General features: G+C 56.3%; 46 protein-coding genes (1 of these 46 cut by a window edge). 19 read left to right on the forward strand and 27 right to left on the reverse strand.

Features of this window, described 5'->3' with window-relative positions; genetic code table 11:
- Positions 1 to 69: 69 nt before the first annotated feature.
- From PQR63_RS18380 to rpsB, 10 genes are all read right to left on the reverse strand, one after another.
- On the reverse strand, positions 70 to 591 hold the full coding sequence (locus PQR63_RS18380) for an OmpH/Skp family outer membrane protein (RefSeq protein WP_408169405.1): 522 nt from the start codon (positions 589 to 591) through the stop codon (positions 70 to 72).
- Positions 592 to 645: 54 nt separating this feature from the next.
- The gene (gene bamA / locus PQR63_RS18385) at positions 646 to 3,018 is read right to left on the reverse strand and encodes an outer membrane protein assembly factor BamA (protein WP_408169406.1); all 2,373 of its coding nucleotides are present in this window, start codon (positions 3,016 to 3,018) and stop codon (positions 646 to 648) included.
- Between the two features lie 106 nt (positions 3,019 to 3,124).
- Complete coding sequence (rseP, locus tag PQR63_RS18390) at positions 3,125 to 4,489, reverse strand: RIP metalloprotease RseP (RefSeq protein WP_408169407.1); 1,365 nt, start codon at positions 4,487 to 4,489, stop codon at positions 3,125 to 3,127.
- 10 nt (positions 4,490 to 4,499) lie between these two features.
- The gene (gene ispC, locus PQR63_RS18395) at positions 4,500 to 5,672 is read right to left on the reverse strand and encodes a 1-deoxy-D-xylulose-5-phosphate reductoisomerase (RefSeq protein WP_408169408.1); all 1,173 of its coding nucleotides are present in this window, start codon (positions 5,670 to 5,672) and stop codon (positions 4,500 to 4,502) included.
- A 7-nt stretch (positions 5,673 to 5,679) separates the two neighbouring features.
- Positions 5,680 to 6,495: a phosphatidate cytidylyltransferase gene (locus PQR63_RS18400; protein WP_408169409.1), complete on the reverse strand. Its 816-nt coding sequence runs from the start codon at positions 6,493 to 6,495 to the stop codon at positions 5,680 to 5,682.
- Positions 6,495 to 7,253: a polyprenyl diphosphate synthase gene (gene uppS, locus PQR63_RS18405; protein WP_408169410.1), complete on the reverse strand. Its 759-nt coding sequence runs from the start codon at positions 7,251 to 7,253 to the stop codon at positions 6,495 to 6,497. The genes PQR63_RS18400 and uppS overlap by 1 nt, the downstream gene beginning before the upstream one ends.
- 101 nt (positions 7,254 to 7,354) lie before the next feature.
- Complete coding sequence (gene frr, locus PQR63_RS18410) at positions 7,355 to 7,915, reverse strand: ribosome recycling factor (RefSeq protein ID WP_408169411.1); 561 nt, start codon at positions 7,913 to 7,915, stop codon at positions 7,355 to 7,357.
- Between the two features lie 53 nt (positions 7,916 to 7,968).
- Entirely contained in the window at positions 7,969 to 8,685 is a 717-nt protein-coding gene (gene pyrH / locus PQR63_RS18415; protein WP_050477082.1) for a UMP kinase, read from the reverse strand.
- Positions 8,686 to 8,953: 268 nt separating this feature from the next.
- Positions 8,954 to 9,838, reverse strand: coding sequence for a translation elongation factor Ts (gene tsf, locus PQR63_RS18420; RefSeq protein ID WP_408169412.1), 885 nt, complete (start codon positions 9,836 to 9,838; stop codon positions 8,954 to 8,956).
- A gap of 157 nt (positions 9,839 to 9,995) precedes the next feature.
- Positions 9,996 to 10,745 (reverse strand): 30S ribosomal protein S2, encoded by a 750-nt coding sequence (gene rpsB, locus PQR63_RS18425; protein ID WP_408169413.1) that lies wholly within the window; start codon positions 10,743 to 10,745, stop codon positions 9,996 to 9,998.
- A 396-nt stretch (positions 10,746 to 11,141) separates the two neighbouring features.
- Between rpsB and map the strand changes: the two genes are divergently transcribed.
- The 3 genes from map (at position 11,142) to PQR63_RS18440 (ending at position 15,367) form a co-directional block, all read left to right on the forward strand.
- Positions 11,142 to 11,966, forward strand: a complete 825-nt coding sequence (gene map, locus PQR63_RS18430) for a type I methionyl aminopeptidase (protein ID WP_408169414.1) — start codon at positions 11,142 to 11,144, stop codon at positions 11,964 to 11,966.
- Between the two features lie 18 nt (positions 11,967 to 11,984).
- Positions 11,985 to 14,537 (forward strand): [protein-PII] uridylyltransferase, encoded by a 2,553-nt coding sequence (locus tag PQR63_RS18435; RefSeq protein ID WP_408169415.1) that lies wholly within the window; start codon positions 11,985 to 11,987, stop codon positions 14,535 to 14,537.
- 83 nt (positions 14,538 to 14,620) lie between these two features.
- The gene (locus tag PQR63_RS18440; protein WP_408169416.1) at positions 14,621 to 15,367 is read left to right on the forward strand and encodes a pseudouridine synthase; all 747 of its coding nucleotides are present in this window, start codon (positions 14,621 to 14,623) and stop codon (positions 15,365 to 15,367) included.
- Positions 15,368 to 15,445: 78 nt separating this feature from the next.
- On the opposite strand, the gene PQR63_RS18445 is transcribed toward PQR63_RS18440, so the two are convergent.
- Complete coding sequence (locus tag PQR63_RS18445; RefSeq protein WP_408169417.1) at positions 15,446 to 15,946, reverse strand: cyanophycin metabolism-associated DUF1854 family protein; 501 nt, start codon at positions 15,944 to 15,946, stop codon at positions 15,446 to 15,448.
- A gap of 2 nt (positions 15,947 to 15,948) precedes the next feature.
- Positions 15,949 to 18,258, reverse strand: a complete 2,310-nt coding sequence (locus PQR63_RS18450; RefSeq protein WP_408169418.1) for a cyanophycin metabolism-associated ABC transporter — start codon at positions 18,256 to 18,258, stop codon at positions 15,949 to 15,951.
- Positions 18,259 to 18,775: 517 nt separating this feature from the next.
- Here PQR63_RS18450 and PQR63_RS18455 point away from each other — a divergent pair.
- Both PQR63_RS18455 and cphA read left to right on the forward strand, forming a co-directional pair.
- Positions 18,776 to 20,974, forward strand: coding sequence for a cyanophycin synthetase (locus PQR63_RS18455; RefSeq protein WP_408169419.1), 2,199 nt, complete (start codon positions 18,776 to 18,778; stop codon positions 20,972 to 20,974).
- An 87-nt stretch (positions 20,975 to 21,061) separates the two neighbouring features.
- Positions 21,062 to 23,632 carry a cyanophycin synthetase gene (gene cphA, locus PQR63_RS18460; RefSeq protein WP_408169420.1) on the forward strand — a complete coding sequence of 857 codons (2,571 nt, stop codon included), beginning with the start codon at positions 21,062 to 21,064 and terminating at the stop codon, positions 23,630 to 23,632.
- A 112-nt stretch (positions 23,633 to 23,744) separates the two neighbouring features.
- Here cphA and def read toward each other — a convergent pair whose 3' ends face one another.
- The 7 genes from def to PQR63_RS18495 form a co-directional block, all read right to left on the reverse strand.
- The gene (def, locus tag PQR63_RS18465; RefSeq protein WP_408169421.1) at positions 23,745 to 24,281 is read right to left on the reverse strand and encodes a peptide deformylase; all 537 of its coding nucleotides are present in this window, start codon (positions 24,279 to 24,281) and stop codon (positions 23,745 to 23,747) included.
- Positions 24,282 to 24,322: 41 nt separating this feature from the next.
- Entirely contained in the window at positions 24,323 to 25,210 is an 888-nt protein-coding gene (gene galU, locus PQR63_RS18470) for a UTP--glucose-1-phosphate uridylyltransferase GalU (RefSeq protein WP_408169422.1), read from the reverse strand.
- Positions 25,211 to 25,292: 82 nt separating this feature from the next.
- Positions 25,293 to 27,374, reverse strand: a complete 2,082-nt coding sequence (ligA, locus tag PQR63_RS18475; protein ID WP_408169423.1) for an NAD-dependent DNA ligase LigA — start codon at positions 27,372 to 27,374, stop codon at positions 25,293 to 25,295.
- Positions 27,375 to 27,407: 33 nt separating this feature from the next.
- Positions 27,408 to 28,802, reverse strand: a complete 1,395-nt coding sequence (locus tag PQR63_RS18480; RefSeq protein WP_408169424.1) for a cell division protein ZipA C-terminal FtsZ-binding domain-containing protein — start codon at positions 28,800 to 28,802, stop codon at positions 27,408 to 27,410.
- A 380-nt stretch (positions 28,803 to 29,182) separates the two neighbouring features.
- Entirely contained in the window at positions 29,183 to 32,710 is a 3,528-nt protein-coding gene (gene smc / locus PQR63_RS18485) for a chromosome segregation protein SMC (protein WP_408169425.1), read from the reverse strand.
- Between the two features lie 248 nt (positions 32,711 to 32,958).
- Complete coding sequence (locus PQR63_RS18490; RefSeq protein ID WP_408169426.1) at positions 32,959 to 34,728, reverse strand: methyl-accepting chemotaxis protein; 1,770 nt, start codon at positions 34,726 to 34,728, stop codon at positions 32,959 to 32,961.
- Between the two features lie 158 nt (positions 34,729 to 34,886).
- Positions 34,887 to 36,125 carry a branched-chain amino acid ABC transporter substrate-binding protein gene (locus PQR63_RS18495; protein ID WP_408169427.1) on the reverse strand — a complete coding sequence of 413 codons (1,239 nt, stop codon included), beginning with the start codon at positions 36,123 to 36,125 and terminating at the stop codon, positions 34,887 to 34,889.
- A 339-nt stretch (positions 36,126 to 36,464) separates the two neighbouring features.
- Here PQR63_RS18495 and dapC point away from each other — a divergent pair, with 339 nt between their 5' ends.
- The 8 genes from dapC (at position 36,465) to PQR63_RS18535 (ending at position 45,048) form a co-directional block, all read left to right on the forward strand.
- Positions 36,465 to 37,673, forward strand: coding sequence for a succinyldiaminopimelate transaminase (gene dapC, locus PQR63_RS18500; protein WP_408169428.1), 1,209 nt, complete (start codon positions 36,465 to 36,467; stop codon positions 37,671 to 37,673).
- Between the two features lie 103 nt (positions 37,674 to 37,776).
- Positions 37,777 to 38,613 carry a 2,3,4,5-tetrahydropyridine-2,6-dicarboxylate N-succinyltransferase gene (gene dapD / locus PQR63_RS18505; protein WP_007875794.1) on the forward strand — a complete coding sequence of 279 codons (837 nt, stop codon included), beginning with the start codon at positions 37,777 to 37,779 and terminating at the stop codon, positions 38,611 to 38,613.
- A gap of 148 nt (positions 38,614 to 38,761) precedes the next feature.
- On the forward strand, positions 38,762 to 39,124 hold the full coding sequence (locus tag PQR63_RS18510) for an ArsC family reductase (RefSeq protein ID WP_408169429.1): 363 nt from the start codon (positions 38,762 to 38,764) through the stop codon (positions 39,122 to 39,124).
- A 15-nt stretch (positions 39,125 to 39,139) separates the two neighbouring features.
- Positions 39,140 to 40,267 carry a succinyl-diaminopimelate desuccinylase gene (gene dapE / locus PQR63_RS18515; protein WP_408169430.1) on the forward strand — a complete coding sequence of 376 codons (1,128 nt, stop codon included), beginning with the start codon at positions 39,140 to 39,142 and terminating at the stop codon, positions 40,265 to 40,267.
- Positions 40,268 to 40,341: 74 nt separating this feature from the next.
- Positions 40,342 to 41,235, forward strand: a complete 894-nt coding sequence (prmB, locus tag PQR63_RS18520; RefSeq protein WP_408169431.1) for a 50S ribosomal protein L3 N(5)-glutamine methyltransferase — start codon at positions 40,342 to 40,344, stop codon at positions 41,233 to 41,235.
- Positions 41,236 to 41,317: 82 nt separating this feature from the next.
- On the forward strand, positions 41,318 to 43,333 hold the full coding sequence (locus tag PQR63_RS18525; protein ID WP_408169432.1) for an ATP-binding cassette domain-containing protein: 2,016 nt from the start codon (positions 41,318 to 41,320) through the stop codon (positions 43,331 to 43,333).
- A gap of 182 nt (positions 43,334 to 43,515) precedes the next feature.
- Positions 43,516 to 44,322 (forward strand): cystine ABC transporter substrate-binding protein, encoded by an 807-nt coding sequence (locus PQR63_RS18530; RefSeq protein WP_094563566.1) that lies wholly within the window; start codon positions 43,516 to 43,518, stop codon positions 44,320 to 44,322.
- 69 nt (positions 44,323 to 44,391) lie between these two features.
- Positions 44,392 to 45,048 carry an amino acid ABC transporter permease gene (locus PQR63_RS18535; RefSeq protein ID WP_408169433.1) on the forward strand — a complete coding sequence of 219 codons (657 nt, stop codon included), beginning with the start codon at positions 44,392 to 44,394 and terminating at the stop codon, positions 45,046 to 45,048.
- 146 nt (positions 45,049 to 45,194) lie between these two features.
- Here PQR63_RS18535 and PQR63_RS18540 read toward each other — a convergent pair whose 3' ends face one another.
- Positions 45,195 to 45,479, reverse strand: coding sequence for a hypothetical protein (locus PQR63_RS18540; RefSeq protein ID WP_408169434.1), 285 nt, complete (start codon positions 45,477 to 45,479; stop codon positions 45,195 to 45,197).
- 169 nt (positions 45,480 to 45,648) lie between these two features.
- On the opposite strand from PQR63_RS18540, the gene ompR reads away from it, so the two are divergent.
- The 3 genes from ompR to PQR63_RS18555 all read left to right on the forward strand — a co-directional run bounded on the left by ompR (position 45,649) and on the right by PQR63_RS18555 (position 48,444).
- Positions 45,649 to 46,404: an osmolarity response regulator transcription factor OmpR gene (gene ompR / locus PQR63_RS18545; RefSeq protein ID WP_408169435.1), complete on the forward strand. Its 756-nt coding sequence runs from the start codon at positions 45,649 to 45,651 to the stop codon at positions 46,402 to 46,404.
- A gap of 79 nt (positions 46,405 to 46,483) precedes the next feature.
- Complete coding sequence (locus tag PQR63_RS18550; protein ID WP_408169436.1) at positions 46,484 to 47,854, forward strand: sensor histidine kinase family protein; 1,371 nt, start codon at positions 46,484 to 46,486, stop codon at positions 47,852 to 47,854.
- 5 nt (positions 47,855 to 47,859) lie between these two features.
- Positions 47,860 to 48,444 (forward strand): flagellar protein FlhE, encoded by a 585-nt coding sequence (locus tag PQR63_RS18555; RefSeq protein WP_408169437.1) that lies wholly within the window; start codon positions 47,860 to 47,862, stop codon positions 48,442 to 48,444.
- A 56-nt stretch (positions 48,445 to 48,500) separates the two neighbouring features.
- On the opposite strand, the gene radA is transcribed toward PQR63_RS18555, so the two are convergent.
- Together radA and alr are read right to left on the reverse strand one after the other, a co-directional pair.
- Positions 48,501 to 49,877, reverse strand: a complete 1,377-nt coding sequence (gene radA, locus PQR63_RS18560) for a DNA repair protein RadA (protein WP_408169438.1) — start codon at positions 49,875 to 49,877, stop codon at positions 48,501 to 48,503.
- Between the two features lies 1 nt (position 49,878).
- The gene (gene alr / locus PQR63_RS18565; RefSeq protein WP_408169439.1) at positions 49,879 to 50,964 is read right to left on the reverse strand and encodes an alanine racemase; all 1,086 of its coding nucleotides are present in this window, start codon (positions 50,962 to 50,964) and stop codon (positions 49,879 to 49,881) included.
- Positions 50,965 to 51,211: 247 nt separating this feature from the next.
- Between alr and lplT the strand changes: the two genes are divergently transcribed.
- Positions 51,212 to 52,474, forward strand: coding sequence for a lysophospholipid transporter LplT (gene lplT / locus PQR63_RS18570; protein ID WP_408169440.1), 1,263 nt, complete (start codon positions 51,212 to 51,214; stop codon positions 52,472 to 52,474).
- A 135-nt stretch (positions 52,475 to 52,609) separates the two neighbouring features.
- The gene (locus PQR63_RS18575) at positions 52,610 to 53,383 is read left to right on the forward strand and encodes a hypothetical protein (protein WP_408169441.1); all 774 of its coding nucleotides are present in this window, start codon (positions 52,610 to 52,612) and stop codon (positions 53,381 to 53,383) included.
- A 76-nt stretch (positions 53,384 to 53,459) separates the two neighbouring features.
- Here the strand turns inward: PQR63_RS18575 and PQR63_RS18580 are convergent, their stop codons facing one another.
- Genes PQR63_RS18580 through tsaB form a run of 4 tightly spaced genes read right to left on the reverse strand, consistent with a single transcriptional unit; the run spans position 53,460 to position 56,695 of the window.
- The gene (locus PQR63_RS18580; protein WP_408169442.1) at positions 53,460 to 54,500 is read right to left on the reverse strand and encodes a DUF1853 family protein; all 1,041 of its coding nucleotides are present in this window, start codon (positions 54,498 to 54,500) and stop codon (positions 53,460 to 53,462) included.
- The gene (locus PQR63_RS18585) at positions 54,481 to 55,497 is read right to left on the reverse strand and encodes a uracil-DNA glycosylase (protein WP_408169443.1); all 1,017 of its coding nucleotides are present in this window, start codon (positions 55,495 to 55,497) and stop codon (positions 54,481 to 54,483) included. The genes PQR63_RS18580 and PQR63_RS18585 overlap by 20 nt, the downstream gene beginning before the upstream one ends.
- Positions 55,494 to 55,982: a ribosomal protein S18-alanine N-acetyltransferase gene (gene rimI, locus PQR63_RS18590; protein WP_408169444.1), complete on the reverse strand. Its 489-nt coding sequence runs from the start codon at positions 55,980 to 55,982 to the stop codon at positions 55,494 to 55,496. Before rimI ends, PQR63_RS18585 begins: the two co-directional genes overlap by 4 nt.
- Positions 55,979 to 56,695 carry a tRNA (adenosine(37)-N6)-threonylcarbamoyltransferase complex dimerization subunit type 1 TsaB gene (gene tsaB, locus PQR63_RS18595; RefSeq protein ID WP_408169445.1) on the reverse strand — a complete coding sequence of 239 codons (717 nt, stop codon included), beginning with the start codon at positions 56,693 to 56,695 and terminating at the stop codon, positions 55,979 to 55,981. Before tsaB ends, rimI begins: the two co-directional genes overlap by 4 nt.
- A 130-nt stretch (positions 56,696 to 56,825) precedes the next feature.
- Here tsaB and PQR63_RS18600 point away from each other — a divergent pair, with 130 nt between their 5' ends.
- Positions 56,826 to 57,257 (forward strand): thioredoxin family protein, encoded by a 432-nt coding sequence (locus PQR63_RS18600; protein ID WP_408169446.1) that lies wholly within the window; start codon positions 56,826 to 56,828, stop codon positions 57,255 to 57,257.
- A 21-nt stretch (positions 57,258 to 57,278) separates the two neighbouring features.
- Here PQR63_RS18600 and PQR63_RS18605 read toward each other — a convergent pair whose 3' ends face one another.
- On the reverse strand, positions 57,279 to 57,671 hold the end of the coding sequence (locus tag PQR63_RS18605) for a LysR family transcriptional regulator (RefSeq protein ID WP_408169447.1). Its footprint extends 516 nt past the window's final position; 393 of the gene's 909 nt are visible here — the last part of the coding sequence; its start codon lies off the right edge, out of view; the stop codon is at positions 57,279 to 57,281.

The following is a 57,671-nucleotide window of genomic DNA, read 5'->3' on the forward strand; positions in this document are numbered from 1 at the left end:
CAGATTGGCGATTTCTCTTCGGGACAATCTGCGCGCTTGGGATAAGCATGATGAAGATTTGAACCAGGCTTACTTCGCCAGCTCTTTCAGAACCTTGTCGGTGATGTCGATACGCTTGCTGGCATAGACTGCTTCCTGGAAGACGATATCGTATTTTTCAGCCTCAGCGATCTGACGGATCACCTTGTTGGTACGCTCCAGAACGACCGACAATTCTTCATTGCGACGCTGATTCAGATCTTCACGGAATTCGCGTTGCTTGCGTTGAAATTCCTTGTCGATATCGGACAGATCGCGCTGGCGCTTGACACGCTCCGACTCGGACAATACTGCAGCATCCTTGTCCAGCTTGTCTGATTGCGCCTTAAGGCGTGCAGCCATATCAGCAATATCTTTTTCGCGCTTGGCAAACTCAGCTTCAAGCTTGGTCTGTGCAGCCTTGGCTGGCACGGCTTCGCGGAAAATACGTTCCGTGCTGACAAAAGCAATTCTCGATTCTTGTGCATGCACATTGGCAAACGACAACATGCCGACAGCCAGTGTCGCAGCTTGGATCGACATCAATGATTTAGTAATAAACTTCAAGATCATTCTCCGTAATACAGATTTCTATTATGCCATGGGGCTGATCAGTTGATTCCCTGATCAGAATCCGGTTCCCAACTGGAACTGGAAGTTTTGCGCTTTATCACCAGTCTTCGCGTTCAACGGCTTACCGTAGCTGAGCTTCAATGGGCCGATTGGTGAAATCCAGCTGATACCGAAACCAGTGGAATAGCGCAAGTCATTGATTTTAATACGTTCACCATCGGCAAACACGTTACCGCCGTCAACAAAGGTAAACCAACGTAAACTACGATCCTGGCCCGAACCCGGGAATGGGAATTGCAGCTCTACGTTAGCGATCAGACGCGATGCACCACCCATGGAGTCCCCGTATTGGTCTTTCAGGTTACCCAAAGAGGACGCTTCATATCCGCGCACGGTGCCGATACCACCTGCGTAGTAATTCTTGAAAATCGGGTACGGCTTGCCACCAAAGCCCTTACCGTAGTCAACTTCGCCATTCCAGGCCAGCGTAGCCGCATTGCTCCAGAACGGTTGGAAATATTGATGCTGATACGTCGCACGATAATACTTCAAGGTGCCAACACCCGACACTTCCAGGTTGGCACGCTGATAGACCCCTTTGGTCGGGACCAATGCGCTGTCGCGGCTGTCGCGTTGCCATGCAGCGGTCAGAGGGAAGCTGGTCGTGGTGGCAGTACCAATGCCGCAAGTACCATCATTGACGACATCGCATCCCTTTGCGCCGGTGCCGCTGCCAAAGTCACGTACGTATTGACGATACAAGCTCGGGCTAGAACTATCGGTGTCGACCTTGGTATTTTCAATACCGACGCCAAAGAAAACGCGATCCAGCTCAGAAAACGGAACGCCGAACTTGACGCTACCGCCGATGGTTTTCACTCGATAGTCACCAGTGGTGTAGGCCGATGGACGAATCGTGCGCAGGAACACTTCATAAGTGCGGCTGATACCATCATCCGTGAAATACGGATTCGTCTGCGAAACAGCGATCGTGCGGTAACGCGAACTCGTGTTGACTTCGATACCGACAGTGTTGCCGCTACCGAATGCGTTTTCCTGCGAAATCGAACCGGTCAGGCTCAGCTTGTCAGTTTGCGAGAAGCCGGCTCCGATCATGATGTTACCGGTCGGCTTTTCTTCCACTTTCATGTTGACGTCGATCTGATCCGTGCTGTTCGGCACTTCCGGCGTCTCAATGGTGACTTCCTTGAAATAGCCCAGGCGGTCGACACGATCACGCGACAGCTTGATCTTCTCGCCGTCATACCAGGAGTCTTCAAACTGGCGGAACTCACGGCGAATAACTTCGTCACGGGTCTTGGTATTGCCGGCGATGTTGATATGACGCACATACACGCGCTTGCCCGGGTCGATCATGATGGTAAAGGCAACTTCCTTCTTCTCACGATCGACGTTTGGATTGGCATTGACGTTGGCGAATGCATAGCCGAAATTACCGAGACGTTCGCTAATCTTCTTGGTGCTGTCAGTGAGCTTGGTGCCCGAATAGACATCACCTTTTTTCAGCTGAACCAGCGCGGCCAGGTCAGCCTGCATACCAAACATTTCGCCATCGAGCTTGATGTCGGAGACCGTGTACTTTTCACCTTCGTTGATATTGATGGTGATGTAGATGTCTTTTTTGTCTGGTGTAATGGAAACTTGCGTCGACTCGATCTGCATTTCCAGATAACCGCGATCCAGATAATAGGAACGCAGCGACTCGATATCGCCAGACAATTTTTGCTTGGAATATTGGTCAGCTTTGGTGTACCAAGTGAACCAGCCCGGTGTTGTCAACTTCAGTTGATCACGCAAATTGCCGTCGGAGAATGCCTTGTTGCCGACAATATTGATTTGCTTGATGCGCGAAACGTCGCCCTCATCTACAGCGAAACTCACTGCAACACGGTTACGCTCAACCGGTGTAATGGTCGTGGTGACCTTCGCACCGTACAAACCGCGCGACAAATATTGGCGCTTGAGTTCCTGTTCAGCGCGGTCGACTTGCGACTTGTCAAAAATACGCGATTCAGCGACGCCGATTTCCTTCAGCGCCTTGGTCAGTTGTTCTTTGTCAAATTCCTTGATACCCGTGAAGTCGACACTGGCAATCGCCGGACGCTCTTCCACCTGGATTACGAGCACGTCGCCCTCAGCTTCAACCCGGACGTCCTTGAAGAAGCCGGTTGCATACAGTGCCTTGATCGCTGCCGTACCTTTTTCGTCAGTGAAGGTGTCGCCTACTCGCACCGGCAAGTAACTGAACACGGTGCCTGCTTCGGTACGCTGAATGCCTTCGACACGGATGTCCTTGACCACGAACGGCTCGACGGCGAATGCCTGATTGCAAAGGGCAAGCGCAGCAGCAGCGATCAGGCTACGGGAAAAGGTCGATGCAGGGAAATGCGCGGAATGTAAGTTCATTAGCTATCGTTTATTAACTATGTTTTTGCTGACCATTTTTTACGATGGTCGAACATATGTAAAGTCAAAAGCCATCCTTGCCATCAGGACGGCTCGGGACGAATCCTTAAAACATCAGACGAACAATGTCGTTGAATGCAGCAACGATCATCAATGTCATCAAAATACCCAGACCGGCACGTTGAGCAATTTCCCCAAAGCGCTCAGAAACAGGACGTCCAGTCAAAATCTCCAGCGAATAATACAGCAAATGGCCGCCATCTAAAACCGGGATGGGCAGCAGGTTCATTACACCAAGACTGATGCTGATAAACGCGATGAAGCTCAGATAGCTGACCAGTCCGACTTTGGCAGTCTGTCCGGCATAATCAGCTATGGTAATCGGGCCGGTAATATTTTTCCAGGAAACCTGACCGACAATCATTTTTCCGATCATCTTCAGCGTCATAGCACTGGTATCCCAGGTCTTCTGCGCGCCCTTGGCAATCGCCGTCCAGGGCGCATCGCTGACAACAATCATCTCCGGCGCCAGCGGCACCTCTACCTTGATACGCCCTATCGTCTGACCATTGTCGCTCAGGGTGTCAGGCGTGACCTGAATGCGGAATTCGCTTTGCCCACGTATACCATGCAGCGACAACGGCTTGCCGGGAGAGGCGCGAACCAGCTCCACGAGCGCGAGGCCGTCTTTGATCGGCACGTCGTTGACATCAAGGATCAGATCGCCCTTTTGCAATCCAGCCTGCATGGCGGGGCCATCCATGACCTTGCCAAGCATTGCCGGGGGACGTGCCAAGGACAAGCCCAGTTTTGCCAGAAAATCGCTTTCAAGATCCTTGCTTGATATGCTATCAAGTGGCAAATTCACCGAATCCAGCAGCTTTCCGCCGCTTACTCCCTTGTTGATCCGCTCAACGTCCAGTCGCGCTGGCGTCTTTTCAAGAACGTGCTGCATCAGTTCCCAACGCACTTCCGACCATGCCTGAACAGCGACGCCGTTAATAGCCGTGATGGTTTCACCACCGCGCAGACCTGCTTGATATGCGGCAGTCTGCGTCGCCATTGGACGTAGTTTAGGAACCGGCTCAGGGATGCCGTGCATGAACAAGCCGGCGAATAAGAGAATGGCGAGAATGAAATTGGCCAACGGACCGGCTGCAACGATCGCGATACGACGCCAGACCGACTGGCGTGTGAATTCGCGCTTGAGATCCTGAGCAGACATGTCGCTGACATCCTGCTCGCGGGCATCAAGCATCTTGACGTAACCACCGAGCGGCAATATCGACAGTGCCCATTCAGTCTGATCACGCCCAAAACGGCGTGAATAGATCACCCGTCCCATACCGACCGAGAAGCGCAAAACCTTGACGCCGCACAAGCGCGCCACCCAGTAATGCCCCAATTCATGCACGACGACAAGCGTACCGAGAGCGACCGCGAAGGCCAGCAGAGTGTGCAGCAGATTCATGACAGAATGATCATAAGGAGAGGCAGGATTGCGCAATCGAGCGTGCCTGCTGATCTTGCTCGATCAGGGCGTCGATATCGGCGACAGGGCCATGGGGAAGCTTATCCATGACACGAGCGATCACTTGATCAATCATGCGGAATCCGATTTCTTGATTCAGGAATGCCTGGACAGCAACTTCATTGGCGGCATTGAGGATTGCCGCCGAGCTGCCCCCGGCTTGCAGTGCATCATACGCCAGTTTGAGACACGGAAAACGCCCAAAATCCGGACGCTCGAAAAATAACTGCCCGATCTGAGCAAGGTCCAGCTGAGCAACCCCGGATTCGATCCGTTCCGGATAGGCAAGCGCATTGGCGATGGGCGTACGCATGTCTGGATTGCCAAGTTGAGCCAGCACCGAACCATCGATGTAGGAAACCATCGAATGAATCACGCTTTGCGGATGAATCATGACTTCAATCTTGTCAGCCGGCGCACCAAACAGCCAGTGCGCCTCAATGACTTCCAGGCCCTTGTTCATCATGGTGGCAGAGTCCACCGAAATCTTCCGACCCATGACCCACTTCGGATGCGCCACGGCCTCTTCCGGCGTTACGCTGTCCAATGTACTGACATCCCGCTTGAGAAACGGCCCCCCCGATGCGGTCAGAAGAATCTTGGCGATCCCGGCATCAGGCAGCGAACGGCGATAATCGTGCGGCAAACATTGAAAAATGGCGTTGTGCTCACTATCGATAGGCAGCAAGGTCGCCTTATGCTGCGCCACGGCATCAATCAGCAGTTGGCCGGACATGACCAGGGCCTCTTTGTTGGCCAACAGAATTTTCTTGCCGGTGCGCGCTGCAGCCAGCGTAGACGCCAAACCTGCCGCGCCGACGATTGCCGCCATGACGATATCGCACTCGTCCGCACTTGCAACGTCACACAGCGCTTGCGCGCCATACATGACTTCAATGCGCAATTGGCTGGATTTGAGCTTTTGCTGCAGAGCTTGGGCAGCCTGCGCCGTACCGACAACCGCCAGCTTGGGGCGAAAACGGACGCACTGCTCCGCGAGCTCATCGACTCGCGAATGGGCCGTCAAGGCAAACACTTGGTAACGATCAGGGTGACGCGCTATGACATCCAACGTGGAAACGCCGATGGAACCGGTAGAGCCGAGAACAGTAATTGCCTGCATGAAATTCCTACAACCAGAGATCGATCAGCGCTGCCAGCGGCAGAACCGGGATCAACGCATCAATCCTATCCAATACGCCGCCGTGCCCCGGCAACAAGTTGCTGCTGTCCTTGAAACCAGCGCGGCGCTTCAACTGCGACTCGAACAGATCTCCGACAACACTCGCCGCAACCAGCAAAGTCATCACAAGAATGAAGCCGGGCCAGCCGAAACGGCCGTACAGACGGCCTGAAAACGTTTCACCGTCGAAATACATCACGATGGCCGCCGCAATCACCAGAACTGCAAGCCAGCCGCCGACTGCGCCCTCCCACGACTTGCCGGGAGAAATCGATGGTGCCAGCTTGTGGCGGCCAAAACCTTTTCCTGCGAAATAAGCCCCGATATCTGCGACCCAGACGATTGCCATCACAGAAAGCAAGTACAGTGGAGAATGTTGAAACAGGGAAACGATCGCAATAAAGCAACCCATCAGCGACAACGTATAGGTCACACTGAGCAGGCGATTGCTTGGCGTTCCCAGCGCCGGCAATCCAAGCTTCAACGCGGGTACAAAGCGAATTACCCACAACGCCACGCACAAGCCGAACAAGCTGCGCACGCTCGGTAAACCGCTTACGAACACGATGATTGCGTAGGCGACAGCCCAAAAGCCGGCCCACAGACGTGGTCGCGACAGACGGAACAAGCGCAGGCCTTCCCAGGTACCAGCCGCGAAAAACGCCAGCGTCACCGCAGCAAACGCAAAGAAATTATTCAAAAAGAGAATCGGCAACAAAATTGCCAGGAGAACCAACGCTGTGATGACACGCGTTTTTAGCATCAGGAAGCCTTTTTCTGCTCGACCAATTGCTCGCTGGTGCGACCGAAACGCCGTTCGCGCTGACGATACGAGTCGATCGCCTTGTCCAGCTCCGCCCCATCGAAATCGGGCCAATAGGTCTCAGTAAAATACAATTCGCTATAGGCCAGTTGCCATAGCAGAAAATTGGAAATACGCTCTTCGCCGCCGGTACGGATGAACAAATCCGGTTCGGGGGCGTAAGCCATCGCCAAATGGGGAGTTAATTGCTCTTCAGAAAAATCTGTGGCGCCGGGCTGCTCTTTGAGCATCTTGCCAACAGCCTGCATGATGTCCCATCGACCGCCGTAATTGGCACAAATTGTCAGTGTCAGTCGCGTATTACCGGCGGTTTGCGCCTCGGCTTTGGCGACCATGTCCTGCAATTTGGCATCGAAACGACCGAGGTCGCCCACCACACGCAAGCGGATATTATTTGCGTGCATTTTGCTGACTTCGCGCTCCAGCGCCGTCATGAACAAACGCATCAGCAAAGACACTTCGTCTGCAGGACGACGCCAGTTTTCAGAGCTGAATGCAAACAGCGTCAGATATTCCACACCACGCTGAGAGCATGCCTCAACAATCGTGCGTACGGCATCGACACCTTTCACATGCCCTGCTACGCGCGGCAAAAAACGTTTGGTCGCCCAACGCCCATTGCCATCCATAATGATGGCAACGTGACGCGGCACCGCAGAAACTTGCGGCACAGCCTGGGTTGAGCTCTTATAAGTCATACAGTGTAAAAATCCAGATAAACGCGAAATCGGCCTTGGTTTGAAACCAAGACCGACATCATCGCATAAGTCGTTGCATAAGCCGCTAACAAGGGCTTTGCTTACACCGTCAGCACTTCTTTTTCTTTTTCTGCGACCAGCTTGTCGACTTCAGCGACAAACTTGTCAGTCAGCTTCTGGATGTCTTCCTGACCGCGGCGCTCATCATCTTCGGAGCAAACCTTGTCCTTGACCAGCTTCTTCAGACCTTCGTTCGCATCGCGACGAATGTTGCGGATCGAAATCTTCGTATCTTCTGCTTCGCCCTTGACCAGCTTGACCATTTCCTTGCGGCGCTCTTCGGTGAGCGGCGGGGTCGGTACACGGATCAACTCGCCTTGCGTGGCAGGGTTCAGGCCCAGATCGGCTTCACGAATCGCCTTTTCAACGGCTGCAAGCATTTTCTTTTCGTACGGTTGCACACCGATGGTACGCGCATCGATCAGCGTCAGATTGGCGACTTGCGACAATTGCGTCGGCGACCCGTAGTAGTCGACCTGGACGTGATCCAGGATACCGGTGTGGGCGCGACCAGTACGCACTTTGGCCAGATCGGCGCGCAGCGACTCGATCGACTTGGTCATTTTTTGTTCGGTACTCTTCTTAACGTCAGCGATGGTCATGCTACTCTCCTATCATCTAAAACTATCTTACAGTATTCGAAAAACGTAATTATTTACACGTGAACCAGGGTGCCTTCGTCTTCACCTAGCACGACCCGCTTAAGCGCACCCGGCTTGACGATGGAGAACACCTTGATCGGCAGCTTCTGATCGCGACACAACGCGAATGCAGTTGCGTCCATGACCTGCAAATGTTTGGCAATTGCTTCGTCAAACGTGATGGTGCTATAACGTGTCGCCGAAGGATCCTTCTTTGGGTCGGCAGTATAAACGCCATCCACCTTGGTCGCCTTAAGAACGATTTGGGCGCCGATTTCCGAGCCGCGCAATGCCGCTGCGGTATCGGTCGTAAAGAAAGGATTACCTGTCCCGGCGGCAAACACCACGATTTTGCCCTCTTCCAGGTATTGCAAGGCTTTCGGGCGTACGTAGGGTTCGACAACTTGCTCAATGCCGATTGCCGACATGACGCGCGCAGTCAGACCGGCCTGACGCATTGCGTCCGCCAGTGCGAGAGAGTTCATTACTGTTGCCAGCATGCCCATATAGTCGGCTGTGGCGCGGTCCATACCCTGCGCACCTGGGGCTACGCCGCGAAAGATATTGCCGCCGCCGATGACGATGGCCAACTCGACCCCCAACTGGCTGATCTCGGCCACGTCGGCAACCATGCGCTCAATAGTGGCGCGATTGATACCGTAGGCGTCGTCGCCCATCAGGGCTTCGCCGGAAAGTTTGAGGAGTACGCGCTTATAGGCTGGTGTCGTCATGTGCTGGGCTCCGTTTGCTATCCGATTAACTGTTTCTGTCCGTCCTGCTTGCTGCCTGCTTGTGCTTGCTATGCTTGCCGCAGAAGTGGCACGCGAAAGTGTTGCTCGATACAGGCGAGGACGTCATTGTATGCTGCTGTACTCTACTGCCGGGGACTTGCTTACATTTTGAAATGCCTGCCGAAACAGGAATATCTTGCCAGTCCCGCCGCCTCTTGAAAACCAAGAGGCTTAAAAAAACGGGCCTCTCGGCCCGCTTCCTTACTTATTACTGCGCTTGCTTGGCGGCAGCAACCTGGGCTGCCACCTCGGCTGCGAAGTCATCTTGTTTCTTCTCGATGCCTTCACCAACCACAAACATGCTGAACGATTTGACGCTGGTGTTAGCCGCCTTCAGCATTTGCTCAACAGTTTGCTTGTCGTTTTTCACGAAAGACTGATTGAACAGCGATACTTCCTTCAGGTACTTTTGCACCGAACCGTCAACCATCTTGGCGACGATATCAGCAGGCTTACCGGACTCAGCAGCCTTCAGCGACGCAACCGAACGCTCTTTTTCGATCAGATCAGCAGGAACCTGATCCGACGACAGCGCGACCGGCTTCATCGCAGCGATGTGCATTGCGACGTCTTTGCCAACTTGCTCGTCGGCGCCGTCGAATTCCACCACAACACCGATACGTGTGCCGTGCAGGTAGGAAACCAGCTTACCGGTTGTTTCGAAACGCTGGAAGCGACGGATAGACATGTTTTCGCCGATACGACCGATCAGCTCGGTACGTGTTTCTTCAACTGTCTTTTCGCCCAGCGGCAGTGCAGCCAATGCGGCCAGATCGGCAGGATTCTTTTCTGCGATCACTTTGGCGACGGCGTTAGCCAGAGCGATGAATTCATCGTTCTTGGTAACAAAGTCGGTTTCACAGTTGATTTCCACCAGGGCACCAATGCCGCCAGCGATGTAAGTTGCGACAACGCCTTCCGAAGTGATGCGGGAAGAAGCCTTGGATGCCTTGCTGCCCAGCTTGACGCGCAGGATTTCTTCAGCACGAACCATGTCGCCTTCGGCTTCAGTCAGCGCCTTCTTGCATTCCATCATCGGCGCGTCGGTCTTCGCGCGCAGTTCGCCTACCAATGCTGCGGTAATTGCCGCCATATATTTCTCCTAACTAAGTAGACATGCCGCCATCAGAGACGCCACGTCAAAAATTCGATCAATTTACTCAAAAAAAAGGGGCGAACTGCGCTTACTCTCGCTGTTACCCCTTTTCTTATCGCCCGCCGCTGAAGCGGCGACGGGCGTCACAGGCAAATTAAGCCTGCTCGTTCACTTCAACGAATTCGTCGCCACCGTTTTTGACGGCTTCAACAACTTCGTTCACTGCGTTTGCACGGCCTTCGAGGATGGCGTCAGCAACACCGCGAGCGTACAGAGCGATCGCCTTTGCGGAGTCATCGTTACCAGGAATGATGTAAGTCACGCCTTCTGGGGAGTGGTTGGTATCAACCACGCCGATAACAGGGATACCCAGCTTGGCGGCTTCAGTGATGGCGCCCTTGTGGTAGCCGACGTCGATCACGAAAATAGCGTCAGGAATGCCGCCCATATCCTTGATACCGCCGATTGCCTTTTGCAGCTTTTCTTGTTCACGGCTGAACAGCAGAGCTTCTTTCTTGCTCAGCTTTTCGTTGGAACCGTCAGCGATTGCCGCTTCCATGTCCTTCAGACGCTTGATCGATGTCTTGATGGTCTTGAAGTTGGTCATCATGCCGCCCAACCAACGTTGATCGACGTAAGGAACGCCTGCACGTTGCGCTTCTGCTGCAACGATTTCACGTGCTTGACGCTTGGTACCGACAAACAGGATAGTGCCGCGATTGGACGACAGTTGGCGCACGTACTTCAGCGCTTCCTGATACATGCCCAGGGTCTTTTCCAGGTTAACGATATGAATCTTGTTGCGATGACCGAAGATAAACGGGGCCATCTTTGGGTTCCAGAAGCGTGTTTGGTGACCGAAGTGGACACCTGCTTCCAGCATTTCGCGCATAGTTACGGACATAAATTTCTCCAGGGTTAGGTCTGGAATCCATTCGGTCATTTAAGCCAGCGTAGTGCTTCAAAAAACACTGCTTCACATGAAGCTGCCGGCCCAAACACCCTTTGGCGAACGGATTCGCGATTCAACTTAGTTTCAAATAAAACAACTTTTTACCACTTCAAGCCAACATCAACACAGAAGCAGGCAACGCCTGCAACTTTGTTAATACTCGCTTTCCAACCTGAGTGACTCAAGTTAGCCGACCATTCTACCTCATCCGAAGAATCCATTCAAGCTCCGAAATCATTGTTTTCATTAGCTTTTGACCGGTGGCACCCGCCAATCGCCGCCGACAGAACCGCTCGCCCTCGTCTATAATCTCTACTTAATGATTTTTAAGCGAATTGCGACAATTTTATGGGCTCCATTTCCATCAAAACCGCCGAAGACATCGAAGGCATGCGCGTTGCCGGCAAACTTGCGGCAGAAGTACTCGACTATATCGCCCCCTTCGTCAAGGCAGGCACAACGACCGGCGAGCTGGACCGCCTCTGTCATGAATACATGGTGAATGTGCAAGGCACCATTCCTGCGCCGCTCAATTACTGCCCGCCAGGCTATACGCCCTACCCCAAAGCCATTTGCACCTCACTGAACGACATTATTTGCCACGGCATTCCCGGCGACAAAGTGATGAAAAATGGCGATGTACTGAATATCGACATCACCGTCATCAAAAACGGCTATCACGGCGACACAAGCCGCATGTTTTTTATCGGCGAACCGTCAATTCTGGCGCGCCGCCTCACAGAAATCACCTACGAGTGCATGTGGCTGGGTATCTCCAAGATCAAACCTGGCGCACATCTGGGCGATATCGGCCACGTCATCCAGCAACATGCTGAAAAGGCCGGCTATAGCGTGGTGCGTGAGTTTTGCGGCCATGGTATCGGCACCGTATTTCACGAAGAACCGCAGGTGTTGCACTACGGCCGTCCCGGCACGCTGGAAAAACTGGAAGCCGGCATGATTTTCACGGTCGAACCGATGATTAACGCCGGTCGCCGCGACATTCGCGAAATGGGCGATGGCTGGACCATCAAAACCAAAGATCGCAGCCTGTCGGCGCAATGGGAACATACCGTTCTGGTGACCGAGACTGGCTTTGAAGTACTGACGATTTCACCCGGCATGCCTGCTCCGCCGGCATTCATTCAGCAACCAGCTGCAGCCGTCGCCTGACTCCCCTTCTGAGCGCCTATGCCCAATCTTGCCGTCACTCTCAAAAAACAGTTAAAAGCAGCACGCCAGCAGGCCATTGAGGCCTTTCAGGCCGACGGCAAGACCGAGCATCTATTGACGCAATTGCGTCGCAACGTTGATGCCGCACTGACGGAAGCCTGGGAAAAATGTGCCCTGCCACGCGATATTGCGCTGGTGGCGGTTGGTGGTTACGGCCGCGGCGAGCTGTTTCCGCATTCGGATGTCGACGTCCTGATCCTGCTCGATCAGACGCCCGACAAAGCCATGCAGGAAAAGCTGGAATCGCTGGTTCAACTGTTTTGGGATATCGGCCTGGAAATCGGCCATAGCATTCGCACCGTGGAAGAATGCCTTGCCGAATCGGCGGCAGACATCACCGTGCAGACCAGCCTCTTGGAAGCACGTCTGGTCACCGGCAATAAAACACTGTTTCAATTGCTGCAACTTCGCTGCAACAGCGCGATGGATCCTCGTGCATTCTTCCAAGCCAAAACTTTGGAAATGCAGCAGCGCCATGTCAAATACGAGGACACTCCTTACAGCCTGGAGCCGAACTGCAAGGAAAGCCCCGGTGGCTTACGCGACTTGCAAGTGATCCTCTGGGTGGCGAAAGCAGCCGGACTGGGGGACTCCTGGAGCAAGCTCGCCCAACGAGGATTGCTGACGGCGACAGAAGCGCGCCAGTTGACGCAGAAAGAGCGCGCCTTCAAGGATATTCGCATCCGTCTGCATATCTACAGCAATCGCCGCGAAGACCGTCTTGTGTTCGATATTCAGACGCCGATCGCGGAAAGCTTCGGTTTCAAAAATACCGACACGCGCCGCGCCAGCGAATATCTGATGCAGCGCTACTACTGGGCGGCAAAGGCCGTCACGCAGCTCAACGCCATTTTGCTTCAGAACATCGAAGCGCAATTGTTCCCGCAAGAACTGGTGCCACAGAAGATCAACGAGCGCTTCAATGAGATGAACGGCTTCGTCGATATTGCGCATGACAACGTCTTTGAAGATACGCCGTCGGCGATGCTGGAAGTCTTCCTGACACTGGCGCAGCATCCGGAACTCAAAGACATGTCGGCTCGCACCGTGCGCGCGCTCTGGCACGCGCGTTTCAAGATCGACAATGCCTTCCGCGCCAATCCGGCCAATCATGCGCTGTTCATGCAGATTCTGCAGAGCAAGCGCGGCATCACGCATGCGCTGCGCCGGATGAACCAGACCAGTGTGCTGGGCCGTTACCTGCCGAACTTCCGCCGCATCGTCGGGCAGATGCAGCATGATTTGTTTCACGTCTACACCGTTGATCAACACATCCTGATGGTGGTGCGCAATGTACGCCGCTTCACGATGAGCGAGCACGCGCACGAGTATCCATTCTGCAGTCAGTTGATGGCCAACTTCGCGCAACCGTGGATTCTGTACGTTGCCGCGCTGTTCCACGATATTGCCAAGGGGCGCGGCGGAGATCACTCCAAACTCGGCATGGCCGATGCGCGCCAGTTCTGTACGCAGCATGGCATGTCGGAAGAAAACACCGATCTGGTGGTATTCCTGGTTGAACATCATCTGACCATGTCCCAGGTCGCGCAAAAACAGGATCTGTCCGATCCTGATGTGATTCAGCAATTCGCCAACACCGCCAAAGACGAACGCCATCTGACGGCACTGTATTTGCTGACGGTCGCCGATATCCGCGGCACCAGCCCTAAAGTCTGGAATGCCTGGAAAGGCAAACTGCTGGAAGACCTGTATCGCATGACATTGCGCGTCCTCGGCGGTGAAGCGCCGTCGGCCGATCGCGAACTGAAGAACACACAACAGGAAGCCATCAAGACTTTGCGTCTGTATGGCCTGCCTGCTGACGCCCACGAAAATTTCTGGCGGCAACTCGATGTCGCGTATTTCCTGCGTCTGGACGCCTCCGACATTGCATGGCAAACGCGCTCCTTCTACGACAAGATCGACAGCACCATACCGGTGGTGAAATGCCGCCTGGCGCCTATCGGCGAAGGCGTACAAGTCGCTGTGTACACGCCCGATCGTCCGGATTTGTTTGCCCGGATTTGCAGCTATTTCGACGAAAAGAATTTCAGCATTCTCGATGCCAAAATTCACACCACCAAGCTCAACTACGCATTGGATGCGTTTTTGATCAGTGCACCGGTATTCGCCAAAAACTACCGTGACATCATCAATCTGATTGAGCATGAATTGTCGCATTTGCTGCAATCTGATGGCCCGCTGCCGGCACCTGCAAAAGGACGCTTGTCACGCCTGTCGCGGACCTTTCCGATCAATCCATCCGTGGATTTACGCCCTGACGAGCGCGGCCAGTATTACCTGCTGTCCGTGTCGGCAAATGATCGCAACGGTTTGCTCTATACGATCTCCAACATCCTGGCCAAATACAAAATCAACCTCCATACCGCCAAAGTCATGACACTGGGCGAGCGCGTGGAAGACGTATTCCTGGTCGACGGTGCCGCACTCAATCACCCGCGCAACCAGATCATGCTGGAAACCGATCTACTCAAAGCCTTGCGCATTTGACCCGCAGCAATTTCAACGCCGCCAGCCACCACCCATTTTTTTCAACACTGCACTGACCCTGCTGAATTTATCCGATTGCCACCATGACTGAACCAGTACGCCTTTCCAAACGCATGTCCGAACTCGGCCTTTGCTCGCGCCGCGAAGCGGACGAGTGGATCGAAAAAGGCTGGGTGCGCGTCGACGGCAAAGTCGTATCCGTACTGGGCAGCAAGGTGCTTCCGCATCAGCACGTCACCGTCGAGCGCCAGGCAGCAGCAGAGCAATCGAAGCGCGTAACCATCCTGATCAACAAACCAGTCGGCTATGTCAGCGGCCAGGCGGAAGACGGCTACAAACCCGCCGTGGCATTGGTGGAAGCCGCAACACGCTGGGCAGAAGATCAGGTCGACACGCAATTCCATCCAACCCAGTTACGTAGCCTGGTGCCGGCAGGACGTCTCGACATCGATTCCGTCGGCTTGCTGGTGTTGACGCAAGATGGACGCATCGCCAAACAACTGATCGGCGAAGACACCAGCGTCGACAAGGAATACCTGGTTCGCGTGCAGTACACCAAACCAGGGAAGCTGCCCGAGAGCGATCTCAAACGCCTCAATCATGGCCTGTCGCTCGACGGCAAAGCACTCAAACCGGCCAAGGTTCGCTGGCAAAATGACGATCAGTTGAGCTTCACGCTGAATGAAGGCAAGAAGCGCCAGATCCGCCGCATGTGCGAACTGGTCGGCTTGAAAGTCATCGGCCTCAAACGCGTCCGCATCGGTGGCGTCAAACTTGGCGATTTACCTCCGGGACAGTGGCGCTACCTTCGTCCGGACGAGCAGTTCTGAGATTCTGAATATGAAAAACCGGTTGCAGCTCTGAGCTACAACCGGTTTTTTATTTTGGGCGACGCTTTCTCAATGGTGTCAGAGGAAGCGATCCAGAATTTTCTTACTAGGCTTATCCAGCGCCTTGATATCGCGAACCAAAAATTGGATGCCATGACTATCGGAAATCAGCAATGCCGATTGCGGTAGTCGGCGAATATCCTCTTCGCCCTTGAGCGTGAACGACGTATTGCCGCGATTGGTTTCCACTTCCCATATCGTGGGGGTCGCGAAACTGGATACACCGATGATACGGCTTATCTCCGGCATGAATTCGCGCGTGGCCAGCTCAGCCTCCATCATCCTGCGAATCTCTGGGGAGACATCCGACCATCGTTCGATCCAGGCCAGCTCATGACCGTCCGCACTCACCAAGGCAATGCCCTCGTCAGGCGCACCAATCGGAAACGCCCGCACAGGGATCGCCCCCTCATGCTCACCACCATCTGCATCGACAAACACAAGACGGCCCAGACCGTTATGGCGCAAGCTGAAGTTGTGCGCCGGCGCCGTTGTTATTTCATTCAATTGCGTAGTCATCATCAGCCACCTTTCTCTTCATCGCCGTCATCCTCGTCGCTACCCGGTACCTCGCCCTCCGGATTGCGCGCCTGAGCCTGATACAGACGATAGTAAGCGCCCTGCTTGGCCATCAATTCTTCATGTGGGCCGACTTCAACCACTTGCCCCCGATCCAGCACAACCAGGCGATCCGCCTTGCGCAAGGTCGACAAACGGTGAGCAATTGCGATCGTAGTACGTCCCTTGACCAGATTGTCGAGTGCCTTCTGGATCTCTTTTTCGGTCGTGGTATCCACGGACGAGGTTGCTTCGTCCAGAATCAGGAAGCGCGGATCAATCAACAAAGCGCGGGCGATGGAAATACGCTGACGTTCGCCACCGGACAAAGCTTGTCCACGCTCGCCCACCAGCGAATCGTAGCCTTGCGGCAAACGCAAGATGAATTCATGTGCATGCGCCGCGCGTGCAGCGGCAATAATTTCCGATCGTGTCGCGTCCGGCTTGCCGTAAGCGATGTTCTCGGCAATGGTTCCGAAAAACAGGAACGGTTCCTGCAGCACCAGACCGATATTGCGACGGTATTCGGAGATCGGCAGCGAGCGGATATCGACGCCATCAATGCGGATTGAGCCTTCCGACACATCATAGAAACGGCAGATCAGATTGACCATTGTGCTCTTGCCGGAACCGCTGTGACCAACCAGACCGATCATCTCGCCGGGAGCGATTGCCAGATCGACACCGCGCATCACCGAGCGATTGCCGTAACGGAAGCCTACATTGCGCAATTCGATCGAGCCTTTCACGTGCTCGATATGCACCGGATTGGCTGGTTCAGGCACACTGGAGACGTGATCGAGGATATCGAAAATGCGCTTGGCGCCGGCAGCGGCCTTTTGCGTCACCGACACGATACGGCTCATGGAATCCAGACGCGTATAAAAGCGGCTGATGTATGCCAGGAAAGCGGTCAGCACACCGACCGTGATCTGATTATGCGACACCTGCCAGATGCCGAAGACCCATACAACGAGCAAGCCGATTTCCGTCAGCATGGTCACTGTCGGCGTGAACAGCGACCAGATCTTGTTGACGCGATCGTTGACCACCAGATTGTGGCGATTGGCTTCTTTGAAACGGGCAGCCTCGCGCTTTTCCTGCGCAAACGCCTTGACCACGCGAATACCGGGGATCGTATCGGCCAGCACGTTGGTCACTTCAGACCAGATGCGGTCGATCTTTTCGAAGCCATGACGCAGGCGGTCACGCACCACATGAATCATCCAGGCGATAAATGGCAACGGCAACAACGTCACCAGCGCCAGCCAGGGATTGATAGAGATCAGAATCACCGCCGTCATGATGATCATCAGGACATCAATGATGAAATCCAGCAAGTGCAGCGAGAGGAAGACGCAGATACGATCAGTCTCCGAGCCGATGCGCGCCATCAGATCGCCGGTTCGCTTGCCGCCAAAGTACTCTTGCGACAACCTCAACAGATGTTCATAAGTGGTCGTGCGCAAATCGGCACCGATGCGCTCACTGACCAGCGCCAGAATATAGGTACGCCCCCAGCCCAGAATCCAGGCCACCATGGCCGAACCAAGCAAGCCGCTCAGATAGAGTCCCGCCCGATGGGAATCCAGCGGTGCGCCGTTCTGGAATGGAATCAGCACGTTATCCATCAGCGGCATCGTCATGTAGGGCGGCACCAGCGTCGCGGCGGTAGACGCCAGCGTCAGCAGGAAGCCCAGCAACAAGGATCCCTTGTACGGCTTGGCAAAACGGGTCAGACGGAACAGCGCCCAGGTCGACGGCGGCGCTTCTTTGGCTTCCGGACAAATGGCGCAGGTTTCCTGGCCTTCGGGGATCGGCGCCTTGCATTGCGGGCATACGTCCAACTCGTCCTGAACCACTTGCTGGCCGGAGACATGCGTATCGCGCTGCAGCTCGAATTGATTAATCAGGCGCAAAGCTTGCGGATTTTGCGCCAGGGTGTAACGCCAGTACGCCAGGCGCGACGCACCGTCCTGCAACTCCAGACTGCCGACGCCGGCATGGTCGTAGTGCTTCAGAATGACGCCCGCACGATAATCCCAGGCGGTCCAGCTGCGATTGCCACCGGCGCCTTCGATGGCACCATCAGTGACAGCAAGTAACCGGCGGTCGGTAACCAGCACCAGTCCGCGCGTGAATTTCAGCGAAATGTCGAGATCAAGCTCCAGCCACGCGATGACTTTTTCATCGGCTGCCAGCTGGGCCTGCACTTCCGCACGCCATGGCGCGGGCAAATTGGTAGAGCTTGGAATGAGGGATTCTTTGTTCATCTAGACGGCATGTATGTCCTGTGCGGACAGTGAAGAATGGTTTTGCTGGCAAATTTTTGCCGACAATCTATGCCGCGCATATTATATCGTATGGCTTTGCCACCCCGACAACGCATCAGCCCGGCTTGGCGATGACAGCAACCACCCTGTTCCACGCCTCAAGCTGACGAAATCCTGATTATTTTGCATGCAAGACGGGAAACACTCTGCGACAATATCGTTACATTTTGTGTATATCGGCAACTTAGGGAAGGGGCTGAAGACCAAAGACAGATGGAACGATGCATAAATAACAAAAAATCTGGCCAATATTAGCGTACGTTGGCCGTGACGCTCATCGCTGCGGGCTGCCTCCAGCTGCTGCGAGCTTTTATATAGTCCGCAATAGCCTGTATTGATCGTATTTGTAGTCGTAGCCCGCATTTTATTGCGGCCAAGTAAACCAATCACGGCTTTATGCGTTATTCATGCTTGGATCGACAGAACAGACAACGCTTAGCGGCAAACCTGCTTACCCATGAAAAATATAGAATTTCTCCGCATCCTGCCCTTGCACGGCCCCAACATCTGGACCTATCGGCCTGCGTTGGAAGTCTGGATCGACATCGGAGAACTGGAAGACTTTCCGTCGAACATCATTCCCGGCTTCAATGAACGCCTGACAAGCTGGCTCCCGTCACTGGTTGAGCATCGCTGCAGCTACGGCGAACGGGGCGGCTTCCTGCAGCGCCTCAAAGAAGGCACCTGGCCCGGCCACATCATGGAACACGTGACGCTGGAGCTGCAAAACCTGGCTGGTTTGCCCGGCGGTTTTGGCAAGGCGCGTGAGACTTCGACGCGCGGCGTCTATAAAGTTGTCGTCCGTGCCCGCCACGAACAAGTCACCCGCGCCGCCTTATATGCCGGCCGCGATCTGGTGATGGCCGCCATCGAAGACAAACCGTTCGACGTCAACGCTGCTATCGAAAAACTGCGCGACATGGTCGACTCGCTTTGCCTCGGCCCCAGCACCGCCTGCATCGTGGATGCCGCCGACGAGCGCCGCATCCCGTCGATTCGCTTGTCCGAAGGCAATCTGGTTCAACTTGGTCACGGTATCAAGCAACGCCGCATCTGGACGGCAGAAACTGACCAGACCAGCGCCATCGCCGAAAGCATCTCGCGCGACAAAGATCTGACCAAGACCTTGCTTCAATCCTGCGGCGTCGCCATTCCCGAAGGCCGTGTTGTCGACAGCCCGGCTGATGCCTGGGAAGCAGCAGAAGACATCGGCCTGCCGGTCGTCGTCAAACCGTCCGACGCCAACCACGGCCGCGGCGTCTTCATTGATCTCAATACACAAGCCGAAGTTGAAACCGCCTACAAGGCTGCGCTGGAAGAAGGCAGCAGCGTGCTGGTCGAACGCTTCATCCGCGGCAACGAACATCGTCTGCTGATTGTCGGCGGCAAGCTGGCTGCGGCAGCACGCGGCGAACCGATTTTCGTGATCGGCGACGGCAAATCGACCGTCTCGCAACTGATTGACGTGGTCAACATGGATCCGCGTCGCGGCGATCTGGAAGAGCACCCGCTGAATCCAGTCATCCTCGACCGCGAGCCGGCTGCCCGTCTTGAGCTGGAACGCCAGGGTCTGACTGCTGATTCCGTACCTCCGAGCGGCAAAAAGGTCTTGTTGCTCCGCAATGGTAACGTTGCCATTGACGTCACTGATCAAGTTCACCCAAGCGTCGCAGCAACCGCTGCACTGGCAGCGCGCGTGGTCGGCCTCGACATCGCCGGTGTCGATCTGGTAGCGGAAGACATCTCCAAGCCACTCGATGCGCAACGCGGCGCCATCGTTGAAGTCAACGCCGGCCCCGGCTTGTTGATGCATCTGAAGCCTTCCGAAGGCACTCCACGCCCGGTCGGTCAGGCTATCGTCGAACATCTGTTCAAACCGGAAGACACCGGCCGCATTCCTATCGTCGGCATTACCGGCACGCACGGCAAAACTACCATCGCACGTCTGGTCGCCCGCATTATCCACCTGAGCGGCAAGCACGTGGGCCTGGCCTGTGGCGACGGTCTCTACTTCGGCCAACGTCTGGTGGAAAAAGGTAATCGCGCAACCTGGGGCGCAGCGCATCGTGTATTGCTCAATCGTGCCGTCGAAGCCGCCGTATTTGAAAATGGCAGCGTCTCCATCCTGTCCGAAGGCCTGGCCTATGACCGCTGCCAGGTCGGCGTGGTCGCCAATATCGATCCGGCCGACAGCCTGCCTGAGTACTACATCGACAACGCGGAGCAACTAGCCACCAAGGTCAAACGCACACAGGTTGACGTCGTGTTGCCGGACGGCGTAGCCGTCCTCAATGCCGAAGATCCGCTGGTCGCCGACATGGCAAACCTGTGCGACGGTGAAGTCATTTTCTTTGGCACCGATGCCGCAGGCTCTGTCATGGCAGAGCATCTGAAGCAAGGCAAACGTGGTGTGTTCGTGCGTAACGGCGACGTGATCCTCGCGACCGGTGACAAGGAAGTGCTTGTCAGCGCCGTAGTGTCAATCCCGATTACCGGCGGCGGCGCGGTCGGCTTCCAGATCGAAAACGTTCTGGCCGCAGTTGCCGCAGCCTGGGCACTGGACATCTCTGCCGATCTGATTCGCGCCGGCATCGAATTGTTCGGCACCGAACAAGCCGAAGAGCAAGACAAGAAACGCAAGGCACAGACCGTCTGATCGTCCGTATAGACGATCAGGTGCAGTACTCAGTATAGAGTTGCAATCGGCCGACATGGCCCAAGACACATTCAGGAAGACTTGTTGATGGACGTATCACGTATTCGCGTACTGCGCGGCCCTAATCTCTGGAGCAGACACACTGCGATAGAAGCTATCGTGTCCTGCACTGAGGCCGAACGCGCCATTGAAGGCATTCCCGGCTTTGAAGTTCGCCTGCGCGCGCGCTTCCCGCATATCGGCTTCCTGCAACCGGCCGGTGAGGTAAAAGCCGTCTCCATGGCACATGCGCTGGAAGCCGCCACCTTAGGACTGCAATCCCAGGCGGGTTGCCCGGTTACTTTCAGCCGCACCGTGCCTACCGTCGAAACCGGCGTCTATCAGGTGATCGTCGAATACAGCGAAGAAGCTGTCGGCCGCCTCGCCTTTGAACTGGCGCGCGAACTCTGCCTGGCTGCCGCCGAGGACAAACCCTTCGATCTGGCCGATGCACTGGCCCGCCTGCGTGAACTCGACGAAGATGTTCGCCTTGGCCCAAGCACAGGCTCCATCGTCTCTGCTGCGCTCAAGCGCGGCATCCCTTTCCGCCGTCTCACCGACGGCAGCATGGTGCAATTTGGTTGGGGTAGCCGTCAAAAGCGTATTCAGGCTGCCGAAACCAGCGATACCAGCGCCATCGCCGAATCGATTGCGCAAGACAAAGAATTGACCAAGATGCTGCTGCACGCAGCAGGTGTGCCGGTACCTAACGGCCGCGTGGTTGAAACCGTTGAAGATGCCTGGGCGGCAGCGCAGGAAATCGCTGCGCCGGTCGTCATCAAGCCGCGCGACGGTAATCAGGGCAAGGGCGTTGCCGTCAACATCAGCACGCAGGAACAAGTCACTGCGGCATTCAATGCCGCCGTCAAAATCAGCGATGAAATCATCGTCGAACGCTACATGCCCGGCCACGACTACCGCTTGCTGGTCATCGGCAAGCACCTGGTCGCTGCCGCCCGCCGCGACCCGCCACAAGTCATCGGCGACGGCGTGCACACCATTCGCCAACTGGTGGACAAGGTCAACAGCGATCCGCTGCGTGGCGATGGCCATGCAACCTCGCTGACCAAGATCCGCTTCGACGATATTGCACTGGCGACTCTTGCCAAGCAAAACTACGATGCCGAATCGATCCCGCCACAAGGCGCGCGTATCGTTCTGCGCAACAACGCCAACCTGTCTACCGGCGGCACCGCCACCGACGTGACGGACGATGTCCATCCCGAACTGGCTGCACGCGCTATCGCCGCAGCACAAATGGTCGGCCTCGACATCTGTGGAGTCGATATCGTCTGTAACAGCGTGCACAAGCCGCTGGAAGAACAGGAAGGTGGCGTGGTTGAAGTCAACGCCGCGCCGGGCCTGCGCATGCATCTGACGCCGTCTTACGGCAAAGGCCGTGCGGTTGGCGACGCCATCATTTCAACCATGTATGCCGATGGCGACGATGGACGCATTCCAGTGGTTGCGGTTGCGGGCACCAACGGCAAGACCACCACGGTTCGCCTGATCACTCATCTGCTCGCCCAAAAAGGCCTGCGTGTCGGCATGACCAACACCGACGGCGTCTACATCGACAAGCAACGTATCGATACCGGCGACTGCAGCGGGCCACGCAGCGCGCGCAACGTACTGTTCCATCCCGACGTCGATGCCGCCGTTTTGGAAACCGCTCGTGGCGGCGTGCTGCGTGAAGGTCTCGGCTTTGATCGCTGCAACGTTGCCGTCGTCACCAACATCGGCATGGGCGATCACCTGGGGCTGAGCTACATCAGTACCGTCGAAGACCTGGCAGTCGTCAAGCGCGTGATCGTCGAAAACGTTGCACCAACCGGTTACGCCGTGTTGAATGCAGCTGATCCGATGGTCTCCAGCATGGCGCACTCCTGCCCTGGTGCCGTCATGTTCTTCGCACTTGATCCGCAGCATCCGATCATGGCCACGCACCGTGCGCAAGGCCACCGCGTCGTGTATCGCGACGGCAATGACATTGTGGCTGCCCAAGGCGATCAGGAATACCGTCTGGCGCTCGGCGAGATTCCGCTGACACGTGGCGGCACCATCGGCTTCCAGGTGGAAAACACCATGGCGTCGGTTGCCGCAGTGTGGGCCTTGAATCTGGATTGGGAAATCGTCCGTGCCGGCTTGCGCACCTTCATCAGCGATGTCGGTACTGCACCTGGACGCTTCAACATGTTTGACTATCGCGGCGCGACACTGATCGCCGACTACGGCCACAATCCGGATGCCATCAACGCACTGGTCAAGGCAGTGGAAAGCATCCCCGCCAAACGCCGCTCGGTCGTCATCAGCGGCGCAGGCGATCGTCGCGACATCGATATTCGTCAACAGACCGAAATCCTCGGCGATGCATTCGATGAAGTCGTGCTCTATCAGGATCAATGCCAACGTGGCCGCGCCGATGGCGAAGTGCTCGCCCTGCTTCGTCAAGGTTTGGCCAATGCCCGCCGTACAACGGAAACCAAGGAAGTCTTTGGTGAGTTCCTGGCAATTGACACGGCACTGGCGTCATTGAAAGCCGGCGATCTGTGCCTGATCCTGATCGACCAGATCGAAGAAGCACTGGAGCATATTGCCAAACGCGTTGCGGAAGGCTGATCTTAAGAAATTGCGTTAAGAGCCTTGCCGCAAAACAAAAATCGCGTGTTGAAGTCTGACTTCACACGCGATTTTTTTATTGCCAGTGCATCGTCAGAGCAATCGGCCAGACTCAATCGTCATCATTGGGATCCAGCTCAGGAAACAGAATTTCCGTAAATCCGAAACGCGAAAAATCCTTGATCCGCATCGGGTAGAGAATACCCCACAAATGATCGCACTCATGCTGTACCACGCGTGCATGAAAGCCATCGACTGTCCGGTCAATCCGGGTGCCTGTCTCATCAAATCCTTCATAGCGCAACCGGCTCCAGCGTGGAACCACGCCACGCAGACCGGGTACGGACAGACAACCCTCCCAGCCTTCTTCGGTTTCGTCGCCAAGTTGGGTCAGCGTCGGATTGATCAGCACGGTCTCCGGCACTTCCGGCGCTTCGGGATAACGCAGATTTTTCTTGAAGCCAAAGATCACCAACTGCAGATTGACGCCGATCTGCGGCGCCGCCAATCCGGCGCCATTGACTGCGCGCATGGTTTCAAACATGTCGGCAATCAGCGTATCCATCTCGGGCGTACCGAACTGCTGCACCGGCTCAGCCTGGCGCAACAAGCGCGGATCGCCCATCTTCAGAATTTCGCGTATTGCCATTCCTGCTCTCCTTGCTGCATTCTATGCCGCAAATGCGGTGATTAAGCGTTGATATCGAGTTGCTTGAGGTATTCGGTGAAGGCCGCGCCGGTTTCGGCATGCTTCATCCCCATTGCGACCATTGCCTTGAGATAACCAAGCTTGGAGCCACAATCATAGCGCTGGCCTTCGTAGCGATAAGCCAATACGGTCTGGGCGTGCATCAGCGCAGCAATGCCGTCGGTCAACTGAATCTCGCCCCCGGCGCCTTTGCCAATGGTTTCCAGATAATCGAAAATGCGATTGTTCAGGACGTAGCGGCCGACCACAGCCAAGGTTGACGGCGCAAGATCTGGCGCCGGCTTCTCAACAATGCCGTTGACGCGTTCCAGATTCGGCTGATACGCAGTCGCGCTGACGATACCGTATTGCTTGGTGTCGCTGCGCGGCACATCTTGCACAGCCAGCAGGCTCAGGCCTTCCCGCTCGTAGACTTCCGTCATCTGCGCCATCACCGGCTTCTGGCCAACACCGACGTCCATGAAATCATCCGCAAGCAACACGGCAAAAGGCTCGTCGCCCACCACCGGACGTGCACACAGCACTGCATGGCCCAGGCCCAGCGGCGCGGATTGGCGGATAAAAATGCAGGTTACGTTCTTGGGGATGACGTTCTGGACGATATCCAGCAATTGCTGCTTGCCGGCTGCTTCCAGTTCGGCCTCCAGTTCGTAGGCCTTGTCGAAATGGTCTTCGATGGCGCGCTTGTTGCGGCCGGTGATGAAGACCATCTCGGTAATACCTGCAGCAACCGCTTCTTCCACTGCGTAGTGAATCAGCGGCTTATCAACGATAGGCAGCATTTCCTTGGGCTGCGCCTTGGTTGCCGGCAAAAAGCGGCTGCCCAGGCCTGCAACAGGAAATACGGCTTTCTTGATTCGTTTAGTCATTGCTGTTCCCAATAAAATCGATGTGTTTCGGATGCGTCTGCGGGCATTATCACCCACTATGGCGAGACTCGCCGCTCACACCCTATTCAGTTACCGCGACGTTTGCAGCATCTTGCGGACCGCTGTGTACCAGCGCCACCAGCGCATCTTCGTCGAGGATGGCAATGCCAAGCTCTTCCGCTTTTGCGAGCTTGCTGCCTGCGTCCGCGCCCGCGACAACGTAACTGGTTTTCTTTGATACAGAACCGCTCACTTTGCCGCCTGCAGCTTCGATCATTTGCGCTGCGTCGTCGCGCGACATGGTCGGTAAGGTGCCGGTCAATACAAATATCTTGCCGGCCAAGGTCTTCGCCTGAATTTCAACGCCCGCGCCTTCCGTCCAGTGGATGCCTGCGGCACGCAACTGATTGACCAACTCGACGTTCAGGTTGTCTTCAAAGAAACTGATGATGGAACGCGCCACCACCGGGCCAACATCGGCCACTTCCAGCAATTGCTCTTCCGTCGCAGCAAGGACGGCATCCATATTACCGAAGTGCCGCGCCAGTTCCTTGGCAGTCGCCTCGCCCACATGGCGAATGCCCAGCGAATAGATGAAACGGGCCAGCGTGGTCGATTTGGACTTCTCCAATGCATCGAGTACGTTTTGTGCCGACTTCTCTGCCATGCGATCAAGTTCGGCCAGCGAAGTCAGGCCCAGGCGATACAAATCGGCAGCGGTCGTGATGACGTTTTTGTCGACCAGTTGATCAATCAACTGATCTCCGAGACCGTCAACATCCATCGCGCGGCGTGACACAAAATGCTGTAAACCGCCCTTGCGCTGCGCCGAACATTTGACCCAGCCCCCGGAACAGCGCGCGATTGCTTCTTCTTCCAGTCGCACGATGGGTGACCCGCACACCGGGCATTCCTTCGGCATCTCGAACGGCTTCGCATCGGCAGGACGCGATTCCGGGACGTAGGCCACGACCTCAGGAATCACGTCGCCGGCACGGCGCACAATTACCGTGTCGCCGATCTGGATATCCTTGCGGCGCACTTCATCTTCGTTATGCAGCGTCGCATTGGTCACCGTGACACCACCAACAAATACCGGCACCAGTCGCGCCACCGGCGTGATCGCACCGGTACGGCCTACCTGGACTTCGATGCCCTGCACCACGGTCAGCGCTTCCTGCGCCGGAAACTTGTGTGCCAGCGCAAAACGCGGTGCACGCGAGACAAAGCCGAGCTGCTGCTGCTGGTCGAGACGATCGACTTTGTATACCACGCCATCAATTTCATAAGGAAGCTCGCCGCGCTTGGCGCCGATACCGTTATAAAACTTCAACAAACCTTCGGCACCGTGTACGACTGCTCTTTCCTTGCATACCGGCAGACCCAGCGAGGAATACCAATCCAATAGCGCCGAATGGGAGGCTGGCATGTCCATGCCTTCCAGTACACCAATACCGTAAGCGAAAAAGCGCAAGGTGCGCTGTGCGGTAATCTTGGAATCAAGCTGACGCAAGCTGCCGGCAGCGGCATTGCGCGGATTGGCGAACTCCTTCAACCCGGCATCGCGTTGGCGCTGATTGAGTTTGGCGAAATCATTCTTGTACATCAGCACTTCGCCGCGCACTTCCAGCACCTGAGGCGGGTTATCGCCATGCAGACGCAACGGGATGGCGCGCACCGTGCGGATATTTGCCGTGACGTTTTCACCGGTGGTGCCGTCGCCGCGTGTTGCCGCGCCGACCAGCACGCCGTCTTCGTAGCGCAGACTGATTGCCAGCCCGTCGAACTTCAACTCAGTGGCGTAGGCGATTTCCGTCAATGACGACAAACCGTCCTTGACGCGTTTATCGAAAGCGACAATGTCTTCGTCGTCAAAACCGTTCCCCAGAGACAACATGGGAATCGTATGACGCACCTGCTCAAACTGCGGCAACGGGGTGCCACCTACCCGCTGCGTGGGGGAGTCGGTAGTCGCCAGCTCGGGATACTGCTGTTCCAGCGCTTGCAGCTCATGGAACAACTTGTCGTACTCCGCATCAGGAATGCTGGGATCGTCGAGGACGTAGTAAGCGTGATTGTTACGGTTCAACGCCGCCTTGAGGCTAGCCGCCCGCGCGCGCCAGTCGTCTGCCGGCGCGGGTGCTGAAAATGAATCTGGATACATGGTGAGGTGCGCTTTGTAGGGAAGCGCTCGGGCTTAACTGAACAGACGCATGGCGCGCTTGGAGCCTGCAGGAATCTCGGCCGATTCCATGGCGCTATAAAACGCGCTGACCTGCTCGGCAATATCGCTCAATGCGGCATCGGACAGCAACTGGTCGCTATCGTCGACGACAGTGCCTCCCAGACGCATCGCCAAAGAACGCGCACAGGCAATCATGGCACCATAACCATCGCGGGCCGGGCCGACACGCGGCACGTCCAGCAACAGCGTCAGACGATCGGTGGTTTCTGCCGCGCCGGTAGCGTTGGTCGACATCGAGAACAAGACTTCGCCCTCGCCGTCCTGCATCACCAGATGACCATCGGTACGGCGGTCAAAGCCCTGACGCGTAAGCGCGGCCAGCAAGGTGCTGACATTCCAGGGCGCACCGTTGGAGCGCACATTCACGCCCAGTTGCACGTCGTGATCCATGATGAACTGGTGCAGCGCTTGCGCCGTTTTCATCACGTCGATCATGTCGGGGATTTCCGGCTCGGCGCCGATGGAGTCCGTAAATTCACGCAGGCGCATGATCAGCTCGGAATACTCCAGCTCGTTGAGCGCATTGTTGCGATTGGCCAGTTGGACACCGGATAGCAAGGCGTTGTAGACGCTGCCGTGCGCGATCGCTTCCCATTCGCCGTCTACAGTGCGACCGACGAAATTCACGGTCTTGTTGCCGACATGGCGCAGGTTTTGTACGCCCGGCAAAATCTTTTCACCGCGCACGGACAAATCAAGCGCGATCGGGATGATGCAGTCGACCAGCTCATCCACTGGCAGCTCACGCTGCGGCTGGGCAGCCGCAGCAGCAACTTCGGCCGGGTCACCGGCATACATGGCGGTGTCGTTGAGCGAGGCTTCGACATGGCTCAGGTCGGCTTCCAGCTCATCTGCCCCCAACGGATCAGCCGGATAGTCGGAATGGCTGTCAATCGGTGTATCGAGCGACAAATACGGCTCGATCTGTTCGTCGGATGTCGAAAACTGTGGCTCGGTTTCCTGGTTGAGCTGCGGACTTGGAACCGGCTTTGGCCGTTCATACAGCTCCGGCTCAAGCCTGTCGTCTTCATACATGGAAGCAGGAGATTTCGCCATCGGTGCAGTTTGCACCGGGGCGGCAGCGGCAGCCGAAATAGGCGCCATTGCCGGAGCAGAGGCGACGGATGTTGCTGCAGAAGCTGCCGACGCTGGCATCTGATACGCTTTTTGCGCTGGCGGCAAAGGCTGGGATTGCGCATCGGCATTCATCAGCACATCGTCATGATCCGACGAAAACGCACGCTCAACGGTCTTGCGCGTCTTGTGTTCTTGCCATTTGTTATAGGAGATCACGCCGACGACGATCACGCCGCCGATGACGATCAAACTGGTCTGAAGGTCTGTCATGCCGAATGTACCTTGGAATTATTCTTGAAAGTGATACGCGCAGCGGCGCGGCTCATCACTGGATCGGCGCAACACGCCAGATCAATGCAGTCAAACATGTTCGGTTCGATAAAACTGGTCATAGCTGGTCTTTATGGATTCCTGAGAGTCGACAGATAGTGATACCGAACTGCTGAATGCTGCTTAGGAGCCGATACAACTTCGTCGTTACCATCTTGTTATTTTTTGCCTGAATCGCTTAGCAAGCGTCGTGCTAAAGCCCTTGTATGACAAGGCGTTTAGGGTAGTGTTCCGTTATAGGCTTGTCAAGCTGCACAAGCCTTGCAAAATACCGGCGCAAGTCAAAAAAACTCAAGCTTGCGCCGTATTTCAGCTCCACCTCAGGCGGCTTGCACCTCGGACGTGAAGTTAGCTGCCGCTTCCATGTCCACAGCGACGATACGCGACACGCCTTGCTCTTGCATGGTCACGCCGATCAGCTGGTTCGCCATTTCCATCGCGATCTTGTTATGGGAGATGAACAGGAACTGCGTGTTCGACGACATGCGCTTGACCATATTGCAGAAACGCTCGGTATTGGCGTCGTCCAGCGGCGCATCCACTTCGTCCAGCAAGCAGAACGGCGCCGGATTGAGCTGGAACATCGAGAACACCAGTGCCGTCGCGGTCAGCGCCTTTTCACCGCCGGACAGCAGGTGAATCGTCGCGTTTTTCTTCCCGGGCGGCTGCGCCATGACTTGCACGCCGGAATCGAGGATTTCGTCGCCGGTCATGATCAGCTTGGCCTGACCGCCACCGAACAGAATCGGGAACAATTCCGCGAAATGGCCATTGACCTTGTCGAAGGTGTCTTGCAGCAAGCCGCGGGTTTCGATATCGATCTTGTGGATCGCATCTTGCAGCGTAGTGATTGCTTCGTTCAGGTCGGCGTGCTGGGCATCAAGGAAATTCTTGCGCTCGGACGCGGTCGCCAGCTCATCGAGCGCGGCCAGATTGACTGCGCCCAATGCCGCGATCGCATTGGTCAGACGTGTCACTTCGCCTTGCAGATAAGACGGACGCATGTCGTCGGTCAACTTCTCCGCCAATGCCACTTCATCGGCCTGGGTGCTGGCCAGCGCTTCTGTGAACTGCTCCTGATTCAAGCGCGCAGCCTGCTCCTTCAATTGCAGCTCGGTAATACGATCGCGTTGCGGTTGCAGGCTGCGTTCGTTTTGCAGGCGCGCTTCTTCGTGCTGACGCAGCTTTTGCGACAGCTGATCAAGTTCGTGGCGCGCATCGGCCAACGCGCGCTCCTGATCGGTTCGCTTGTCCAGCAAGGACTGCAGACCGGCTTGCGCGGCCTGATCATCCAGGCTTTCCAGTTCCAAGCTGCCTTGTTGCATGCTGGCAAACAATTGCGCAGCCTGCTCCAGCGCGGTGGCGATGTTGCGCTTGAGTTCGTCGATCTTGTTGCGTTGTGATTTTTCGGAAAACTCGGTTTCCTGCGCGGCGCGCTCCAGCTCGCGCAGACGTTGGCGGGCATCGTTGAGTTGCTGCTCTTTCCCGAGATAATCGGTCTGGCCGTTTTCGTGCGATTCCTGCAGCTCGGCCAGTTCGATGTCGAGTTGTTCAAACTTCGCTTCCGACTCGATCTTGATTTGCTGCTGTTCGGTTTCCTGTGCTTCGATTTCAGCCAGATCAGCAACGATCTGCGTGCTGCGCTGGTTGAATCGCTCCTGCACTTCAGACAGCTTCATCACTTCAATCTGCAAGCTGTGAGCTGCCTGCGTCAGACCGGCAACACGCTGACGCAATTCTTGCAGACGCTGCGCTGCGCTGGTCATGGCCGCATCGGCGCGCACTGCACGCGACTTGGCTTCTTCTGCCAGCATGTATTGGGCACGCTGCTGCTTGGTGATGTTTTCGATTTCCTGCTGGCGTGCCAGCATGCCGTCCTGCTCCGAGTCAGAAGCATAGAACCGAACGCTCGACTGGCTCACGACATGGCCTTGCTTGGTCACGAACAAAGCGCCGTTCGGCAGCTTGCTGCGATCAACGAAGGCGCTGGCGGTGTCGTCGGCGATGAAGATGTTGTGCAGCCAATCCTGCATCAGCGTGCGCAGGCCAGGATCATTGAGTTGCAGCAGGTTGATGAAAGGCTTGAGGCCATTCGGCGCAGGTTCGGAAGGCAGACCCGCCGGATTCGGCGCAAACAAGGCCAGCTTGGCCGGCGGTGCATCGTTGAAGAAGGCCTTGGCCCAATCCAGATTCGAGACTTCCAGCGCCGACATGCGTTCACGCAACACCGATTCCAGCGCAGTTTCCCAGCCGGTGTCGATGTGCAGCTTCTGCCACAGGCGCGGCAAATTGGCGAGCTCATGCTTTTCCAGCCAAGGCTGAACCTTGCCTTGCGTCTGGACACTTTCCTGCAACTGCTTCAGCGCAGAAAGACGCGCTTCTAGCTGTGCCAGCTCGGTCGTTTCCTTGCTGACCAGTTCTTGCGCGGTACGGCGTTCTTCTTCCTGCTTCGGCAACTGCTCTTGCGCCTCTTCGAGATACATCGACGCTTCTTCGAGCGAACCTTGCTTTTCTTCCAGTTGCAGCTTCAGATTGGACAGATGCGCATCGTCCGGCATGTTGAGGCCGCTCTTTTCCTGCACCAGGCGTTCACGACGGATAGCCAGGCCGGACAAGATGTTGGAGGCGTTGCGCTGATGTGCTGATTCCAGCTCGATCTGCTGCTGTATCTGCATGATCTTGCCGCGCGACTCAGTTGTTTTGAGTTGCGCTTCGCGCCAGGCTTGCTCGAGCGTCGGCACTTTGTCGGTGGCGTCCTGCACAGCCTGCTGCGACTGCTCGACACGCATGCCCTGCTCTTCAAGCTGAATCTCGGCCTCTGCCAGATCGTCCTGATGCTGCGTGCCCTGACGCTGCCACTGATCGCGTTGCGCAGTCAGCGAATTCAGTTGCGATTGCAGACGGCTGCGCGACTCGATGACGAACTTGATTTGCGCTTCGAGGCTACCGATTTCCGAATTGGTCTGATACAGATGACCTTGTGCGGTATGCAAACGGTCGCCCGCACCGTAGTGGGCCTGACGCATGTGTTCCAGCTCAGTTTCCACATGGCGCAGTTTGGCGGTTTGCTCTTCAAGGTCAATTTGCGCGCGCTCGATTTCGCGGAAGTATTTTTCCTGCTCGGCCTTGGCTTCATTCTTGCGCAACAGCCACAGCAGTTTTTGCTTCTCTTCCTGATCGGCGGTGAGTTCGTTGAATTTTTTGGCGACAGCGGCCTGCGCTTCCAGCTTTTCCAGATTGCTGTTGAGTTCGCGCAGGATGTCTTCGAGACGGGTCAGATTTTCACGCGTGTCGTGCAGACGGTTTTCTGTCTCGCGACGGCGTTCTTTGTACTTCGACACGCCTGCGGCCTCTTCCAGGAAGATACGCAGCTCTTCAGGACGCGCTTCGATAATGCGCGAAATCATGCCCTGACCGATGATCGCATACGCCCGCGGACCCAGACCGGTACCAAGGAAGATGTCCTGAATATCGCGGCGACGCACCGCCTGGTTATTGATGTAATACGAAGAAGTGCCGTCGCGCGTGAGCGTGCGCTTGACGGCGATCTCGGCGTATTGGCCCCATTGACCTGCGGCCTTGCCCATGGCGTTGTCGAAAATCAGCTCGACGGAGGCACGCCCGGCCGGCTTGCGGTTGGTGGAGCCGTTGAAGATGACGTCTTGCATCGATTCGCCGCGCAATTCGGATGCTTTGGATTCACCCAGCACCCAGCGCACTGCATCGATAATGTTGGACTTGCCGCAGCCGTTAGGGCCTACCACACCTACCAACTGCCCCGGCACCTGGAAATTCATCGGATCGACGAAAGACTTGAATCCTGACAATTTAATGGAATTTAAGCGCACGTTGTCTACAGTTTCACAGAGTTTGACGGAAGCAGGCAAATTCGCCCGCAATAGCCCAGTATCATAACATTCCGAGAGGGAAAACCACTGAAATCAAGGCTCAGAACGCATCTCGGATCAACGCAAACATCCCCGGCTTGCCCTCGCCTTCGCAATAAATGAAAAACGGCTCGCCAGATCACTCAGGCAAGCCGCTTCCTCTTACTTACGTCAGTCACAGAAGTCCGCATTCATACAATGCAGGATCCTCAGAATGTTTCCCAATCACCATCATCGCCAGCCGGCGACTTCGGCGCAGCAGATTTCGCACTCGCCGACGGCAATGCGCGGACCGGAGCCGGCTTGCGCGTAGTTGATGCCGAAGACGCTACCGATACTGCAGGCTTGCGCACTGCACTGCCCACAGTCGCTGCCTTGACGACAGGCTTCGCCGGACGACTTGCGAATGCGGGCGTAGTTACCGCAGCAACCTCACCCGCCTGGAAGAAGGCAACTGCTTCTTTCAGGCGGCGGGCCTGCTCTTCCAACGAACCTGCCGCTGCCGCTGCCTGCTCAACCAGTGCTGCATTTTGCTGGGTGGTCTGATCCATTTGCGTGATCGCCTGGTTGATCTGACCAATGCCGCTGCTTTGCTCTTCGGTCGCGGAGGAAATTTCTCCCATGATATCGGTCACGCGTTGCACCGCGTCCACCACTTCGCCCATGGTCTGACCTGCACGCTGCACCAGATCCGAACCGCTATCGACGCGCGTAACAGAATCTTCGATCAAATCCTTGATCTCTTTCGCTGCCTGCGCGCTGCGTTGCGCCAAGCTACGTACTTCACTGGCGACCACAGCGAAACCGCGGCCTTGTTCACCGGCCCGGGCTGCTTCGACTGCCGCATTCAGCGCCAGAATATTGGTCTGAAACGCAATGCCATCGATCACGCCAATAATGTCGGAAATCTTCCGCGAGCTTTCCGTGATGCCTTGCATGGTATCCACCACCTGCCCGACCACATCACCACCACGACGAGCGATATCGGAGGCCGTCTTCGCCAACTGCCCCGCCTGACGTGCATTGTCGGCATTCTGCTTCACAGTCGAAGTCAACTCTTCCATGCTGGAGGCGGTTTCTTCCAGAGACGCCGCTTGCTGCTCGGTACGCGACGACAGATCGAGGTTGCCGGCAGCAATTTCCTTGGCGCCCGTATCGATGGACTCGGTACCCGTACGAATACCGCTGATCACCGACGACAGGCGCTCACGCATGACGCTCATTTCGTACAGCAAACTGCGTTTGTCGCCGGGACGTGTTTTGATCGCCATGGTCAGATCGCCGGAGGCAATGCCTGACGCCACCTCCACCGCGTATGCCGGCTCGCCGCCAAGGCTGCGCGTGATATTGCGAATGATCGCCAGCATCATCGCCGATACCACCACGCCGACGACGATCAAGATCGCAGCCAGCTTCATGAGGTTTTGATAGAAATCGCTTTCCACGTCGTTCAGGAATACACCCGATACCAGAAGCCAATCCCATGGCTCGTAGTAAATCAGGTAACTCACTTTTTGCGTGCGGTTGGTGTCGTCGGCGCCCGGCAGACGGCCCATGTAGTTGACGAAGCCGCGTTGCTGCGCCTTACCGACCTTCACCATCTCGACATAATAGAGCTTGCCGTCGCTGTCCTTGCGGTCAGAGACATTCTTGCCCACCACGCTCTTGTTGGTGGGATGCATCAACACCACCGGCTTGGAGTCGAACACGAAAATGTAGTTATCGTTGTCATAGCGCATCGCCGCGATGCGTGCCAAGGCGTTTTTCTTGGCATCATCGACGGTCGTCTTGCCTGCGGCGACTTCGGCGGCGTAGCTTTTGAGAATACCTTCCGCCGTTTCGACCACACGTTTCAAGCCCGCCTCGCGCTCATGGATCATGTTTTGGCGCGTGTTCAGCGCCGACCATGCAGCCAGCACCAGCAAGCCTATCCACATTACGACCAGCGCCAACAATAGCTTTGATCTTACTGTTTTCATACTGACAACTCCGTTGAGTCCCGATGGGGGAGATTTATTGTTCGACCATGCACAGTAACTTACTTTCCGGAAAGCACATCAGCCGAACAGCGCGGCTTCCCCCACGCGATTGTTCGATTTGCGCAGTGCAACAAATCTGTACTTTTGAGGATCACCAGTCAGCCGCCAAATGTTCTGACAACCTGCCATTTCTTTTGCGACGCCCGATAAAGGGTGTAAGGAGGGTTATTCTGGCTGCCATCGGCGGCAAAGGAAATGGGGCCGGAGATGCCTTTATATTGCATATTATGCAATACCCCGACAACGTCCCCAGGATCAAGAGAATTGGCCTTCCTCAACGCCTCAATAAGCATTCCGACTGCATCGTAAGAAAACAACGCGTAGGCCGTTAACGCGGAATCGAATTGTTTTTTATAGACTTTCTCAAATTGCGCATAGCCGGGTCTCGTTTCATTAGGCAGGCCATGCATCAGCAAATACGCCCCGTCGGGATGTGCTCCTGTATCAGGGAACTCAAGATTGACCGCTCCGCCACTGAGCAAGAGCGTCGACGCTATACCTAAACGTTTACAGTTTTGCGAAAAAGCGGTTGCTTGCGGGCCAATACCCGTGAAAACCAGTAAATCGGCGCCCTCGCTTTTTACTCGCGACAAGACGCTATTAAAATCTGAGGTCTTGCTATTGAGCGATTCCCGAAACAAGATGCCGCCGCCGCTTTGCCGGACCTGCCGACTAAATACATCTGCGATGCTCAGCCCTACGCCAGTACCGTTATCAATGACGACAATACGTTTGGCCTTCAGCGATTCCGTCGCGATTCTCGCCAAATGGACGGCAGTGACCTCACTATGCCCGAGCACCTGAAAGACGGTTTTATATCCGCCTTGAGTAAATTGCCGGCCCGTCGAAGTGGGTGATAGCTGTGGAATTTTTGCTTCGCTGTAAATAGGCGCGGCGGCAAGGCTGGTATCGGTTGCATTGTGGCCGATCACGCCAACCACACCTGCGGCAACGAAAGAATTGGCCGCAAGGCGCGCAAAGTTCGCATCGGACTGATCATCGGAGACCAACAGCTTGAACGCGACGCGTCTGCCTCCCACGACCATCTTGCGTTGATTAGCCTCATCCACCGCCATCTGCGCCCCGTCGCGTGCACTGAAACTCAGATTGGTTTGGGTCTTTTTACCAAGTCCTCCGGCGAAGCCTATTGACACAATCTGAACTGCATCGGCTTCAGCATGTGCAGACTGCTCCGGCATGATAGCCATGGCAATCAGAATACTGAGTAATGCAGATGCTTTACGGCAAAAATCATGCTGCATGTACACACCTCCAAGCCAATCTGCCTTCATGACCTTGCGGACATGTCGATCAGACAAAGTGCGGTTCTCCGCCATGACGACGGGCGACCCCGGATGACATTCGCGCCCCCCCCTATCCAGCAAACATGGAATAGGTCCGGCCCGCGGCTGAAACGGAGAAAAATAGACACGCCGGTGGCGTGCTACACATCGGTGACATTCATAGCTTCCCCCATGAATTCGACAATGCCCTGACATTGCCCCACATCAACCTGCATTCTTATTTCTTGATTTCTTGCTATGCTTTGATGATGTTCATTTTGCAGCATCTTGTCAAAACACGCGTTCGTATTACGAGGGAGAGCGGCCTATACCGCATCATCCCTGCAACAATCAGTATAATGTCGGGCTTACACTCCCTTGCTACGCGCCTCTGTGAATCCATTACTCGACAAGCTGCAACCCTACCCGTTCGAAAAACTGAAGAGCCTGTTTGCCGACGTCACGCCCAATCCGGACTATCGCCATATCAGCCTTGGCATCGGTGAACCAAAGCATCCGACGCCCGCCTTCATCAAGCAAGCGCTGACTGACAATCTGGCCGGCCTGGCATCGTATCCGAGCACTCTCGGCTCAGAAGCCCTGCGCGCCGCCATCGCGGGATGGCTCGAGCGCCGCTACGGTTTGCCAAAAATCGATCCTGCCACACAAGTGCTGCCCGTTAACGGTTCGCGTGAAGCCCTGTTCTCGCTGACGCAAACTGTCGTCGACCCGTCGCAAAAAGACGCACTGGTGATGTGCCCGAATCCCTTCTATCAGATCTATGAAGGTTCGGCCTATCTGTCAGGAGCGCAACCGTATTTCGTCAATTCGGATCCTACGCGCAACTTTGCGCCCGATTTCAGCCAGGTACCGGATGACGTCTGGCCGCGCGTCAAGCTGCTGTTCCTGTGCTCGCCGGGCAACCCGACCGGTGCCGTGCTGTCGCTGGAAGACTGGAAAAAGCTGTTCGAACTGTCCGACCGCTACGGTTTCGTGATCGCCTCCGACGAATGCTATTCGGAAATCTATTTCAAGGATGAGGCCCCCTTGGGCGGCCTGGAAGCCGCGCACAAGCTCGGCCGCGGCTATGACCGCCTGGTCGCATTTTCCAGCCTGTCGAAGCGCTCCAACGTGCCTGGCATGCGTTCCGGCTTTGTTGCCGGCGATGCGGCAATCCTGAAAAAATTCTTGCTGTATCGCACCTATCACGGCGGCGCCATGAGCCCATCGATACAGAACGCATCGATTGCCGCCTGGAACGACGAAACCCATGTGCAAGAAAACCGCACCAAGTACATCAAGAAATTCAGCCAGGTCACGCCGCTGCTGCAGGAGGTACTGGATGTTTCCTTGCCGGACGCCAGCTTCTATCTGTGGGCCAAGGTCGACAAACTGACTTCAGTCAGCGATACGGAATATGCCAAGCGCCTCTATGCCGAATATAATGTCACGGTATTGCCTGGCAGCTATCTGGCGCGCGAAGCCAACGGCGTCAATCCGGGTCAACAACGCATTCGCATGGCGCTGGTCGCCGAAGTGGAAGAATGCCTGGAAGCGGCACAACGCATCGCCGCCTTCACTCGCAAACTGGCAGGCGCTTAAGCGCCTCTGCCACCACAGGACGCCGTACTTCAAGTGCAATCACGCGAGGAACGCGCTCTTGATTTTATTTATTTTCAACTGAGTCCAACTGAGATCTAAAAAGATGACCCAATCCATCCAGCAAATCATCGATCAAGCGTGGGAAGACCGCGCCAGCCTGTCGCCGAAGACAGCACCTGCCGACATCCGTAACGCCGTGGCGGAAGTTATCGCCGGCCTGAATGAAGGCACCCTGCGCGTGGCAGATCGCCAAAGTGTCGGCCAATGGCAAGTCAACCAATGGGTCAAGAAAGCCATCCTGCTGTCGTTCCGCCTGGAGGACAACGTGCCTGTCGGTTCCGGCATCCCGGGCTATCCGCAGTTCTATGACAAGGTCCCAACCAAGTTCGCCAACTACACCGCTGAAGATTTCGCCAAGGGCGGCTTCCGCGTGGTGCCACCGGCAGTTGCCCGTCACGGCTCCTTCATCGGCAAGAACGTTGTGCTGATGCCTTCTTATGTCAACATCGGCGCTTACGTCGATGAAGGCGCGATGGTCGACACATGGGCTACCGTCGGTTCCGCAGCGCAAATCGGCAAGAACGTCCACCTGTCCGGCGGCGTCGGCATCGGCGGCGTTCTGGAGCCAGTCCAGGCCGGCCCGGTCATCATCGAAGACAACTGTTTCATCGGCGCGCGTTCGGAAGTCGTCGAAGGCGTGATCATCGAAGAAAACTCGGTGCTGTCGATGGGCGTGTATATCGGTCAATCGACCAAGATTTACGATCGCGAAACCGGTGAAGTGCATTACGGCCGTGTGCCTGCCGGTTCCGTCGTGGTGCCGGGCAATTTGCCGTCGAAAGACGGCAAGTACAGCCTGTACGCCGCGATCATCGTCAAGAAGGTTGACGCACAAACCCGTTCGAAGACTTCGATCAACGAACTGCTGCGCGGCGCTTAATCAGTGCCATGAATTGCCGGCACAGGCCGGCAATTTTCTTTGCAGCGAGTTCGTAGCAAATTCGTAGCAAATTCGCAGCAAGATAGGAAATACGGCCGGCATGGCATGACGCCGGCCTTCACTTTTTGTAAGACAGGATGTTGATTTTATGAGCACGCCAGTCACTCTCTACGGCATTCCCAATTGCGACACGGTCAAGAAGGCGCGCACCTGGCTCGATGCCAATGGCGTTGCATATACCTTCCACGATTTCAAGAAGGCAGGCCTTGATGCCAGCCTGGTCAAAACCTGGCTCAAGGACATTCCGTGGGACACACTGGTCAATCGCAAAGGCACGACCTGGCGCGGCCTGTCGGACGAGCGCAAGGCCAGCATTACCGACAATGCCAGCGCCACGGCGCTGATCGTCGAGCTGCCGTCCATCGTCAAACGTCCGGTGCTGCACACCAGCGGTCAGCCTACGCATGTCGGCTTTACTGCCGACCTTTATCAACAGATTTTCAAGAACTGATTGTACGAATTCATCATGAGCAAAACCCTTGCCCTGACCCAGGAACTGATCGCCCTCTCTTCCGTCACTCCGGAAGACAAAGGCTGCCAGGCGCGCCTGGCTGAACTGCTGGCGCCGCTTGGCTTTGTCTGCGAAACCATCCAGTCCGGCGACGTCACCAACCTGTGGGCGCGCAAGGGTACGGCGCAGCCGCTGCTGGCGTTTGCAGGACACACCGACGTGGTGCCGACCGGCCCGATCGACAAATGGCAATCGCCGCCGTTCGTGCCGACGCAGCGCGACGGCAAACTGTTCGGCCGCGGCGCATCCGACATGAAGACCTCTATTGCGGCGATGGTTGTCGCCGTCGAAGAGTTCGTCGCTGCGCATCCGGATCACAAAGGCTCGATCGGCTTTCTGATCACCAGCGATGAAGAAGGCCCGGCCACCGATGGCACCGTGATCGTCTGTGACAAGCTCAAAGCACGCGGCGAGCAGCTCGACTACTGCATCGTCGGCGAACCGACTTCAGCCAAGCAACTCGGCGACATGATCAAGAACGGCCGCCGCGGCACCATGTCCGGCAAGCTGACGGTCAAGGGTATTCAAGGCCACATCGCTTATCCGCAACTGGCAAAGAATCCTATCCACCTCGCTGCACCTGCGCTGGCTGATCTGGTCGCCGAACAATGGGATGAAGGCAATGAGTACTACCTGCCGACCTCATGGCAGATGTCGAACATCCACGGCGGCACCGGCGCGTCGAATGTGATTCCGGGCGAAGTGGTGATCGACTTCAACTTCCGTTTCTCGACGGCCAGCACTGTCGAAGGTTTGCAGCAACGCGTGCATGCCATCCTCGACAAGCACGGCTTTGAATACGACCTGAAATGGACAGTCGGCGGCCGCCCCTTCCTGACGCCGCGCGGCAACCTGAGCGATGCGTTGTCATCGGCGATCAAGGCGGAAACCGGCCTTGATACCGAGCTGTCGACCACCGGCGGCACTTCCGACGGCCGCTTCATCGCACAGATCTGCCCGCAGGTGATTGAATTCGGCCCACCAAACGACAGCATCCACAAAATCGACGAATACATCGAAGTACGCTACATCGATCCGCTGAAAAACATTTATCGCCGCACCATGGAAAACCTGCTGCTGTAGCACCTACTTTGCCGCTGCAGCTGCACACCAAACCGAGCAGGACCTAATCCATGTACAGACCGAGAATATCGATCATGACGCCAAACAATTTCGCTACCGTGCGCGACATCCTGCGCTACGCCATCACGAGCTTCAATACTGAAAAACTGTTCTTCGGCCACGGCACCAACAATGCCTTCGACGAAGCCGCCTACCTGATCCTGCACACGCTCAAGCTGCCGCTGGATCAACTGGAACCGTTCCTCGATGCGCGCCTACTGCAAGGCGAGATCGACAATCTGCTGCGCATTATCATGCGCCGCACGGAAGATCGCGTTCCGGCTGCCTACATCACCAATGAAGCGTGGCTAGGCGGCTATCGCTTCTTTGTGGATGAGCGCGTCATCGTGCCGCGCTCTTTCATCGCAGAACTGATTCCCGAACACTTCTCGCCATGGGTACAAGATCCGGCGCAAGTCGCCAATATTCTGGACGTGTGCACCGGCTCCGGTTGCCTGCCGATTCTGCTTGCAGACGCCTTCCCGCAGGCACATGTTGATGCCGTCGACATCTCTGCGGAAGCGCTGCAAGTGGCACGTCGCAATGTCGACGATTACGAACTGGGCGATCGCATCAACCTGGTCGAATCAGATCTCTACACCAAGCTCCCTGCGCGCAAGTACGACCTGATCATCAGCAATCCGCCGTACGTCAATTCGGACTCGATGAGCAAGCTGCCGAAGGAATACCTGCAAGAGCCGCAAATTGCGCTGGCAGGCGGCAAGGATGGCATGGATCTGGTACGCAAGATCGTCAAGGGTGCGGCACAACGCCTGACGCCAAATGGCGTGCTGATCGTCGAGATCGGCAATGAACGCGCCTATGCGGAAGCCGCTTTTCCGGAACTGGAACTGACATGGGTCACGACTAGCGCCGGTGACGACATGGTGTTCCTGTTGACCGCAGACCAATTGCAGCATCTCGCGTAATTGCCGACGTCGTTCTTCTCTTTTTCTCTTTCGCAGCGGTTCCGTTTTAACCTGATTTTTCTTCTTTGATTGCAGTTCCACGATGATTCGTTTTCAGCAAGTTTCCCTGGCCCGCGGCGTCAAGCCGCTGCTGGAGAATGTCGACCTCACGCTCAACCCGGGCGACAAGATCGGCCTCATCGGCGCCAATGGCGCCGGCAAATCCAGCCTGTTCGCCATGCTGCGCGGCGAACTGCACGCCGACCAGGGCAACATCGACTATCCAACGAAATGGCGCGTCGCCTACGTTGCTCAGGAAACCCCTGCGCTCGATCGCCCTGCCGTTGAATACGCCATTGACGGCGACGTTACCTTGCGCCGCCTGGAAGCACAATTGGCCGCAGCCGAAGCAGAACCGGAAAGCGCGGAAAACGGCACCCATATCGCTGAGCTGTATGGCGCGCTGGCTGACGCCGACGTCTACACCGTACGCTCGCGCGCCGAACAGTTGCTGATCGGCCTGGGTTTTACGCTGGAACAAATGGAGCGCCCGGTGGCAAGCTTCTCCGGCGGCTGGCGCATGCGCCTGAATCTGGCACAGGCGCTGATGTGCCCATCCGACTTGTTGCTGCTTGATGAACCGACCAATCACTTGGACCTGGACGCCATCATCTGGCTGGAAGACTGGCTCAAGCGTTATGCCGGTACGCTGATCATCATTTCCCATGATCGCGACTTCCTCGACGGCGTGGTCAATGTGATCGTGCATATCGACGACCGCAAGCTCAAGCGCTATTCCGGCAATTACTCTGCATTCGAACGCCAACGCGCAGCGCAGCTCGAGCTCGCGGCCGGCATGATCGAAAAGCAGATGCGTCAGCGTGCACACTTGCACTCCTTCATTGACCGCTTCAAGGCGAAGGCCAGCAAGGCCAGACAAGCCCAGAGCCGCATGAAGGCACTGGCGAAGATGGAAGAGCTGGCGCCTTTGCGCGCGGCGGCGGAGTTTTCATTCGAATTCCGCGAACCGCTGTCGGCGCCGAATCCACTACTGGTCATGGAAAAGGTCAACGCCGGCTATCGCATTGAAGATCCTGAGACTTACGCCATCAGCGAAAGAATCATCGTCGGTGGCATTGATTTTTCGTTGCAGACCGGACAGCGCATCGGCCTGCTCGGCGTCAATGGCGCCGGTAAATCGACGCTGATCAAGACGATTGCCAACGAACTCGATCCAATCGCCGGCACGGCACAGTTCGGCAAAGGCCTGGTGATTGGCTACTTCGCCCAGCATCAGGTTGAAATGCTGCGTCATGACGAATCGCCGCTGTGGCATCTGGCCCGTATCGCGCCGGACGTGCGTGAGCAAGAACTGCGCAACTTCCTCGGCAGCTTCAACTTCAACGGCACCATGGCATCGTCCAGCATCGCCCCTTTCTCCGGCGGTGAAAAAGCACGTCTGGCGCTGGCCCTGATTGTCTGGCAACGTCCTAACCTGTTGCTGCTTGATGAACCAACCAATCATCTGGATCTGGAAACCCGCGAAGCCCTGACCATGGCATTGGCGCAATTCGAAGGCACACTGGTATTGGTATCCCATGATCGCCATCTGTTGCGCGCCACCACGGATCAATTTCTGATCGTTGCCGACGGCAAGTTGCAGCCGTTCGACGGCGACCTCGACGACTACCGCGACTGGCTGTTCAAGACCAAACTGGCCGCTAAGAACAGTGCAGCGGAGGCGGCGCAAGCTGCGGCCGCCAAGCCGAAAGCCGAACCTAAAGTCGAACAGAAAGCACCTGAACCGGTTGCGGTTGCAGCGCCTGTCGGAGACCGTCGCGAACAGAAGCGTCTCGACGCCGAAGAACGTCAGCGTCTGGCCGGTTTGAAAAAACCGATCGAATCACGCATCAAGCGCCTGGAAGAACAGATCGCCAAATGCAATGAAAAGAAGGCCGCCATCGACGCCCGCCTGGCTGCACCGGATATCTACGACGCCGCCAACAAGGAAGAACTGAAAAAGCTGATCGCCGACCAGGCCTATTGCACCAAGGAACTGGAACAACTGGAAGAAGACTGGTTGGGGCAGCAGGAAGCGCTGGAGCAGTTGGTCGCCTGAGGACGAACAGCTTTCCTGGCGGAAAAGGCTGACTGGGAGAAGACGACGTCAGATCGTCTTTTATCCAGCCTCCCCATATAAACTTCTTACGTAGATGTCTTTGGTCTAAGATTGAAAAACGATTAAGCTGCTCGCATATCGGATTTCCACCGATCAATATATTTATCGTCAAAGGAACAGACATGACATCCAAAACACTCCGCAAACTGTCTCCGCTGCTGGCCGGCCTGCTGCTGGTAGGCGCGACCGTCGGTGCGCATGCTGCCGACCTGCTCGATACCGTCAAAGCACGTGGCACGCTGAAAGTCGCCCTGGAAGGCAACTATCCTCCGTTCAACTTCAAGGATCCGAAGACCAGCGAACTGACCGGTTTTGAAGTCGACGTCGCCAAGTTGCTCGCAGCCAAGCTGGGCCTGAAGCCTGAGTTCACCACGACGGAGTGGAGCGGCATCCTGGCGGGTCTGGGCGCCGGCAAATACGACGTCATCATCAATCAGGTCGGCATCACCGACGAGCGCCAAAAGGCGTTCGACTTCTCCGATCCGTACACCCTGTCGAGCGCGCAGTTGATCGTGCGCAAGGACGAAAAACGCCAGTTCAATAGCTTGGAAGACCTCAAGGGCAAGAAACTGGGTCTGGGCCAGGGCACCAACTTTGAACAAAAAGCCAAGAGCGTTCCAGGTATCGACGTCAAAACCTATCCAGGTTCGCCTGAATACCTGGCCGATCTGGCGAGCGGCCGCATCGACGCAGCGCTGAATGACAGCCTGCTGGTCGGTTACCTGTTGAAGTCGGCAAATCTGCCACTCAAGGGCGGTTCTCCAATCGGCACGGTCGACAAGATCGGCATTCCTTTCCAAAAAGGCAATCCGCAATTCAAGGCTGCCCTGAACAAGGCGCTGGCCGATATTCAGAAGGACGGCAGCTTCAAACAAGCCTCGATCAAGTGGTTTGGCATTGACGTGAGCAAGCCGCCAGCCGCACAATAAGCCACTGAGTTCTCTTGAAACCAATATCCCCGCGTCAATGCGGGGATATTTTTATTGTGTCAACGAAAAATGGAAATATGGGACTTGCTGCATCAGGCAGCGCCGATCATGCTCAGAGGCACGGGCTACACGCTCCTGTTTGCGTTGTCCTCAATGGTCGGCGGCCTGATCCTGGGATTTATATTGGCAGTCGCGCGCATTGTGCCTTGGAAGCTCGTTCACTGGCCGGCCGCTGTCTACGTCAGCCTGATGCGCGGCACGCCGTTGCTGGTGCAGATTTTCGTCGTCTACTACGGCTTGCCCAGCGTCGGTATCGAGTTCTCTCCGCTCATGGCCGGCGTGCTGACCCTGAGCCTGAACGCCAGCGCCTATTTGTCTGAGAGCTTGCGTGGCGCCATCCTCGGTGTCGGCAAAGGCCAATGGAGCGCCAGCTACAGCCTCGGCCTGACTTATATCCAGACCTTGCGCCATATCGTGGTGCCACAGGCGATCCGCATCGCGGTGCCATCCATGAGCAACACGCTGATCAGCCTGATCAAGGATACGTCACTGGTCTCAGTCATCACCGTGACGGAGTTGATGCTGTCGACCAAGGAAATCATCGCCGTGACCTTCCGCCCGCTGCCGTTATATATTGCCGCGGCGATGGTGTACTGGTTTCTCAGCATCTGCTTCGAAGCCCTGCAACACCGCCTGGAACGCCGGCTGGGGCGCGCGCATCAATAACCCATAAAATGACGATAAGAGCGCCCAAAAGAAAAAACCCGGACAATCAGAGCCGGGCTTTTTTTATTCTGCAACTAGAAGGTAGATAAATGGTCTCAACAGCCTGAACGTTTATCCTCACGATGTTTGTGGTGAGTCATGCTGATCTAACGCTTGTTGACGCGATAGATATCCTGCCCCGCTTCGTCAATCTGGCGTCGCAGTTCGCGGCGTTCGTCAGGGCTGAGTTTGCCGCGACGCTGATTGGCGTCCTGATCTGGTGGCGGACGTCCGCCACCATTGCCAAAACCGTTTCCGCCCTGATGGCGAAAATCGGTAGGCTGATTAGGCATTCCGCGCCCAGGTTCCGGAGGACGCGCAAATGCGGCGGTAGTACCGAGCAACACAAACGCTGCAGCAACACCAAGTTTTTTTAAAACTGCAATATCCATAACGGCATTTTTCCACATTTTGGACCAGCGACAAAGTGCATTCATCGATGTACCCAGTGTAGGTTGCTTGGCCGGATGGTATAAGATGATTAAGGTAAGGTATGTAACAGTTTGTAATCTTTGGCTGCTTACATGTTGCCGATCTCTGTGAAGACGCTACCATAACGCCATGAATACGACCAACACAAGCTCCCCCGCTACTCCGGCCCACCAATCCAAAATTCTGGTGGTGGATGACGATATCCGTCTGCGCGACCTGCTTCGCCGCTATTTGACCGAACAGGGTTTCAATGTGGTCACAGCTGAAAATGCACAGGCGATGAACAAGCTCTGGATCCGCGAGCGCTACGATCTGCTGGTGTTGGATCTGATGCTTCCCGGCGAAGACGGCCTGGCGATTTGCCGCCGTTTGCGCGGTGCCGGCGATCAGACACCGATCATCATGCTCACCGCCAAAGGTGAAGATGTGGATCGCATCATTGGTCTCGAAATGGGTGCAGATGATTATCTGCCCAAGCCATTTAATCCGCGTGAGCTGGTTGCACGCATCAACGCAGTGCTGCGTCGCAAAGGCCCGGATGAGTTGCCTGGAGCTCCTTCGGAGTCGCCGGAGTCTTTTGAGTTTGGTGAATTCGTGCTTGATCTTGGCACACGCACACTGAAGAAAAAAGGCGAAACCGTTCCACTGACCACCGGCGAATTCTCGGTGCTCAAGGTCTTCGCTCGTAACGCACGCCAACCGCTGTCACGCGAAAAACTCATGGAAATGGCCCGTGGCCGCGAATACGAAGTGTTCGACCGCAGCCTCGATGTGCAGATCTCGCGCCTGCGCAAACTGATCGAACCCGATCCGGCTAATCCGCTTTACATTCAGACCGTGTGGGGTCTTGGCTACGTCTTCATTCCCGAAGGCAAACCGCGCTGATGCGCTTCCCTGGCCTACTGAGCGAGCCAAGCCCGTCAGGCTTGTTGAATCAATCGAACCCGTCCACCGGGACCAGACTATGAGCAATCCAACGCGCCAACGATGGTTCAGCAATGGACTGTTCTGGCGCACTTTCTTTTTGCTGACCTTCCTGATTACCGCCAGCATGGTAGCCTGGGTAGCCAGTTTCCGCATGGTGGAACGCGGCCCGCGTGCCGAACAGTTGGCGGCGCAAATCGTTTCCGTCGTGACGATCACGCGCGCCGCGCTGACCCACTCGGCGCCGGAGATGCGCCGCGAACTGCTGTTCGACCTGGCCAGCAACGAAGGCATCCGTATTTATCCGCTTGAAAAATCGGACAAGATCACGCCGCCGGACGATTCGCCGGTCCTTCCTGAACTCGAGTACTACGTCAAACAGGCAATGGGCGACGATACCCAGTTTGCCTCGGGCGTGAACGATGTGGACGGCTTCTGGATCAGCTTCAAGATTGATGAAGACCAATACTGGCTCATGCTGGATCGCGGCCGCCTTGATCGCACCTCCAGCCTTCAATGGCTGGGATGGGCCTCGATTGCGCTGGTGCTGTCGCTGATTGGCGCCGTGTTTATCTCGACCTTGATCAACCAGCCTCTGGCGCGCCTGACGGCCGCTGCACGCGCCATTGCCAAAGGCAAGCAACCTGATCCGCTGCCCGAATCCGGGCCGACCGAAATCAGAGAAGCCAATGGCAGTTTCAATCAAATGGTCGATGACCTTAATCGCATCGAGTCCGATCGTGCGGTGATCCTCGCCGGCATTTCTCATGACTTGCGCACACCGCTTGCGCGTATGCAGCTGGAAGTTGAAATGGCGCATTTGTCCGACGAAGCGCGCGACGGCATGCATTCGGACCTGGCACAAATGGATGCCATCATCGGTCAGTTCCTGGACTACGCGAAGCCGTTCGACAGCAGCAGCTTTACGCCTGTCGACCTTTCCGGCCTCCTCGAAGATGCAGCCAATCACAGCAAACGCCAGAACGAAGTACGTGTCACAACCGCGATCATGCCGGGCCTGGAAATCATGGGCAACACGGTTGAACTCGAACGCACCATCGGCAATCTGATCGAAAATGCCCGTCGCTACGGCAAGACGCCTGACACCGACGTTGCAGATATCGACATTCTGTGCAAACTGGAAGGGCATAACGTTAAGGTTGAGATCGCCGATCACGGTGTAGGTGCACCGGATAGCGAACTGGAACGCTTGCTGCGCCCCTTTACCCGCCTCGATACGGCGCGCGGTCAAGCCAACGGTTCAGGCCTTGGGCTGGCAATCGTGAATCGGATTGTGATTCGCCACAACGGCAAGCTGCATCTGCGCAATCGCGAAGGCGGCGGTCTCGTGGTACAGATGATTTTCCCCCAGCCGCCACGCAGCGCCCATCCGCGTAAGCAAACAGGGTAACGAGCGTGCGACACCACAGACGTTCTGCCCTGATGGCATTGATGGTCTTTCTTGGCGGCGCGATGAGTGGCAGCGTGGCAACGGCTCAGGCACGCGTTGATCGCACACTGAGCGTGCAACCTGGAGCAGCATCGTCAATCGGCGAACTACCCGTTGCAACAACCACATCAACAAACGCCACGCCGGTTACACCGGCGGCGCGCCAGCCTGCTCCTGCGAGTCATAGCCGTGCGAGCGGCTCGTATGCATCAGACGCCATGGGCGCGACCATCCTGGCAAAAAATGCCGACTACGAAACCTTGTTCAGGATCAATGCGCCCATCCCTGCAGGCAGTACGATCAGCAATGTTGCGTGGCGCTACGGCTTGTCGAGCAAACCAGTGGGATTTGAAGCGGTACTATGCCGAACTAATCAGCAGCGCTGCTGGAACGTCACCAACAGCGCAAGCGGCAGCACCTCAGCCTTCAACGGTCAGGATGCGTCTCAACCCTTCACATTGCATTACCGTGTGAGAGGCACAGGCCCTTTAGGCCCGCCCGCGCAGGGCGAAATGAATCAGGTCATCGTGACCTACGACCTGCCGGGATAGAAATGATGCAAGAGAAAAGCGACAAGCCACAACGACAGGCAATCGTCTGATTTGGCTTATTCGTCGATGTCGCGGATTTTTTGCAAAGCCTCATCGATGCGTTCCACCGCAACGACTTTCAAGCCTTCAACCTCTTGCTTTGGCGCGTTCGCTTTTGGAATCATGGCGATGGAGAAACCCAGCTTGGCGGCTTCGCGCAAACGCTCCTGACCGCGTGGCGCCGGCCGAATCTCACCTGCCAGCCCGACCTCTCCAAACACCACCAGACCGCGCGGCAATGGCTTGTTGCGCATGGACGAATTGATCGCCAACAGCACGGCAAGGTCGGCTGCAGGTTCGGTGATCTTCACGCCGCCGACGGCGTTGATGAAAACATCCTGATCGAATGCAGCGATACCTGCGTGGCGATGCAACACTGCCAGCAGCATGGCCAGACGATTCTGTTCCAGGCCGACCGATAACCGGCGTGCGTTGGGAACATGCGAACTATCGACCAGCGCCTGAATTTCCACCAGCAAAGGACGCGTGCCTTCTTGCGTGACCATGACGCAGGAGCCAGGCACCTGACTGTCATGCTGCGACAAAAACAGCGCCGATGGGTTGGATACTCCTTTGAGTCCCTTTTCCGTCATGGCGAAAACGCCCAACTCATTGACGGCCCCGAAACGGTTCTTGAACGCCCGCACCAGACGGAAACTGGAATGCGTGTCACCCTCAAAATACAGCACCGTGTCGACGATATGCTCGAGCACGCGGGGGCCTGCCAGCGCGCCTTCCTTGGTAACGTGGCCAACCATGATGATGGTAGTGTCGGAAGTCTTGGCAAAACGCGTCAGTTGTGCCGCGCATTCACGTACCTGCGCTACCGAGCCGGGCGCCGAACTTAATGCATCAGAATAGACCGTTTGAATCGAATCGATGACGGCGACATCCGGCTTGTGCTCGGCCAGCGTCGACAGGATTTTTTCCAGCTGGATTTCAGCCTGCAGCTTGAGATCTTTGGCATCCACTGCGAGGCGTTTGGCGCGCAAGGCAATCTGCGAGCCGGATTCTTCACCGCTGACGTACAAGACGTGTTTAAGCTTGGAAATATTCGCCAGCGCTTGCAGCAAGAGCGTCGACTTGCCGATCCCCGGATCACCACCGATCAGTACGACACCGCCCGGAACCAGCCCGCCTCCGAGAACGCGATCAAACTCTTCGATACCGGTGCCGAAGCGCGGTACGTCGATTGCTTCGATATCAACCAGCGACAACACCGGCGCTGTCTGCGCCAGGCCTTGATGCTGATTCGAATAGCGATTGGCACTGACCGGCTCGACCAGTGTTTCCACCAGCGTGTTCCACTGTCCGCAGGCCGGACACTGCCCCGCCCATTTATTGCTGATGCCGCCGCATTCGGTACAGGTGTAATTCGTTTTGGCTTTTGCCATATCAGTTCTTTTCCCGCACTGTGACGCGTGGCGCCAGAGCGCACATCAATTCATAGCCGATCGTGCCCGCCGCAAAAGCGACGTCGTCAATCGGCAAAGCGTCACCCCACAGAACAACGCGGCTGCCGACGCCGGCATTGGGAATGTGGGTCAGATCCACAATCAACATGTCCATGGAGACCCGGCCGACAGTGCCAGTGTTGACGCCATCGACCACGACCGGTGTGTTGTTCGGGGCATGACGCGGATAGCCGTCTGCATAACCGCAGGCGACTATCCCGATCTTCATCGGCTTGTCCGCGACAAAACGGCTGCCGTAGCCGACGGCGTCTCCCGGACCGATCTCTTGCACGGCGATGATTTCGCTTTCCAGCGTCATCGCAGGACGCAGGCCGAAGTCCTTGGCCGTACCGCCGCCTGGGGTACCGCCGTAGAGCATGACGCCTGGACGCACCCAGTCATACGCCAGCTCGGTGTGCAACAAGTCAGCGGCAGAATTCGACACACTGCAAGCACCGGCCAGCCCTTCCGTGGCCGCCTTGAAACGTCTGACTTGCTCTGCCAGCGGCAGATCGGGATTGGAGGCGTCATCCGCATTGGCAAAGTGCGTCATCATCGTGATGCTGCGCACGCAGGACAGTTGCTGCAATCGCTCGTAGGCGGCGCGATAGGCTTCCGGCTTGAAGCCGAGGCGATTCATGCCGCTGTTCATCTTAAGATGAACGTCGAATTGCGTACCGGCCTTGAACTTGGCCTGTTCCAGCAATTGAATCTGCTCATTGCAGTGCACCGCAAATTGCAACTGATGCTGTTCCAGCAAGGGAATATCTTCCGCATCAAAAAAACCTTCCAGCAACAGAATCGGCTTCTTCCAGCCAAGCTCACGCAGCTGCACGGCATAATTGACTTCGATCAGTGCCAGGCCATCTGCATCAGCAAAAGCACGCACAGCACGCGACAAACCATGACCGTAGGCTTGCGCTTTGACTACCGCCCACGCCTTGGCGTGAGGCGCCCGCGACTTCGCAACGGCGAGATTGTGTTGTAGAGCAGAAATGTCAATGGTGGCTACGATTGGTCTTGGCATGGAAGCAGGTGGTGACTGAAGAGTGAAATATCAAGAAAATTGAGTAGAAATGCAGCGGCGCGGGCAGAAATCCGGCCATTCGGGAACAAGAGTGCATTTTACCGGATCAACTTGTCTCTATGAAGCAGATGCACCAAACTCGGGCTACGCTGCTACCCTTATATGCACTCATCATACTTATCACTGGCATGTCATCTTTTCATGGTATAAAGCAAGCCGGAGATAATTTGTCACATCTTGGATACGGATGAATCGCGGCTTCTACACAATCATGGCGGCGCAGTTTTTTTCGTCGCTTGCCGACAATGCCCTGCTTATCGCAGCTATTGCACTCCTTGCGGATATGCACTCACCGGCATGGATGACGCCGCTGCTGAAATTATTCTTCGTCTTGTCGTATGTGCTGCTAGCGGCCTTCGTCGGCGCATTTGCCGACGCCTTCCCCAAGGGCAAGGTCATGTTCATCACCAATCTGATCAAAGTGGTCGGTTGCGCGCTGATGTTCTTCACCGTTCACCCTTTGATTGCCTATGCCGTGGTCGGCTTTGGCGCCGCAGCGTATTCGCCGGCCAAATACGGCATCCTGACCGAGCTGCTACCGCCTGAAAAACTGGTCGCCGCCAACGGCTGGATCGAAGGATTGACGGTCTGCTCCATCATCTTTGGTACGGTATTGGGCGGTGCGCTGGTCAATCCGCATATTGCCTCGACACTGCTCGCGTTTGATTTCCCGGTCTTTGATTTCAGTATCAACACCCCCACCGAAGCTGCGCTCTGCGTCATCACAGTCATCTACATCGTTGCAGCCATCTTCAATCTCAATATCCCCGACACTGGCGCCCGTTACGCCCATCAGCAGCACAATCCCATCAAGCTCATCGCCGACTTCTCCAACTGCTTCACCACCTTGTGGAACGACAAGCTGGGCCAGATTTCGCTGGCGGTCACCACCTTGTTCTGGGGGGCAGGAGCGACGCTGCAGTTCATCGTCTTGAAATGGGCCGAGAAGTCGCTGCACATGCCATTGGACAAGGCAGCAATCCTGCAAGGCGTTGTCGCGCTGGGTGTGGCAATCGGCGCCGTCGGCGCAGCCCAATTCGTCCCTCTCCGCAAGTCGCTGACCGTGATGCCTCTGGGCATCATCATGGGCCTTGTCGTCATGGCCATGACCATGGTGACATCCGTGTGGGTTGCCTATCCGTTGCTGATCATCATCGGCGCGTTGTCGGGTTACTTCGTCGTACCGATGAACGCCCTGCTGCAACACCGCGGCCACGTATTGATGAGCGCAGGCCATTCGATCGCGGTACAGAATTTCAATGAAAACTTGTCGGTACTAACCATGCTGGTGCTGTATGCGTTGATGGTCAGGCTCAATCTGAACGTCAATATCGTGATCATTATTTTCGGCGTCTTCGTCGCCAGCATCATGTATCTGATCATGCGCCGTCACGCAGCAAACCAGCGCGAGCACGATTCGCTGGCGCTGATCGGCGAGCACAAGCATTGAGAAACTGACGGCTTAGCTGCCAGCTGACTAATGGATGGATTGACCCGCCACCCGGTTGAAGTGGGGACTTCGCCCGGTCTATGGCAACACCTGCAACACCGCACCGTTTCTGCCACAACAAAAAACAGAGGAACCATGCCCCTGCCGCGTATTTCACAACGACTCCTGCTTTCCATTTCACTTCTTGCCTTACTCGGCGCATGCGCCTCGCCGGAAGAACGCGCCGCCAAACGACAATTGAAGCTGGAGCGCCAGGAACAGAAAGCTCAGCGCATTGTTGATCGCGCCAACGACAAAAAAGATCAGGCCGTGAACGACCCTGTCGCAAGACAAAAATCCGCTCCTGATGAATTACTAAAAGCCTTCGCAAGCTGCGATAGCGCGATGTTCAAAGTCGCGGCTCAGTACAAAGCCGAACTCGCTGGAAACTGGCCAATCGCCACCAAGGGCGACATCGGCAATATCCTGGTTCCTGATCGCGGCTCTCCCGACAAGCACTTTGTCGCGGCCAGAAACACTCCTACCATGCTCAATCTGCCAATCAGCGGCTATTTCGATGAAGTAATGACATTGGGCACTGCGAGCAGCCCGAACTATTGGTGGGGATTCTTCACCCCGCTCTCACCGCGAGAAACCTATCGCATCCTGTCGTTGCGTTTGCCGGAACTCAAACGTCTGCGCGCCGACAAGGATGGCGCCTACGTGCGACTTGACCGTTGGGATGGCAACACCTGGCGCAGAATGTCGAATCCGTCCAGCTTTCACGGCATGCCGACAGACACTGCGGAGCGCGTCCTGATCATCGACAAGTCCGATCAGGCGGCTTATCCCGGCACACGTATTGCCTGCTCGCTGCAAGGCCCGGTTCCGGCGGCAACATTGCAATCGTTGCGTCCTGATTTGCAATGAGCGAATAGCCAGGCTTGTTTCATCAGAAGTAAAAAAGCGCGTCTTTAAACGCGCTTTTTTATTTTACGACGCCCTCTCAGTATTTGACGACGGCATGCTGCACACGCTGCTCAGCCTTCTCCTGCCAGTCGTCCGGCACGATAAAGCCGCGTTGCCGTTCCTGCACTACGTCGCCATGTTGATCACAGACCGCGATCATCACCGGCGCGAGCGTTTCGGCAAAACACAGCGAAACCGCTTCGTGCAATTGATCTGCGGAGAGCGCTTTGGAAACCAGTGCACGTGCCGGCGCCAGCCATTCGAGCCGCGGCAGCACCAGATAATGCTCGGCCTGCTTCAGATCCAATGCCGACAACTCACACCAGAATCCGTGGCAATGCTCGCGTGCAATCCCCAGTCCTGCCGGTAGTGGCGTTGCCGCTGCGGCCTCATCACGATAAAACAACCATCCCTTGACCAGAGCCTGAGCATGCGTCACAGGCTTCGGCAAATATTGAGCGGCAGCAGGATGCTCAGCCAGCTTCAGTTGCTGCTGCATGATCTTGTCCATCTTGGCGCCCAGCGAGTCAGCGAGATTCGGCCCAACAAAAGCTTCGGCCTGCATCTGTGCCTGATGTGACTCCAGCAGATAAAACTTGGTCGCAAACTCCCAATGCACGGCACCGGTATGCTGGTCGTCATGCACGAGAAAATCGAACTCGCCGATGGTGTCATTCGGGCCATTGCGAACTTGCACGTTATGCGCAATCAGTCGTCCCGTTTCTTGCAGATAAAAAGTCAGCAGTTTTTCGGCGTAACGTCCGAGCCGTGCCGAAGGCTGAGCGTTGATAAGCACGTATAAAGCGCGGGGATTGCGATCAAGGGCGTGCAGCCAGGTGATATCCATTTCACTGAGCGGCCCAAGCGTCGCGATGCGACCGTTCCAACGCTCAGCGTGGACATCCAGTAAATCGGGCGCCTCCAGCAACCAAGCCAGTGCGCGTACGTGCGGATCGCGCAAACTGCCCCAACGTTGATGAAATTGCGATTGATACGATTGATACGATTGATACGATGACTGCTCAGTTGGCTCAGTTGGCTCAGTTGGCTCAGTTGGCTCAGTTTGTAGTGTCGGCATAAGTGGTCATGGCAAGACAGAGATCGGCCCAGGCCTTGCTCTTGTCGCCAAGCTGCCGCAACAGGTAAGCCGGGTGATAGGTGACAACCAACGGCAAGTCCCGATAACGATGGACCGTGCCGCGCAACTTCGATACCGGCGTCGCCGGATCCAACCCCAGCAGCGACAAGGCTGCCGTCTTGCCCAGAGCGACCAGAACAGTAGGCTGTATCAGGTCGATCTGGCGCTGCAGATACGGAATGCAAGATGCCACTTCGTCGGGCGACGGTGGCCTGTCCTTGCCATTTTCGTCCGTGGGACGGCATTTGACGATGTTGGCAATATAGGCGTTTTCACCGCGCTTGAGCCCCATGGCGACCAGCATATTGTCGAGCAGCTTGCCGGCCGGACCGACAAAAGGCTCACCCTGCATATCCTCGTTGCGCCCGGGACCTTCGCCGATAAAGAGCCATTTTGCTTTTTCGTCGCCGACGCCGAAAACCGTTTTCTTGCGCCCTTTGCACAGGCTGCATTGCTGGCAGTCGGCAATGGTCTCTTTGAGCTTGCTCCAATCCATCGTGGCGATGGCAGGATTGGTCCGGATAACCGGCTCGTCATCTTCCTCGTCGTCAAACGGCATGAAGCCGCTGGACACCATGTCCGCGCCATCCATCTCATTTAGCCACGGCGGCAAGCCGTCATCTGACGACGGTGCAGCCGGCTGGCCAAGGGCAGGCGCAGACGGCCGTTGCTGTATCGCCGCGGCGGCAGCCAGGATCGCATCCCGCTTGGACACAATGACGCGTTCCGGCTGCGCTGTTGGCACAGGTGCAGCTGCGGATGAGGCTACCGGCGTTGCTGCCACTGCTGCTTCAGCGTGCATCGGCTGAACCGATTCAACGTCCTCAATTGCCGCCGCATCCACCGAACCGGCGGGCAGATGCCGTCGAACCCAGATAGGCCCGACGCCGATTTCTTCCAATACCCGGGCCGAAGCGGCCAATGTATGCTGACTCATAGAGGTAAACTCATCACGATCGCGTCTTCGCGCGTATGTTGATCGACCGGATAGTACTTCTTGCGGCGGCCGATTTCAACGAAACCATAGCGTTTATAAACATGCAGCGCGCGCAGGTTTGATACCCGCACTTCCAGCAGCATGATCGTCATCTTGTGCTTGCGCGCCAGATCGACGGCGTAATCCAGCAGCAAATGTCCGAAACCTTCCCCTTGCACATCCTCTGCGACGCTGATGTTGAGCAGGTGCGCTTCATCCACAGCCTCCATCACCAGAAAATAGCCGAGCAGCCGCCCCGTAGGATCGCGCATGGTCAGCGTTTGATAACCGCTGAACAGCGAATCAAGAAAATTGCCGCGCGTCCAGGGATGTCCGTAAATCTTTTCCTCGATCTGCACCACTTCATCCATGTCCACCACCTGCATGGCCGTGAACTCCAGCTTACCGAACTTGCTCTCCAGCGTTTGCAGCAAGGCGTCGTTCACGCCGCACCTTTTGCCAGGTTCTTTTCCGAATCACGTACCTGCCGCTCAGCCGTCGTCAGGGCAACCTTGTTGCGCAAGTACAGCGGCTGCGCATCTTGCAAGGGAATCGTCCGTCCTTGCTGGAAAGCTTTGGCGCCAAGCCTTGCGACCTGAGACGCATGCGGCATCAACTGCGCCAGGCCGTTCACGGCAAATGCCTGCGCAGAAAAATCCTGTGCATACGCCGTCAAGCCATTACCGCAAGCCTGCACCACGCCCTGAGCCTGCACATTTACCGCGGCCGACAACGTCGGCTCCACCACGATCTGCCAGCCATCGGCGTGATGGCGATATTGCGCCCAATACACCTCGCCCATGCGCGCGTCGAGAATCGACAGCACATCAGTCGACTGCGCGGACTCAAAACAAGCCTGTGCCATCGCCTCCAGCGTGACGACCGGAACCACGGGCAAATCGCTGCCGAATGCCAATCCCTGCACCACACCGCAAGCCGTACGCACACCGGTAAAAGAACCCGGGCCAACGCCAAAAGCAATCGCATCGCAGCGCGACAGCGCTATGCCGGCCTGCGCCAGCAATTGCTGAATCATCGGCAAAATGGTTTCGGAATGCGTTTGTACACCCAGCGATTCGCGGGCAATCAGCTCATCGCCGTTCAATAAAGCGGCCGAGGCGAGTTCGGTAGAAGTTTCAAGGGCAAGAATGATAGACATCCCGCTATTTTACCGCGCCGGGACAGCCTCGGCCGTGGGAGCTTGGGAGAAAAACACTTTTCCGGGCGAGATTGCTGTGCAGCCCTCCTTTGCGCCGTTTTTTCGCATCCGGAGTAGAATAGGCCGCCTTATGTCCTATCAGATTTTTTCCAACAGCAATCGCGAAGAACTCGCCGCCGCCCTGCGCAGCGGCAAGTGGGTCGTCGCCTGTCTGTGCGCAGGCTGGTGCGGCAGCTGCCGCGAATACGCCGTCAATTTTTCCGCTTGGGCTGAACGCCGTCCTGAGCATCATTTCGTCTGGATCGATATCGAAGACCAGGCCGACCTCGTTGGCGATCTCGACATCGACAACTTCCCAACCCTGCTGATGCAGCAAGGATCGACAGTCGGCTTCTTCGGCACCATGGAACCGGACACCCGCCAATCTGAGCGCCTGCTGCAAGCCTTGACCGCAAAAAACAAGGAAGAGCTGGAGCATGAAGCGCAGAGCAACGATGAACGCCGCAGCTGGCAGGAATGCGATCTGCAAAAACGGCTCAGCGCCCTTTCCGACGCCGACTGAATCAAGTCAGCCTTGTCCGTCTTAAAGCCAGGGATCCGACTCCGGCTGCGGAAATTTGTCCATGATGAAATCCACAAAGCTGCGCACCTTGGCCGACAACAAACGTCGGCTCGGATACGCCATCATCACCGCAACCTGCCCCATCTGATAGTCCGCCAGCACTCGTTGCAGCTTACCGCAGCGCAGATCGTCGCCAAGGCTGAAAGAAGGCCGCATCGTGATGCCCATGCCGGCCAGCGTAAAGTCGCGCAGCAGGATAGCGCTGTTGGATACCAGCTTGCTGGTAATCGGGATATCGCGAATTCCCTCATCAGTTTTGACATGCCAATAATGGCGCAAATGCTCATGCGAGAAATTGAGGCAAGCATGCTGCGTCAGATCATCCGGTGTCTCCGGCGCACCGTGCTTGGCGAT

Origin of the sequence: Herbaspirillum rhizosphaerae (genome assembly GCF_046025915.1) — a bacterium.
GTDB lineage: Bacteria > Pseudomonadota > Gammaproteobacteria > Burkholderiales > Burkholderiaceae_D > Herbaspirillum > Herbaspirillum rhizosphaerae_A.

Bases quoted from the DNA above. Each gene is read 5' to 3' on its own strand.
- PQR63_RS18435 (WP_408169415.1), top strand. From the start codon at position 11,985: ATGCCCAATCTTGCCGTCACTCTCAAAAAACAGTTAAAAGCAGCACGC.
- tsf (WP_408169412.1), bottom strand. From the start codon at position 9,838: ATGGCGGCAATTACCGCAGCATTGGTAGGCGAACTGCGCGCGAAGACC.
- PQR63_RS18600 (WP_408169446.1), top strand. From the start codon at position 56,826: ATGTCCTATCAGATTTTTTCCAACAGCAATCGCGAAGAACTCGCCGCC.
- PQR63_RS18540 (WP_408169434.1), bottom strand. From the start codon at position 45,479: ATGGATATTGCAGTTTTAAAAAAACTTGGTGTTGCTGCAGCGTTTGTG.
- PQR63_RS18585 (WP_408169443.1), bottom strand. From the start codon at position 55,497: ATGAGTCAGCATACATTGGCCGCTTCGGCCCGGGTATTGGAAGAAATC.
- prmB (WP_408169431.1), top strand. From the start codon at position 40,342: ATGACGCCAAACAATTTCGCTACCGTGCGCGACATCCTGCGCTACGCC.
- PQR63_RS18400 (WP_408169409.1), bottom strand. From the start codon at position 6,495: ATGCTAAAAACGCGTGTCATCACAGCGTTGGTTCTCCTGGCAATTTTG.
- PQR63_RS18530 (WP_094563566.1), top strand. From the start codon at position 43,516: ATGACATCCAAAACACTCCGCAAACTGTCTCCGCTGCTGGCCGGCCTG.
- PQR63_RS18490 (WP_408169426.1), bottom strand. From the start codon at position 34,728: ATGAAAACAGTAAGATCAAAGCTATTGTTGGCGCTGGTCGTAATGTGG.
- ligA (WP_408169423.1), bottom strand. From the start codon at position 27,374: ATGTATCCAGATTCATTTTCAGCACCCGCGCCGGCAGACGACTGGCGC.
- ispC (WP_408169408.1), bottom strand. From the start codon at position 5,672: ATGCAGGCAATTACTGTTCTCGGCTCTACCGGTTCCATCGGCGTTTCC.
- PQR63_RS18535 (WP_408169433.1), top strand. From the start codon at position 44,392: ATGGAAATATGGGACTTGCTGCATCAGGCAGCGCCGATCATGCTCAGA.
- cphA (WP_408169420.1), top strand. From the start codon at position 21,062: ATGGACGTATCACGTATTCGCGTACTGCGCGGCCCTAATCTCTGGAGC.
- PQR63_RS18480 (WP_408169424.1), bottom strand. From the start codon at position 28,802: ATGACAGACCTTCAGACCAGTTTGATCGTCATCGGCGGCGTGATCGTC.
- uppS (WP_408169410.1), bottom strand. From the start codon at position 7,253: ATGACTTATAAGAGCTCAACCCAGGCTGTGCCGCAAGTTTCTGCGGTG.
- PQR63_RS18440 (WP_408169416.1), top strand. From the start codon at position 14,621: ATGACTGAACCAGTACGCCTTTCCAAACGCATGTCCGAACTCGGCCTT.
- ompR (WP_408169435.1), top strand. From the start codon at position 45,649: ATGAATACGACCAACACAAGCTCCCCCGCTACTCCGGCCCACCAATCC.
- dapE (WP_408169430.1), top strand. From the start codon at position 39,140: ATGAGCAAAACCCTTGCCCTGACCCAGGAACTGATCGCCCTCTCTTCC.
- def (WP_408169421.1), bottom strand. From the start codon at position 24,281: ATGGCAATACGCGAAATTCTGAAGATGGGCGATCCGCGCTTGTTGCGC.
- tsaB (WP_408169445.1), bottom strand. From the start codon at position 56,695: ATGTCTATCATTCTTGCCCTTGAAACTTCTACCGAACTCGCCTCGGCC.
- rpsB (WP_408169413.1), bottom strand. From the start codon at position 10,745: ATGTCCGTAACTATGCGCGAAATGCTGGAAGCAGGTGTCCACTTCGGT.
- PQR63_RS18550 (WP_408169436.1), top strand. From the start codon at position 46,484: ATGAGCAATCCAACGCGCCAACGATGGTTCAGCAATGGACTGTTCTGG.
- PQR63_RS18510 (WP_408169429.1), top strand. From the start codon at position 38,762: ATGAGCACGCCAGTCACTCTCTACGGCATTCCCAATTGCGACACGGTC.
- PQR63_RS18445 (WP_408169417.1), bottom strand. From the start codon at position 15,946: ATGACTACGCAATTGAATGAAATAACAACGGCGCCGGCGCACAACTTC.
- galU (WP_408169422.1), bottom strand. From the start codon at position 25,210: ATGACTAAACGAATCAAGAAAGCCGTATTTCCTGTTGCAGGCCTGGGC.
- alr (WP_408169439.1), bottom strand. From the start codon at position 50,964: ATGCCAAGACCAATCGTAGCCACCATTGACATTTCTGCTCTACAACAC.
- rseP (WP_408169407.1), bottom strand. From the start codon at position 4,489: ATGAATCTGCTGCACACTCTGCTGGCCTTCGCGGTCGCTCTCGGTACG.
- dapD (WP_007875794.1), top strand. From the start codon at position 37,777: ATGACCCAATCCATCCAGCAAATCATCGATCAAGCGTGGGAAGACCGC.
- map (WP_408169414.1), top strand. From the start codon at position 11,142: ATGGGCTCCATTTCCATCAAAACCGCCGAAGACATCGAAGGCATGCGC.
- PQR63_RS18380 (WP_408169405.1), bottom strand. From the start codon at position 591: ATGATCTTGAAGTTTATTACTAAATCATTGATGTCGATCCAAGCTGCG.
- PQR63_RS18455 (WP_408169419.1), top strand. From the start codon at position 18,776: ATGAAAAATATAGAATTTCTCCGCATCCTGCCCTTGCACGGCCCCAAC.
- radA (WP_408169438.1), bottom strand. From the start codon at position 49,877: ATGGCAAAAGCCAAAACGAATTACACCTGTACCGAATGCGGCGGCATC.
- PQR63_RS18580 (WP_408169442.1), bottom strand. From the start codon at position 54,500: ATGCCGACACTACAAACTGAGCCAACTGAGCCAACTGAGCCAACTGAG.
- lplT (WP_408169440.1), top strand. From the start codon at position 51,212: ATGAATCGCGGCTTCTACACAATCATGGCGGCGCAGTTTTTTTCGTCG.
- PQR63_RS18450 (WP_408169418.1), bottom strand. From the start codon at position 18,258: ATGAACAAAGAATCCCTCATTCCAAGCTCTACCAATTTGCCCGCGCCA.
- PQR63_RS18525 (WP_408169432.1), top strand. From the start codon at position 41,318: ATGATTCGTTTTCAGCAAGTTTCCCTGGCCCGCGGCGTCAAGCCGCTG.
- PQR63_RS18495 (WP_408169427.1), bottom strand. From the start codon at position 36,125: ATGGCGGAGAACCGCACTTTGTCTGATCGACATGTCCGCAAGGTCATG.
- PQR63_RS18575 (WP_408169441.1), top strand. From the start codon at position 52,610: ATGCCCCTGCCGCGTATTTCACAACGACTCCTGCTTTCCATTTCACTT.
- frr (WP_408169411.1), bottom strand. From the start codon at position 7,915: ATGACCATCGCTGACGTTAAGAAGAGTACCGAACAAAAAATGACCAAG.
- pyrH (WP_050477082.1), bottom strand. From the start codon at position 8,685: ATGACGACACCAGCCTATAAGCGCGTACTCCTCAAACTTTCCGGCGAA.
- bamA (WP_408169406.1), bottom strand. From the start codon at position 3,018: ATGAACTTACATTCCGCGCATTTCCCTGCATCGACCTTTTCCCGTAGC.